This window comes from Pricia antarctica (genome assembly GCF_900101815.1).
Lineage (GTDB): Bacteria > Bacteroidota > Bacteroidia > Flavobacteriales > Flavobacteriaceae > Pricia > Pricia antarctica.
Genome location: NZ_FNAO01000010.1, coordinates 57,672 through 115,342 on the forward strand (window position 1 = coordinate 57,672; position 57,671 = coordinate 115,342).

36 protein-coding genes (2 of these 36 cut by a window edge) are annotated in these 57,671 nt (G+C 41.7%); 13 read left to right on the forward strand and 23 right to left on the reverse strand.

The window, feature by feature from the left end; genetic code table 11:
• The 8 genes from BLT07_RS18260 to BLT07_RS18295 form a co-directional block, all read right to left on the reverse strand.
• Nucleotides 1-241: the beginning of a sodium:solute symporter gene (locus tag BLT07_RS18260; RefSeq protein WP_091873195.1), read on the reverse strand. The gene continues 1,379 nt to the left of window position 1, outside the view; the window shows 241 of its 1,620 coding nt (coding positions 1-241); its start codon is at nt 239-241; the stop codon falls past the left edge of the window.
• Between the two features lie 18 nt (nt 242-259).
• Nucleotides 260-1,771 (reverse strand): L-arabinose isomerase, encoded by a 1,512-nt coding sequence (gene araA, locus BLT07_RS18265; RefSeq protein ID WP_091873199.1) that lies wholly within the window; start codon nt 1,769-1,771, stop codon nt 260-262.
• Nucleotides 1,772-1,786: 15 nt separating this feature from the next.
• Entirely contained in the window at nt 1,787-2,488 is a 702-nt protein-coding gene (locus BLT07_RS18270) for an L-ribulose-5-phosphate 4-epimerase (protein ID WP_091873203.1), read from the reverse strand.
• Entirely contained in the window at nt 2,472-4,166 is a 1,695-nt protein-coding gene (locus BLT07_RS18275) for a ribulokinase (RefSeq protein ID WP_091873208.1), read from the reverse strand. Before BLT07_RS18275 ends, BLT07_RS18270 begins: the two co-directional genes overlap by 17 nt.
• Before the next feature lie 62 nt (nt 4,167-4,228).
• The gene (locus BLT07_RS18280; RefSeq protein WP_091873212.1) at nt 4,229-5,791 is read right to left on the reverse strand and encodes an alpha-N-arabinofuranosidase; all 1,563 of its coding nucleotides are present in this window, start codon (nt 5,789-5,791) and stop codon (nt 4,229-4,231) included.
• A 42-nt stretch (nt 5,792-5,833) separates the two neighbouring features.
• A complete protein-coding gene (locus BLT07_RS18285) occupies nt 5,834-9,217 on the reverse strand; it encodes a VCBS repeat-containing protein (protein WP_091873217.1) in 3,384 nt (1,127 codons plus the stop codon).
• Nucleotides 9,218-9,494: 277 nt separating this feature from the next.
• Nucleotides 9,495-11,129 carry a RagB/SusD family nutrient uptake outer membrane protein gene (locus tag BLT07_RS18290; protein WP_091873221.1) on the reverse strand — a complete coding sequence of 545 codons (1,635 nt, stop codon included), beginning with the start codon at nt 11,127-11,129 and terminating at the stop codon, nt 9,495-9,497.
• Between the two features lie 13 nt (nt 11,130-11,142).
• The gene (locus BLT07_RS18295) at nt 11,143-14,202 is read right to left on the reverse strand and encodes a SusC/RagA family TonB-linked outer membrane protein (RefSeq protein WP_091873225.1); all 3,060 of its coding nucleotides are present in this window, start codon (nt 14,200-14,202) and stop codon (nt 11,143-11,145) included.
• Nucleotides 14,203-15,318: 1,116 nt separating this feature from the next.
• On the opposite strand from BLT07_RS18295, the gene BLT07_RS18300 reads away from it, so the two are divergent.
• The 3 genes from BLT07_RS18300 to BLT07_RS18315 all read left to right on the forward strand — a co-directional run bounded on the left by BLT07_RS18300 (nt 15,319) and on the right by BLT07_RS18315 (nt 21,464).
• Nucleotides 15,319-16,011, forward strand: a complete 693-nt coding sequence (locus BLT07_RS18300; RefSeq protein WP_091873229.1) for an NUDIX hydrolase — start codon at nt 15,319-15,321, stop codon at nt 16,009-16,011.
• A gap of 432 nt (nt 16,012-16,443) precedes the next feature.
• The gene (locus BLT07_RS18305) at nt 16,444-19,926 is read left to right on the forward strand and encodes an endo-1,4-beta-xylanase (RefSeq protein ID WP_091873234.1); all 3,483 of its coding nucleotides are present in this window, start codon (nt 16,444-16,446) and stop codon (nt 19,924-19,926) included.
• 614 nt (nt 19,927-20,540) lie between these two features.
• Nucleotides 20,541-21,464: a 1-phosphofructokinase family hexose kinase gene (locus tag BLT07_RS18315; RefSeq protein WP_091873241.1), complete on the forward strand. Its 924-nt coding sequence runs from the start codon at nt 20,541-20,543 to the stop codon at nt 21,462-21,464.
• A 40-nt stretch (nt 21,465-21,504) separates the two neighbouring features.
• On the opposite strand, the gene BLT07_RS18320 is transcribed toward BLT07_RS18315, so the two are convergent.
• From BLT07_RS18320 to BLT07_RS21235, 9 genes are all read right to left on the reverse strand, one after another.
• Complete coding sequence (locus tag BLT07_RS18320) at nt 21,505-23,565, reverse strand: glycoside hydrolase family 36 protein (RefSeq protein ID WP_091873245.1); 2,061 nt, start codon at nt 23,563-23,565, stop codon at nt 21,505-21,507.
• A gap of 53 nt (nt 23,566-23,618) precedes the next feature.
• Entirely contained in the window at nt 23,619-24,440 is an 822-nt protein-coding gene (locus BLT07_RS18325; RefSeq protein WP_245726598.1) for a class II fructose-bisphosphate aldolase, read from the reverse strand.
• Nucleotides 24,437-25,387: a carbohydrate kinase family protein gene (locus tag BLT07_RS18330; RefSeq protein ID WP_091873249.1), complete on the reverse strand. Its 951-nt coding sequence runs from the start codon at nt 25,385-25,387 to the stop codon at nt 24,437-24,439. The genes BLT07_RS18325 and BLT07_RS18330 overlap by 4 nt, the downstream gene beginning before the upstream one ends.
• Before the next feature lie 321 nt (nt 25,388-25,708).
• Nucleotides 25,709-26,587 (reverse strand): PKD domain-containing protein, encoded by an 879-nt coding sequence (locus BLT07_RS18335; RefSeq protein WP_091873252.1) that lies wholly within the window; start codon nt 26,585-26,587, stop codon nt 25,709-25,711.
• Between the two features lie 109 nt (nt 26,588-26,696).
• Entirely contained in the window at nt 26,697-28,172 is a 1,476-nt protein-coding gene (locus BLT07_RS18340) for a RagB/SusD family nutrient uptake outer membrane protein (protein WP_091873255.1), read from the reverse strand.
• Nucleotides 28,173-28,190: 18 nt separating this feature from the next.
• Entirely contained in the window at nt 28,191-31,349 is a 3,159-nt protein-coding gene (locus BLT07_RS18345) for a SusC/RagA family TonB-linked outer membrane protein (protein WP_091873259.1), read from the reverse strand.
• A 410-nt stretch (nt 31,350-31,759) separates the two neighbouring features.
• On the reverse strand, nt 31,760-33,490 hold the full coding sequence (locus BLT07_RS18350; RefSeq protein WP_091873263.1) for a DUF4832 domain-containing protein: 1,731 nt from the start codon (nt 33,488-33,490) through the stop codon (nt 31,760-31,762).
• A 53-nt stretch (nt 33,491-33,543) separates the two neighbouring features.
• Nucleotides 33,544-35,049, reverse strand: a complete 1,506-nt coding sequence (locus BLT07_RS18355; protein ID WP_139205166.1) for a hypothetical protein — start codon at nt 35,047-35,049, stop codon at nt 33,544-33,546.
• A 987-nt stretch (nt 35,050-36,036) separates the two neighbouring features.
• The gene (locus tag BLT07_RS21235) at nt 36,037-36,306 is read right to left on the reverse strand and encodes a hypothetical protein (protein WP_217633344.1); all 270 of its coding nucleotides are present in this window, start codon (nt 36,304-36,306) and stop codon (nt 36,037-36,039) included.
• A gap of 22 nt (nt 36,307-36,328) precedes the next feature.
• On the opposite strand from BLT07_RS21235, the gene BLT07_RS18360 reads away from it, so the two are divergent.
• The 6 genes from BLT07_RS18360 (at nt 36,329) to BLT07_RS18385 (ending at nt 43,481) form a co-directional block, all read left to right on the forward strand.
• Nucleotides 36,329-37,699 (forward strand): aminotransferase class V-fold PLP-dependent enzyme, encoded by a 1,371-nt coding sequence (locus BLT07_RS18360; protein ID WP_262503261.1) that lies wholly within the window; start codon nt 36,329-36,331, stop codon nt 37,697-37,699.
• Between the two features lie 58 nt (nt 37,700-37,757).
• Nucleotides 37,758-38,996, forward strand: a complete 1,239-nt coding sequence (locus tag BLT07_RS18365) for an amidohydrolase/deacetylase family metallohydrolase (protein ID WP_091873276.1) — start codon at nt 37,758-37,760, stop codon at nt 38,994-38,996.
• A gap of 35 nt (nt 38,997-39,031) precedes the next feature.
• A complete protein-coding gene (locus tag BLT07_RS18370) occupies nt 39,032-40,285 on the forward strand; it encodes an amidohydrolase/deacetylase family metallohydrolase (RefSeq protein WP_091873280.1) in 1,254 nt (417 codons plus the stop codon).
• 39 nt (nt 40,286-40,324) lie between these two features.
• Nucleotides 40,325-42,115, forward strand: coding sequence for a PQQ-dependent sugar dehydrogenase (locus BLT07_RS18375; RefSeq protein ID WP_091873284.1), 1,791 nt, complete (start codon nt 40,325-40,327; stop codon nt 42,113-42,115).
• A 3-nt stretch (nt 42,116-42,118) separates the two neighbouring features.
• Nucleotides 42,119-42,913 carry a carbohydrate-binding family 9-like protein gene (locus BLT07_RS18380; protein WP_091873289.1) on the forward strand — a complete coding sequence of 265 codons (795 nt, stop codon included), beginning with the start codon at nt 42,119-42,121 and terminating at the stop codon, nt 42,911-42,913.
• Between the two features lie 103 nt (nt 42,914-43,016).
• Nucleotides 43,017-43,481 (forward strand): RidA family protein, encoded by a 465-nt coding sequence (locus BLT07_RS18385; RefSeq protein ID WP_091873294.1) that lies wholly within the window; start codon nt 43,017-43,019, stop codon nt 43,479-43,481.
• Nucleotides 43,482-43,624: 143 nt separating this feature from the next.
• On the opposite strand, the gene BLT07_RS18390 is transcribed toward BLT07_RS18385, so the two are convergent.
• The 6 genes from BLT07_RS18390 to BLT07_RS18415 all read right to left on the reverse strand — a co-directional run bounded on the left by BLT07_RS18390 (nt 43,625) and on the right by BLT07_RS18415 (nt 50,441).
• Nucleotides 43,625-44,377, reverse strand: coding sequence for a c-type cytochrome (locus BLT07_RS18390; RefSeq protein WP_091873299.1), 753 nt, complete (start codon nt 44,375-44,377; stop codon nt 43,625-43,627).
• A gap of 88 nt (nt 44,378-44,465) precedes the next feature.
• The gene (locus tag BLT07_RS18395; RefSeq protein WP_091873302.1) at nt 44,466-45,947 is read right to left on the reverse strand and encodes a flavin monoamine oxidase family protein; all 1,482 of its coding nucleotides are present in this window, start codon (nt 45,945-45,947) and stop codon (nt 44,466-44,468) included.
• Between the two features lie 61 nt (nt 45,948-46,008).
• Nucleotides 46,009-46,887 carry an MBL fold metallo-hydrolase gene (locus BLT07_RS18400; protein ID WP_091873305.1) on the reverse strand — a complete coding sequence of 293 codons (879 nt, stop codon included), beginning with the start codon at nt 46,885-46,887 and terminating at the stop codon, nt 46,009-46,011.
• Nucleotides 46,888-47,009: 122 nt separating this feature from the next.
• On the reverse strand, nt 47,010-48,284 hold the full coding sequence (locus tag BLT07_RS18405) for a hypothetical protein (protein ID WP_091873310.1): 1,275 nt from the start codon (nt 48,282-48,284) through the stop codon (nt 47,010-47,012).
• Between the two features lie 22 nt (nt 48,285-48,306).
• Complete coding sequence (locus BLT07_RS18410; RefSeq protein WP_091873312.1) at nt 48,307-49,413, reverse strand: amidohydrolase family protein; 1,107 nt, start codon at nt 49,411-49,413, stop codon at nt 48,307-48,309.
• 32 nt (nt 49,414-49,445) lie between these two features.
• On the reverse strand, nt 49,446-50,441 hold the full coding sequence (locus tag BLT07_RS18415) for an amidohydrolase family protein (RefSeq protein WP_091873315.1): 996 nt from the start codon (nt 50,439-50,441) through the stop codon (nt 49,446-49,448).
• A gap of 856 nt (nt 50,442-51,297) precedes the next feature.
• Between BLT07_RS18415 and BLT07_RS18420 the strand changes: the two genes are divergently transcribed.
• The 4 genes from BLT07_RS18420 to BLT07_RS18435 form a co-directional block, all read left to right on the forward strand.
• Nucleotides 51,298-54,390, forward strand: coding sequence for a SusC/RagA family TonB-linked outer membrane protein (locus tag BLT07_RS18420; protein ID WP_091873319.1), 3,093 nt, complete (start codon nt 51,298-51,300; stop codon nt 54,388-54,390).
• Between the two features lie 28 nt (nt 54,391-54,418).
• A complete protein-coding gene (locus BLT07_RS18425; protein ID WP_091873324.1) occupies nt 54,419-55,957 on the forward strand; it encodes a RagB/SusD family nutrient uptake outer membrane protein in 1,539 nt (512 codons plus the stop codon).
• A 330-nt stretch (nt 55,958-56,287) separates the two neighbouring features.
• On the forward strand, nt 56,288-57,391 hold the full coding sequence (locus BLT07_RS18430) for an acyltransferase family protein (protein WP_091873328.1): 1,104 nt from the start codon (nt 56,288-56,290) through the stop codon (nt 57,389-57,391).
• 279 nt (nt 57,392-57,670) lie between these two features.
• On the forward strand, nt 57,671 holds a 1-nt sliver of the coding sequence (locus BLT07_RS18435; RefSeq protein WP_091873332.1) for a VCBS repeat-containing protein. 3,293 nt of this gene lie beyond the right edge of the window; a 1-nt sliver of its 3,294-nt coding sequence is all that appears in the window; only part of the start codon is in view: it crosses the right edge, with 1 base visible at nt 57,671; the stop codon falls past the right edge of the window.

Consider the following 57,671-nt stretch of genomic DNA (forward strand, 5'->3'; position numbering starts at 1 on the left):
CATAAATCAATAAAGGCAACTTATTACTGGCACCCGTACCCGCCAGACCTACAACATGTTCTGATCCGATATTTGACGCAAAAATAGATGCCCCGACCACAAACCAACCTATATTTCTGCCGGCCAAAAAATAATCTTCCGTATTGTCCTCCTTCTTTCTTATGACCCAAACGGCTATTCCGGCAAGCACTAAAAAATAAAGAGAAATACTGATCCAATCTAATGTGTCTAATGGTTTCATAGGGATGGTTTATTGAAATTACATATTATGTTGGAATAAATGATAGTACGCTTCATTGGCATTCAAAAGTTCTTTGAATTGCCGTATGGTCGTATTCTTGTCGATCACCACTACTTCAATACCTGCCAATTCAGCAAAATCCTCAATAAATTCGGTGGTAAGCGCTTGTGTATACACCGTATGGTGGGCACCCCCGGCCAGTATCCATGAGGTGGCCGCAATCTCCAGGTTAGGTTTAGCGTCCCAAAGTACACGGGCCACCGGCAATTTGGGCAACTCGCCCATTGGTGCCACCGCTTCCACTTCGTTAACGATCAACCGAAACCTGTTTCCCAGATCCACCAGCGACACATTTATGGCAGGGCCAGCGGGAGAATTGAAAACCAAACGTACGGGGTCTTCCTTACCGCCAATTCCCAAAGGATGAACTTCACAGGAGGGTTTTGCAACCGCAATCGAAGGACAGATTTCCAACATATGCGAACCCATGACATAAGCTTTTTGAGGCGTAAAGTGATAGGTGTAGTCTTCCATAAAGGAGGTTCCGCCAGGCAAACCTTTGGCCATCACCTTAAGAGCGCGCAACAGAGCTGCCGTTTTCCAATCGCCCTCCGCGCCAAAGCCATACCCATCTGCCATTAAGCGTTGTGTGGCAATACCGGGCAGTTGTTTTAGATCGCCTAAATTTTCAAAAGTATCGGTAAACGCCTTAAATCCGCCTGCATCCAAAAAAGATCTTAAGCCCAATTCTATTCGGGCTGCATCGATCAAAGAACGGCGCATTTTGCCGTCAGGTAATACATCTTCTGCCAAACTGTACTCCTTTTCATATTGCTCCACCAAGGAATCCACCTCATCCTCCGACAATTTTTCAATATGATTTGTAACGTCGGAAGAATCATATCCATTCACTGAAAATCCAAAACGTAGCTGTGCTTCCACCTTATCGCCATCGGTCACAGAGACCTCCCTCATGTTATCCCCGATCCTAGCCACTTTTAAATTCTGGAACTCGTTCCAGCCCATGGCTACGCGAATCCAATTCCCCAATTTATTTTGTAGCCTGTCTTCTTCCCAATGACCAACGATGATTTTTCTCTTTTTGCGCATGCGGGTCATCATATGTCCGAATTCCCTGTCCCCATGTGCGGATTGGTTCAGGTTCATAAAATCCATATCAATGGATGCCCATGGCACCTCGGCATTGTACTGGGTGTGCAGATGACATAAAGGCTTCGTGAGTACGGACAATCCTTTGATCCACATTTTGGCCGGGGAAAACGTATGCATCCATGTAATGATACCAATACAGGTTTTGCTTGAACTGGCCTCCAAACAAATATCCGTTATTTCATTTGGCGTTTTTACCGTTGGTTTATAGACAATTTTTAAGGGAATATGGTTCGATGTGTTAAAACCCTCCACTATTTTTTGAGAGTTCTTTGCCACCTGTTCCAAGGTTTCCGGGCCGTACAAATGTTGACTGCCGGTTACAAACCAAATTTCCTTATCCTCCAATATTTTATTCATAGTACAATAGTCAATTTATTGCCCGTAATAGGCATTTTTTCCGTGCTTGCGTTCGTAATGTTTTTTAATAATGGATTCCTTCAGCCTTGGGGCCGAGGGATTTATTTGCAATGTCAAATAGGCCATCTGTGCCACCGTCTCCAAGACCTTACTGTTGTAAACGGCCTTGGCAGCAGTTTTTCCCCAGGCGAACGGACCATGATTTCCTATAAGTACCATTTCTACCTCCGATGGGGATAAACCACGCTCTTCGAAACAATTCAGGATCTGGATGCCGGTATTGTGTTCATAGTCACCTTCTATCAATTCATCCTTCATAGGAGGGGCGCATGGAATATCGGCTGTTAAATGATCGGCGTGGGTCGTGCCAAAAATAGGAATATCCATTTGAGCCTGGGCCCATGCAACGGAGTACATGGCATGCGTGTGGGCGATTCCACCGATATGTTGCCAGCTTTTATACAGAAAAGCATGGGTTTTTGTATCGGACGAAGGTCTCATTTCACCCTCTATTTTGTTATTCTCAAAATCGATGATTACTATATCTTCCGGTCTTAAATTCTCATAGGGGACACCGCTTGGCTTAATTGCAAAAACACCATCGTTTCTATCGACCGCACTAACATTTCCAAAAGTATAGATGACAAGACCCAAGGCATTCAATTCCATATTAGCCTCGTAGCATTCTTCTTTTAAGGTTTTATACTTTGAACTCATGTGATTTGTTTTGATTCAAATTATTTTCCATAAAACGCGCTAATTGATTGTATGAAACCATCAGCAGCTCATATTCCTTTACCGCATTTGCTTCTGGCATATATTCCGCTTCAAATTCACTTCCCATATGTTGGCTGGCTGTTACCACATCTTTATAAATTCCGGCGGCGACGGCGGCGTAAATCGCCGCACCCAGTGCGGGTGCCTGATCTGATTCCGCCACTTTTATAGGCATATTCATAACGTTCGCCAAGGTTTGCATGATATAGGGTGATTTTCTGGCTACGCCACCAATACCTATAACAGTATGAATAGCAATACCTTCTTCCTGAAAACGGTCCGCTATTTTTTTGGACCCGAAACAAATAGCGTTGATCAAGGCCTTAAAAATATGGGGTGCTTTACTGCCTAAGGACAAATTGGAAATGGCACTTTTTAAATATTGATCGGCATCCGGGGTCCTTCTACCGTTAATCCAATCCAATGCTGTAGGGATACTTTCCGAAAGCGGAATACCTTCGGCGGCGTCAGAAAGTTTTGTGATAAAATCGCGTTCTATCTCTACCTTTAACTCCAGCTTCTGTTGATCCGAAAGAATTTGGGAAGTCATTACCAAATTATCTATCGGCCAAGCAAGGACATCCTTAAACCAAGCCAACAAATCGCCAAATGCCGATTGGCCCGCTTCCAACCCGATCAATCCCGGTACAACGGATCCATCTACCTGCCCGCAAATCCCCTTTATGGTTTTACCATCAACATCTGCCGAGGTCGCCACCATAATATCACAGGTAGACGTGCCCATAACCCTCACCAACGTATGCTCTTCAATTTTGGCACCTACGGCACCTGCATGGGCATCAAATGTCCCCACCGCGATAATCGTATCCGTGGTCAAACCTAGTTTGTCCGCCCATTCCTGATTTAACCGGCCCGCAATTTCATTGGAGGTGTAGGTGTCCTGATAAAGATTATCCCGCAATTCAGACAAATAGGGGTCCAGCCCCGACAAAAATTCCTTAGGTGGTAATCCGTCCCAGTCCCCATGCCACATCGCTTTATGCCCTGCGGCACACCGACTTCTTTTAAAAGCGTCCAAATTGGATTCATCACAAATCAAAAAGGTCATTGCATCACAATGCTCCATCCAAGTATATGCTGCTTCCTTCACAGCTGCATCGACCCTTGCCACATGTAAAATCTTGGCCCAGAACCATTCCGAAGAATAGATGCCCCCTTCATATTTGGTAAAATCCTCACCACCCCAATCGACCGCAAGTCGATTGATTTCATCTGCTTCCAAAATAGCGGTATGGTCTTTCCATAATACCATCATGGCATTTGGATTTTCTTCAAAACCTTTGGTCAAGGCCAGCGGTTCACCATCTTTGGTCATGGGCATAGGAGAAGATCCCGTGGTATCTATACAGATTCCCTTTATTTGTTTTGTCTCGATATTACTTTTAGATACAATAGTTTTTATGGTATGTTCCAAGCCTTCGATATGATCCAAGGGATGCTGCCTAAACTGATTTATGGATGGGTCGCAATATTTTTTATCCTTCCACCTTTTGTACCAATGGACTTCGGAAGCTATTTCCCTTCCATTGGACGAATCCGTGAGTACGGCCCTAACGGAATCTGTACCATAATCCAACCCTATGACGTAACTGTTCATTTTAAATTTTTAGGTAGTCTATAAAATCTTAAACAACTTGATGAAGACATGCAATAATTGTTTTATTTGACACCTTCTAAAACTAGTACAGAAAAAGGAGGAATGGTCAATTCCAACAGTCCCTTTTTAAATTTGAAATCCTCAAAATTTCTGGGTATAATTTTATTGGGATTTTCAAAGGTATTATGATCTTGCAAACTATCTGAACTCAGTATGGAGCCAGTAAGATTCTTCACGTTCAAACCATTTAAATCAATAGATACGGTATTGCCATTTTTGGAATCGATATTGGTAAATGAAATATGCAATTTTTCGTTTGAATCTTTTGAAGCAGAAACCGTTAATGCAGGTAAGGATGCTTCCTTGAACTTGTACATAGGAGAATCAAAGGATAACGGGATCAATGTAGCATCTTGATGCACTTTATACATGTTCATAACATGATAAGTTGGCGTAAGAATCATTTTCTCATCTTCGGTGAGAATGACCGCTTGTAATACATTTACGGTTTGTGCTAGATTTGCCATTTTTACACGGTCTGCATGGTTATTGAAAATGTTCAGATTCATACCGGCGATCATGGCATCTCGCATGGTATTCTGCTGATAAAGAAATCCGGGATTGGTACCTTCGGCAACATCATACCATCCTCCCCATTCATCTACAATTAGATCAACTTCCTTCTTGGCATCATACTTGTCCATAATGGCGGTATGTTTGGTAATAAGTTCCTCCATCAACCAAGATTCCTTCATGGAATTGAAATAGGTTTCTTCATTAAAATCGACATCCGAACCTTTGGCATTCCAGTCAATAACAGAGTAATGATGAAGTGCTACACCTTGTAACAAGTTTTTGGGAATATTTTTCATTAAAACCTCGGTCCAATTATAATCATCATTACTAGCTCCTGATGCAATTTTATAGAGTCCACCGTCCACATCTGCTCCGGACATAAAAGTGGCGTATTTTCTATAAATATCTACATAGTATTCCGGACGCATGTTACCACCGCAGCCCCATGCTTCATTACCAACTCCCCAATATTTAACGGTCCATGGTTCTTCACGACCATTTTCGCGTCTTAAATCGGACATCGGGCTTGTTCCTTTATAATTGGTGTACTGCACCCAGTCTGCCAATTCCTGAACACCGCCACTACCCACATTGCCGGATAAATAAGGCTCAGCACCAAGTTCTTCACAAAGGTTCAGAAAATTATGTGTGCCAAAACTGTTATCTTCGGTTACCCCGCCCCACCACGTATTCACGATAGTAGGCCTATCCTCCTTAGCGCCTATTCCATCCATCCAATGATAGGTGTCCGCAAAACACCCCCCGGGCCAACGTAAATTCGGAATCTGCAATTCTTTTAAGGCATTAATGATATCTGTTCGTACCCCTTCGGAATTAGGAATTGTACTATTTTCACCAACATAAAATCCCTCATAAATACACCTGCCCAAATGCTCGGCAAAATGACCATAGATATGTTTACTGATTATTGGGGCATTTTCATTTGATTCCAATTTTATAAGCGTATTTTCCTTTTGTGCATACGCTATTTCACATGAAATTATAAAGACAGTTAAAATAAAAAACGGTATTGATTTAAAATATTTCATTTGTTATAGATTAGTTATTTTTGGGTTGAAATTATAATTAGATTATTGTAAATATCGTATTGACTGAAGACTATCGTTATTTTTTGAAAAAACAATTTTTATTTTATGATTTTGCCTCACTAATTTAGCATCCCTTACATCGCCTTCAATAAAAACCCCTGTTTTTTTTTGTGGAACGCTTTTAAAATCCCCATTACCTTTACCTTCCAATAGCACACCCTTACCTGCATCATTTGGTCCAAATTCTACCCGAAATGGATAATAATTTCCGACCAATAACAAATCGGTTATTTTGTCACCCGTAAAATCCTTTGCTATAATGCCTTGAACAGCTGAAAATTGTGACTCAATAGGCAATTTATGAATGATGAAACTACTACCCTTGTTTTCTAAATAAATGCTCTCAAGACTGTTAACATTAAGGTATTTCGCCTTCTTCAATTGCGTTTTAGAAAAGATAGTTTCTAATGTTGCCGAAGCATATTGGTCATACTTTAAATAATTTTTTCTCAAATAAGGGAATGCCCCTTGCATATCATCCAATGACGCGATTGGATAACGTTTTCCGTGAATATAACTACTAATGACGGTCGTGTTAACCCCGTCTTCTCTAAAATCTCCAATAAAGGCCTCGAGAGGTTCAAGTTCCGATACTTTAAATGGTTGATTACGTCCCATATTACCAACTATTAAATCAACATCACCATCTTGATCCATATCAGCGCTTTCTATCGTCTGCCATAAACCATTAGTCTTCGTCAATTTAAAATCTTCGGTTTTCTCAGTGAGTTTACCATTCGTATTCATAAAAATTCGAATTGGCATCCACTCACCTACAATTACCAAATCTTGCCATGTGTCGTTATTGATATCTAACCATAAAGCCCCCGTAACAAGACCGGGTTGCCTTAACTTAGAATTTACATTATCTGTATCAAGACTAAATTTGACAATACCTTGTGAAAGGTCACTATCATTCCTTAAAATTCCACCTAAGGCACAATTGGGATAACTACCCGGTAATGCCCCACCGCCTACAAACAAATCCGTATCCCCATCACCGTCATAATCTCCAGCAGCTACTACGCTACCATTGGAATAACCCATTGGCATTGTATTCTCTAAAGATATTGAAAAATAGCCTTCTCCATTATTTAAATAAAGCCTATCCTTTAGTTTGGGTGAGCCCAATTCCATTTCACTACCTCCACTAACAACGTATAAATCCAAATCGCCATCGTTATCGGCATCAAAGAATACCGAACCTTCAGATTCAAAATCTTTAGTAACCTTAAAACAATTTTCGTTAGAATTTAAATAGGCTCCATTAGGTTGTGACATAAATAATTTATCAGCACTGCCGAAAGGACTGCCGATAAAAATATCATCCTGACCGTCATTATTAATATCGGCAACCGACATTTTCGGACCAGACTTTGAGCTTTGTTTTAGGGCTAACCGGTTTACGTTAAAATCAATAAAATTATTCTCTTTATGAAGATATTCTAAAAAATTACTGTTATCTATGTTTTCAAAATAGTGCGCTTCTTGCAACTTTTTTTGAATACTAGATTTTGATGTACTCTCATTGAATTCGAGTAGGGAATTCAACTGAACATTCTCTTTTTCTGTTATACTACCTGAAGGCCATTTTATTTTAATATTTACATTTTCAAGTTTACCTAATCCGAAATATAAAATGGGATCAACCGAAGATTGATATCCTCTAATTGAATAGTTCTCAACAAACTGTGTAACTGAATCGGAATACACCCAAATTTTTGCTCCAAGGGCATGGCTATTTTTGTCGTTACCTCTAAGCTTTATTCTTAAAAAATTATTCTTTTGCTTATTAATGTTGTTTCTATAAAGGCCAACTTGCTCATTAGTGTTGTTTACCACCAAATCTAAATCACCATCATTATCCAAATCAGCATAAGCAGCCCCAGTCGATACAGTAGGGTTAGAAAATCCCCATAATTCCGTAACCTTCTTAAAAGTAAAATCACCTTCATTTTTAAAGATGTAATTAGGAATCTTGGTGGAAGGCATTTTTTTGACCAACTCGTAAATAAGGGAAGAAAACTCCTTTTTTCCAGATTCATCGAACAATTCTTTTCCTTTGGCTCTGATTTTTTCCATTGCTTCGTTTACCTCGAACTTCATGAAATCCTTGTTAGTATAGTCACGTAGATATCCGTTGGAAACGAACATATCCTTTTTACCATCACTATCAAAGTCAGCTATTAGTGTAGACCAACTCCAATCTGTAGTAGCGACCCCAGCCAACTGACCTATTTCACTAAACTTAGGAATCCCTTTATCATCAACACCTTGGTTCAATTGCAACATATTGCGCATTTGTTGTTTGTGATAACTACTGTCCACCGCTAATTGATAGCGGTCATATTCATCTGGGCCCTTTAATAATTTTTGCCTAAAATTATCCTCTGGAAGCATATCCAAAGATACCAGATCAGGCAGTCCATCATTATCTATATCCGCTACGTCATTACCCATGGAATATTTGGAGATATGTCCAAACGATTTTTTGGTGACATCTAAAAAAGTTCCGTCTCCTTGATTCAAATATAAAAAGTCTTGTTCATCATAATCGTTGGAAACATAGATGTCAGGCAAACCATCTTGATTAAAATCAGAGATACTTACACCTAGACCAAAGTTTAGGCCACTACCATAAATACCGGCCGACGCACTTACATTTATAAATTTATTGTTATCATTTCTGTATAGCGAATTTCCAAATTGTGGATGTCTGGTATTTCGCAATTTGGTACTGTTGTAAAAAGGCGAAAAGAATGTCTTTGAATGGTTTAACAAAAACATGTCCAAATCACCGTCAAGGTCATAGTCTAAAAATGCAGCTTGTGTACTAAAACTTCCTATTGCATCTAAACCAAATGCAGCCGCCTCATCTTCGAATTTTGGAATTAAATCTTTGTTAACTCCCTTATTGATAAATAATTGATTGGCGCGTTCTTCATTAGTCCCTAAGCCGGAATAACAAACATAAATATCAAGCAAACCATCACCGTTTACGTCTACTACACTTGTCCCCGTTTTCCAACCTTTTCTACCTCCTACATTAGCTGTACCTGTTTCATCGGTAAACTTAAAATTACCCTTATTGAGGAAAAGCTTATTCTCAACCATATTGGCCGTAAGATATATATCTGCTAAACCATCTTCATTAAAATCTCCTATCCCAACTCCGCCACCATTATACATATATTCATATTGCATAACATTGAGTTCTTCCGTCTCAATTATTTGGTTATCAAATGAAATACCTGTTTCTTTGGTTGTCAACAAAGTAAATAAGGCTGCTTTCTTATCAAAACATCCTAGAATTACGATGAACATTAAAGGCAACAAAATAATTTGATATGTCTTTTTTATGTTCATAGTTTCATAATCAAGAAATAGTTTTTTCTACTTTTCTTTAATGTTTAATTCTCTTTTATTGCATGATGTCTCAAATTGAAAAATAAATTCCTAATATTCATTTATTAAACTCAAAGTTAAAATTTTAGGACCGTTATTTATTTTTCAAGCATCGTTCTTTACTATTTTATAAAGTAAATGTTTTTCATTTTGTTTAAAGTAAACAACTAGGGGCATAACAATTTTATCTGAAATGCCCCATAGCAACAAAAACTTACAATCTTCTTTTCACCCTTAATTACCAACCTAAAATTTGCTTGGCAGCAGGATTTTTATCTATTTCATCTTGAGGAATTGGCAACACATAAAGTTTGGGAGGAAAGCTTCTAGTCTCAAATTCATAGCGTGTATATTTAAAATTATCCCCGACTTTTTCGATTTTCACACCAATTAAGGGTCCGTTTAAGAGGTTTTCCGCAATGCCCCATCTACGAATATCAAAGAACCTATGTTCTTCAAAAGCAAGTTCTACTCTTCTTTCATTTCTTATTTTATCTCGCATTTCGCTTTGTCCCAATCCGGATGCGAGGTTAGGGATTCCCGCTCTTTGACGTATTTGATTTAGTGCATCATAAACGCTCGGATCAGGTCCCGAAGCTTCATTCTTTGCTTCTGCATAATTCAAAAGTACTTCAGCATACCGAATAAATATCCAGTCCTGATCACTACTCTTGGTATAAATGGGATACTGTTCTTCGTGAAATTTACGCAATTGGTAACCTGTTTTGGTATCTTCCGGTTGATTGGTTACATCTGTACCACCTGGATAAAATTCCATTACTCTCCCGCGAAAGGCAGATCCGTTATGAACAACGGTGGCCTCAAACCGTGGATCTAGGTTTTCATATGGTTTAGTCTCATCATACAATGGAGAAACATCCTGTGCCTTACCATCGACCATCTCATACGAGTCAACAAAATTTTGGGTTGGGACATTACCTCCCCAACCAGCATCACTAGCTCCCCTAAATGATCGCGGGGTATTGATTACATCATATCCATTGTTCACATCAAAATGAAATTTATCGGGGGCCTGAAATTTTTTGGCATAAATAATTTCCTCATTATTTTTGGTAAGAAAAAGTGTTCTATAATCCTCGAATAAGTAATATTCCGTATCTATAACTTTTTCAGCAGCAATCGCCGCATCTTGAAACCTTTCGGCATATAACAAAACACGGCTTGACAAAGCATTGGCGGCTCCAACAGTTGCTCTACCTGCTTCGATATTTCCTTTAGTGGGTAGCAAGGAAGCTGCTTTATTCAAGTCGTTTATAATAAAATTTACCACTTCATCATAGGAGGACCTTGGGATTTCGAAATTATCCTCCAATGTCAAACTATTTTCCAGTATGGGTACCCCCGTTAGTTCATTACCATCTGATTTAATCCCGTACAATCTTAAAAGTTCATGGTACATAAACCCTCTTAGAAAATGGGCTTCTCCTAATAGCCGTTGCCTAAGGGATTCATCATCGAGCGTACCTAGATTTTCAATCGCAATATTAGCTTTTCTAATCAAGCTATAATAATCTCCCCAGGTTTCACCCCAAGGTACATTGGATGGTAAAAACTCCCCATTCTGCAATTGTGTCGAATTGGTCCATGGCATACAAACATCCCCATCGTCCGTTGCTCCATCCAATAAATAGAGCCCTTTAGCCCATCCTTGATAGTTTCTATCAAAACCCGATGGCATATTCCCATAAATGGCATTAACGAACTGAATAGCGCCCTGAGAATCGGTCCATACCGATTCATCTGTAAGCGAATCTTTTGGTAATTGATTGAGTATATCCTTTTCACAACTCGTAAGTATTGTGAAACAAACCAGTGCATAACCAAATCGCATTGTATTTTTAAGTATTTCCATTGTGATTTTTTTTTTAAAATTTAAAGTTTACACCAAAATTCCAGATTCTTAATTGTGGATAATCCCATCCTCTACCGCTAGCGTTTTCTGGATCAAAGTTTTTGATTTTAGACCAAGTGTGTACATTGTTGGCATTCAGATAAATACGCATACCTGATAATATATTGGTCTTGAAATTGCCAACAGGAACGTTGAAAGCCAATTCAACATTCTTGAGACGTACATAGGATGCATCTTTCATCCAGAAGGAAGAATCCGATTGATTCAAGTTGTCTACATCGATTAAAACACGAGGTTCGCTTGCGTCCGTATTGGTCGGTGTCCACCTATCTAAATTCGATTTTAATGCCGGCCCACCTACGTAAAACGGCCATGCCCCTTCCTGACTATAATATTGGTTCACATTAGTGGCCCCTTGAAACAAGAACGAAAACTCAAAATTTTTATACTGCATGTTGACATTATATCCATAAATAATCTCTGGCGTATTCGCTCTTCCTATATTAACCCTATCATTATCATCTATTTTCCCATCGCCATTAATATCATCAAAACGTATATCTCCCGGTCCTGTATTGCCCAATTGTTCAGGCGCATTGTCAACTTCCCCTTGCGATTGAAAAAGTCCGAGAGATCGGAATCCAAATTGAGTACCTAAGGGTAATCCTGTTCTCCTGATGTTCGGATTTTCCGAGGCAGGTTCATCTATAAAGATGATTTTGTTTTTGGCATATGTTAAATTGGCATTCATGGAATACTTAAAATTATCACCAATGCTATTTCTATGACCAAGTGCAACTTCAAATCCACTGTTATTTACCTTAGCTAAATTTTCGACAGGCAAACCCACGCCCAATAAGCTTGGAACAGAAAGATCTCTAGAACCTAGAATATCACTTCTTTTATCTGAAAAATAATCAATATTTCCAGATAAATTTCCTCTCCAGAGTATCCAGTCCAATCCAATGTTCAACTTTTTAACCGTTTCCCAAGTTACATTCGGATTTGATAAATTACCCTCAATAATTGCCTGTTGCACATCGGCATCCCCAAAAACGGCGTTGCCATCAATATTATATGATTGTAAATAAAGAAATCGCTGGAGGTTTCCATCAGCATCCCTTAAACGATCATTTCCTAAAACTCCGTAAGATCCTCTAAACTTCAATAAATCTATGGTTGATGAATTTTTTAAAAACGACTCTTTTGATATCACATAAGCTAAAGAACCAGACGGGAAAAAACCCCATCGATTACCCTCAGCAAATTGCTCCGATCCATCAGCCCTAAAACTACCCTCTAGGATATATTTATCATTAAAGGTCCAATTTAATCTACCCACAACCCCTTGCCTTCCACTAGTACCAGAATAGCCTGTATTGTTGCGGTTTGCTGCGGCTCCAAAATCCAACTCATCAATGCCTAACGTATACCCATCTCTAAATCCTCCAAGAAAATTCCACTTTTCTGTTGTTTGGGTATATAAAATTAATCCTGTTACATTACTCTTACCTAAAGACTTTGTATAGTTTAAGTGTGTTTCCATTGTGACAGAATGATAGTCGTTATGGTCTTGATCCAAGGATGGGGCTAGGGGCGTACCCTCCTCAAAAGAGCCATCGGGAAGACGATTATAAAAAGGCACAGTTGCAAAAGTCCAATTTTTATTATCCGTTAAAGTCTTGTCATAAGAAGCAATTGCCTTAAAAGACAAACCGTTTACCGGCAGTTCTTGATTTAATTCCATTCTTCCTTTGAAGGACTGAATACTTCTCTTTCTATATCCATTTTCAGGCTCAGCCAGATAAGAAGGGCCACTTGAATAACCACCATTTGACCATTTAATTGGAGACCTATTGGGCGGAATTGCCGACACCCATCGAAAAAAATCCGGTGAGGCCACAGCGTTATTTTGCTCGTCCCTACCTGAAATGTCAAATGACAACTTGGTGGTGTTGGTCACATCGGCATCAATATTGGATCTAAAATTATATCTCTTGAAATTATCTGATGGTATAATTCCATCCTGATCTAAATATCCTAATGAGGTTGCATATCTAACTTTATCTGAACCCCCACTCGCAGCAATGTTATAGGTGCGAACCAATGCGGTTTTATTCAAAACCGATAACCAGTCCGAATCAGGATGGGTATCCAAATTACTTCGATTTTTGTATTTTAACAGATCATCTTCAGAATAAAGCGCCTCTTTACCTTCATTGGCTAAAGCCTCGTTATAAAGTAAGGCAAAATTATAGGAATTTAAAATTTCAGGTTCCCTTGTTCTTTCCTGCACTCCAATTGTAGTGGAAAAATCAATTTGCATCTTTCCAGAAACTCCTCTTTTTGTCGTTACTAGAATTACGCCATTACCCGCCCTGATTCCAAATACAGCAGCACTAGCAGCATCCTTCAGAACTGAAAAGGATTGTATCTCGTTCGATGTTAGCTGTGAAAAATCCCTAGAAGAACGGACTATTCCATCTATAACATAAATCGGGGAAGCGTCACCGGTAGTACCGATTCCCCTAATCAAAATGTCGGAATCATCCTTACCAGGTTCACCAGAACGCTGCGTTGCAATAATTCCAGTTGCTTGTCCTACAAGGGCATTACTAAGGTTTGGCGAAGGGTTACGCGCAATTTCCTCCGTATCCACTTGCGAAACTGACCCTGAAATATCACTTTTCTTTTGGGAACCATAACCAATTACAACCACTTCATCCAATTTTGCAGAGTCTTCTACTAAAGCTACATCAACGGAGGTTCGGCCCGCTACGTCTACTTCTTGGGTTTCAAAGCCGATGTACGAGATAATGAGTGTTGAGTTATTGGTAGCTTGTATAGAATAATTTCCATCAAAATCAGTTACGGCTCCGACAGTTGTTCCCTTTATTTGGATATTAACCCCGAACAGGGGGGTACCATCAACAGCATCTGAAATCGTCCCTTTAATTAATTCCGGTTCTTGGGAATAACACGAGAAAATTGTTGCAAAAAACAAAACTGAGAATTTGAAAAGCGAATTAGAAAACCAGAATGTTCGTCGTTTTAAATATTGGTTCTTGTTCATAACATTAGAATTCTAAATGGTTAAGTGTGTCAATTACACCTGTAAATAAAACAAACAAAAACCATCTTTGCAAACTTTTTGTTAAAAAAAATGTTATTTTAACACTTATTGATTATAATCATCAATTTTATTTTGACTAAATATTAAAAAAAAATAGCATTAACGAATGGGCGCTAGTATCAGCAAAAAATTTTAAGAAAAACCAAACAGATTCTGGCTAAGTAAATTGCTCATCTATTCTGCCTCTTCTGATAGGTGCTCGTGAACTACTTTTTAAAACTATCCCACCCCGAATATGTCAAACCGTGAATTTACGGTCTCCTAAGACAGGCAAGTTTGGGCATAGGACACGATTTCCACATAACCAAAAGAAAACTTGATACACATTACAGTAACCTTCGCCCTTTTCCATAGAAAGCTAGAGGGGTGGTCAATGAGTCAAACATTTATAGCAAGTCAAACATTGACCACGCAGGAAGTTATTTTTCACAGCTTGGAAAATAGCTTTAAGATTGATTACAAACAAAAGGTATAATCATAGATAGCTGTATAACCTTATTTAATAGTTCATTTTTTTGTTACAAGTCCATCACTAGAATATCGAAAAAAAGGTGAACAGGTAACCTTATGTACCTAAAAGCCGAACGCTCTATGTCAAAGAAGTCCTTGAATAATAAGAAAACAATAAAAATCCACATGTTTATAAAAGGCCGCTATTTGTAACTTGCGACAAGTATCCGATGTGGAATTCGTTTTGAATACTCTCCAGCTCTTACCTATAAAATTTTAATACGGAAAATGTGGCTCCTTCGAGATGTTCAATGATAGACGTTTGATTTTATAGGTTATTCCAAAAATTCTTTTCTCGAAATTGTTGAAGTCGAATAGCTTTTTTGAGCTGACCCCTTATCAAAAGACGTTTCTAATCCAAAAATCAATTAATACCATTATGGTATAAATTTAAACGTATTAAAGTCAATACACTTAATATCAATTATTTAAACACATGAGAATAGAAAAAAAGAATATACACCTATAGACCAAAATAAAAGTTGGAAATAATTAATTCTTAAATTCAACCGAATCTTTTTAAATTGTGACAAAAAAAGTGTTTAGATGATCTTAAGTAATTATCGCAGTGAAGACAAAGTGCTACTAGCAGTAGACGGTATTATATTTGGATTTGATAAGGAAAAATTAAAAATATTACTGGTTCAAAGGGACTTTGAACCCGAAAAGGGCAAGTGGTCTCTTATTGGTGGGTTCCTTAAAAGGGAAGAAAATTTAGATCAAGCAGCCATCCGGATACTTCATCATTTAACCGGTCTTAACAACATTTATATGGAACAGGTCTATTCCTTTTCAAAAGTTGACCGAGACCCTGCCGAAAGAACCATTTCAGTTGCCTATTATGCCTTAATAGATATAGCCAGTCATGATAGGAAGCTCTTAAAACAAAATCCTATTCAATGGTTTAATTTAAAGGATGCCCCTGAACTCATATTTGATCATAATCGCATGGTGGAAAGGGCGCTAGCAACATTAAGACGAAGGGCCCTGAACAAACCAATTGGGTTTGAGCTTTTACCAGAAAAGTTTACCATGCGCCAACTACAGAAATTATATGAAGCTATTCTAGATACAAAACTAGATAAACGGAATTTTATCAATAAATTCAATTCATTTGACATCTTGATAAAATTGGATGAAAAGGACATGAGCTCCTCTAAAAAAGGTGCCTTTCTGTTTCAGTTCGATGAAGAAAAATACAAGAGAAAAGTGGAGGAAGGCTTTAATTTTAAACTATAATCGTATATCGTTTTGTATCCCTCCAGTTTTTAGGGAAGGCTACATGAAATTAACATTCGAATAGGGACTCTCCTATTTTTAGGGAATGCTACAGTTGCACTTACTTTAAAAAACCTGATAGTTATTTTATAAAATATTAAATATTATCCTTTTAAAATGATATAATACTATTAAACGTACCTTATTTGTTATGATTTAACAATGTCGCCAAAGAAATGCATCAAAATTACCAACAATTGCAACATGCATTATATTGCACGTAAATTCTTACCTATAACTTCGACAAGTTTGACAAGATTGTTTAAATGCTTTTTTAAATCGGTATTTTTAGCTCTAAATATACAAAGGCAATAATCGTCCCCTAACAGCTAAAATTAGCTGATTCATTACAACCTATTTTAGCATTTTTTGTAACCCCTTAAATCACTAGATATGAAAAAAAATTACTTTTTAAAATGGTTAACTGCTGTTTTGTGCTCAGTATGTTGCCTCAGTTCGGTGAGCGCGCAGAACCTTGTTCCTAATCCCGGTTTTGAGGAAGGAACAGGTGATACCTTTGTTAATTGGTCAAAATTTAATGGTGCCGATGCGTTGGTAGAGACAAGTGTTGCCACTGAGATTCAAGATGGCAGTAGAGCACTGAAAGCTATTGTAAGTGCCGACGGCAATGCATATGACGTGCAACTGGTCAGTGATGCCATTCCCACGGTAATCGGCCAAAGCTATACCTTCACCATTTATGTCAAAGGTGCCGTCGGTGGTACCGAAATACGCTTTTCTACAAACCCCAATGCCCTTTATTCTGCAAACTATGCCGTGTCCGAAGATTGGGTTCAGCTGTCTTGGACTTTTACGGCAAATGATACCGCTACCAGAATGGTCTTAGATTTGGGGGCACAGGCAAATACGTATTTCCTAGATACCATGGAAATGTTCGGACCGCCGGTAGAGGGTAATAATATTGTGCCAAACCCAAGTCTTGAGCTAGGCAGCGGAGATGATTTTGAAAATTGGAGCAAATTTAATGGTGCCGAATCAATGATCGAGACTACCGATCCGAACGAGGTTTATGACGGAGCCCGTGCACTTAAGGCAACAGTCGATTCTGATGGCAATGCTTATGCGCTCCAATTCGTAAGTGATGTCATACCGGTGATTGTTGGCGCAACCTACACTTTTTCTATGTTTATAAAGGCAACGGAAGCTGATAAAAACGTTCGTGTAACCATCAAAGACCAAAATGGTTCCGATTTGTTCTATGGTGCCGACCAAGTGGTACCGACCGATTGGGGAAGGTTGTCGTGGTCTTTTACGACTACTACTTCCAATGTGAGAATATCCTTGGATATCGGTGCCTTTGCAAATACTTACCTTATTGATGCAATGGAGATGATCGAGCCGGACTTTGATGAACCCAATCTGTTGCTGAATGCTGGGTTCGAACAAGGAAATGGTGATGAGTTCAACAATTGGGGCAAATTTAACGGAGCAGTCTCGCTATTGGCTACTACCGAGACAGCTGAGGTTTATCGAGGTAATAGGGCCGTAAAAGCTGTAGTTTCTCAAGATGGTCAGTCCTATGAGGTACAATTAGTGAGCGATGCTTTTGCCACCACGCCCGGGGCAACTTATAACTTAAAGGCGTTTGCAAAATCTCTATCTGCCGAAAACACTACCATACAACTTTCGGCCAAAGATGCAGATAACGGAAACGCTGATATTGCTTACAGTCCCAATTTTTTTACGCAAACAGACTATGGTTTGATTGAATGGTCGTTTGTGGCGACTTCAACATCTTCCCGTGTGGTTTTCAATATGGGACTTTTGGCCAATACTTATTTTCTTGACGATGTCAATGTTCAGCCTATATGTGGTGAGACGTTGTTTTCCCCTCCAGCAAATCAAACACCAATAGCAGCCAATAAGAACAAGTTTTTAGGAACCGTCTACAGTCCAAATGATCAGGACATCAGTAAATATTTCAATCAAATAACCCCTGAAAATGCCGGTAAATGGGGTAGTGTGGAAACTTCCGACGGTGTCTTTAATTGGTCAACTTTGGATGAAGCCCGTGGATTTGCCGCTCAAAACGGATTCCCTTTTCGTTTTCACGTCTTGGTTTGGGGCAATCAGCAACCAACTTGGTTGAAGCCCCTTAGCGACGAGGAGAAGGTAACACAGATCAAGGAATGGTTTCAAGCGGTCGCCGCACATTATGATAACAGTTCCGATGCAAGAAAAACACTGGAGTATATAGAAGTTGCAAATGAAATTATTAGTGACCCGCCAGATGATGAGGGCAACAATGTAAGTGATGATACTAGTGGAGGATACGTCAACGCACTAAAATCTTTGAACAACGAGTTGGGCACAGAACCTGGACCTAATGATTGGATTGTTAATTCCTTTAAACTGGCCAGACAATATTTTCCCTGTGAAACAAAACTTGTTCTAAATGAATATGGGATTGAGAACGAATCCGAAAAGACAGCTGAATATGTAACCATAATCGAACTTCTAAAAAAGGATAATTTAATCGATGTGGTGGGCATGCAGGCACACTCTTTCAGCACAAGGCGTTATGGCAATGGTCCATTGGAAGATACAACGGCTAATCTGGAGAACAATTTGAATACCATGGCGGCTACGGGATTACCACTCATGGTTACGGAAATGGATGTTGACGGGGATGCTTCCTTGGATGAAAATGGGGAAAGAACAAATAACGGTACACAGGAGGAGCAGGATAGTTTTCAATTGTCCGAATACCAAAGAATATTTGATTTGTATTGGAACCACCCATCCGTAATAGGCATTACCCTTTGGGGATATAGGGTTGGACTATGGAGAACCGCTCAGGAAGCTTATATTATGGATTCTTGCGACGGTGCAGAGAAACCGGCCATGGCCGATTATTTGAACACTGTTATACGCAATGGCGATGATCCATCGTTGAACGCGACGTTTATTGGCAAAATGGCGGAAATAGTGATAGACCCAGAGGTACAGCAATATTCCGATAATATTACTATTACGGTCAAAATACCTGGTGGAAACAGAAATTGTGCTTTAGGACAACAGCAAGCCACCATTTACATAGAAGAACAGAAAGTAGGTGAAGTGAGCCTTGCGCCAAATGGTAGCGACCTTATAGGTAGTTTAGAAGTGACTTTACTGGAATCAGATATTGAAGGATTGTTCGAGCCTGGGAACAAGAATGTTTCAGCTGTTTTTGATAATCCATCGGTGGAACAAGCCCAGACCGTTCTGGAAATTATCCCGGAAGATGCCCAGGTATCGTTGTGGGGAAGAAATAAGTACGTGGTCAAGGCATCTTCTGGAGTTGCCAATATAAAACTACAGGCGGTGTTGACCGACAATGGAGAAGATGACGGAGGTGATATTGGTGATCTGGCCAATGCTAAGGTTAGGTTCCTAATCAATGGGGAGCCCGTTGTGTTACCGAATAAAACCGATGCCGATGGATATCTTACAGAAGATTTGCAAGTTTTTAAGACTCCCGTTAAATCTTTTGCCAGGGCTACCTTAAATTATGATCTGTCCGTAGAATCCGAAATTGGAGAAATAGATTATGATGTGATAGCCGAGGTTAATTCCTATTATTATGGATTATCCGATGTCGGCACGATTACCGTGAAGGTAATAAATGGTCCCCCATCGGTCAACGTTTGGCCAAACCCCACTTGGGATGAGTTCAAAGTGGACCTAATCAACTTTGATAATAAGAAACCGGTCATAATAAGGGTATATGATATTTGGGGCAGAAAAATTTATTCCACAACCGAGAATGTGTCGGACACCATTACCTTTGGTCAAAAATTTTACCGAGGCGTTTACTTTTTGAGTGTAGCGCAGGACAGGACAGTAGTTTATAAATTGCTTCTCAAAAAATAAGTGAACCTTAATTTAACCTTTTTGCTAACAAAGAAAGTCCCGCTAGTAGCGGGGCTTTCTTATTGTTGATTGTTCGTATTTTCAATTTGTAATAAAACTCATCAAGATAACTCTGAAGACACTTTACTTTGGGCTTATGGAATAGCTTAGCAACGCCCTTTTCGCATTTTCAATGGCAACGTGCACCCATTTCAAGGCTTTGGCGTTAGGCGCACCGAACTATTTACATTGTGGTCTTGAAATCGAAAGGAGAATTCTTTGGGGAACAGAGATTCTTACATAAGGGAAACCAGATATAGCGGATAGCCAAGCCAATGTAAAAACACTTATAAAAAAACGCCCCGTCTTTCTTCTTGAATCGACGTTGTTCGAACAGTGGCTTTCTCTTCTTTTTCTTCAGACTAGTCGTCATCCTTTTCATCCAAATCAGCCCTTATCTACATTAATTGAATACGGAATGGAAATTGTACCCTTATTGGTAATAACAAGTTTAAATTCGCTAATCGAAATGTAACGAAATAAAAAAGAGTAAAGATTAGTTTCATTTCCTTTTTAAAAATGGTAATTTAGTGTCCTTAGGTCTAAAATTTGTCCCACCAAGAAAAAGAAATTCGATGATACTTTGCGTTTGTCCTAACCCTTCAATAGATACCTACGCATGGTTGCCGCAACTGACGATTGGTGGAGTGAACCGCATCGAAAAACTAAAGGAGTTCCCCGGTGGCAAGGGTACCCATGTAGCCTTCGCACTTAAGCAGTTAGGTGTTGGCACATCGCTATTTGGAAATTGGGCAGGAAATAATGGGGAATGGATTAAAAATGCTTCAAAGAAAGCGGGTATTCGTCCCGTCGGAATTTCATTAATGGGAAACAATAGAAAATGTTACACTTTTCGATCTGGTGATAAAACCATTGAAAACACCGAACTTCTCGAGCCTGGACCAGAAATGACTGAAAGCAACTGGCAGCAATTCCTGAGAAAATTCAATTCCGAGGTAAAAAAACATGAATTTATCTGCATGTCGGGCTCATGGCCTACTGGAGCGCCCGAAGACGCCTATCTTCAGCTATTGTTAATTTGTACGAAACATAAGAAAAGAGCCTTATTGGATTGTTCGGGCGTTCAGCTGAAAAATGCCTTAAAAACTAAATTTTTCGGATTGCACATTAATGAGCACGAAGCCCTAGAGGCTTTTGGGATCAATGACAGTGCCAAAGTATTTTCCCTCTTAAAAGATAAGGTCTCACTCCTTGCCTTGACCAATGGTAAAGAAGGACTGTATCTTCGTTCAAGCACAAGTTCATTTCACGCCAATGTCGTCATCGATAAGGTGGTCAGTACGGTGGGAAGTGGGGATTGCTTGACGGCGGGAATCGCCTATGGCGTTTCCAATGGACTTACTTTGGAAGATACCGCCAAATACGGGGTAGCTTGTGGGGCGGCCAATTGCCTGAACGATGATCTTGGAATGTTAAAGGCTTCCGATGTAGAAAATCTTTTTCCTAAAGTTAAGATTACTACTGGAAAAAAGGATTAATGTTCTAACCCAATACTCCAAATTCCTGCATTCATCCGATTTACTTTTTCTTGCCCTTTGGAGAAACTTCAATCAATAAAAACTGCTTGAAAGCAACATCAAGTTTTGGGTCTTTCCCGGATACAGTTCCCATATCGACCTCATTAAAATAATCGGTTACGGTATACTTTCCGCTAGCTTCCAATCCCTTCAATGATATTGTCCCTTTAAAATCATCCGCATAAAACGCGTAATACAGATTACCTTCCTTTTCAATGACGTGGGTTTCCGGTTTGTCGTACCCAATGTCATATAGTGAACCCAAATATTTTTCTTTGGACAGCATTTTCTGATCGTACAACGAAAACCATTTTTTCCAGACCTTTTCCTTTTCCGGGGTCAGCAAAAAGGAATCGGAAGCATCAGGATTGTCATTGGGCCAAGTGAATTTGGTGCCCAGCACGGCCCCGATTCCGAAAGAGCTTGCAAAATCGTTGCCATTATCGCTGAGTTCCACATGGTCTCCATAATAGGCAGTCTGTGGAATAAGCGCCTTGTAGGTCTTTCCCTTGTGCCGTATCTGCCAGCTTGATAAGGGATCCGACGACACCGCCTGGTTCATGGAGGCCATGTTAAAGTAAGACATACAGGTACCACAGGGGCAATTTTCGATAACCGCATGGGGCTTGATTTTTCTCGATTGGTCATAGATCATCTGGAAAAAATCGGGCAGTTTTTCTACGGATTCCTCAGGATAATCTAATTCCAAATCCTGGTTGTAATCGGGAAGTACTCCGTTCATATGCTGCCCGTCCATTTTGAAGGCATCAAAGCCGTACTCGTTCATAAACAGGTCAATGATCCCCTCAGTGTATTGGATGGTTTTAGGATTTGCGGGGGACAGGTAATATGCATCCCACCAAGTGATGAATTCTGGCGAACCATCTTTTTGAAAAATTCGCATATCGGGATTTTCGACCAAGGCCTTACTCCCCGGATCTGCGGCCAAGGGCGTCCACCAGACCTTTGCCTTTAATCCATGCTCGTGAATTTTATCTACCATTTCCGTGATTTCGATATTGCCACGGGGAAATTTCTTGGGATCGGCGTTCCAATCGCCCTCCGCTATCTGGAAACCGTCATCAAGTACTGCCCATTTGATGCCGAGTTCCTTAACTTTAGGCAGAGTGCCGATGACCTCATCGGCCGTAAATTTACGTTCATAGCCCCAAGCACACCAAATGGACTCGAAAGCGGCATCTTCGCGCTCGGGCATTGTAATGCCTTTGGCCTGCATAAGATTTGAATATTCCGACAGCGCATTGTAATAATCCCCTTGATGCACCATCACAAAAGTTTCTTCGGTTTCTAACGTCCCATTAGCTTCCAATACGGTTCGGTCCTCCAATTTCTTCGAAACGCCAATTTCGCCATAAGTCCCCATAGAATCTACCTCTGTAGGCAAGGAAACGAGCTTGGGCACCATGGCCAAATGGCCGACGGCTATGCCAACATCCTTTCGCCATAGATCTGTTACGGGAATACCGCCACCATAATCCGTCATATTCTGGCCCAAATAATTTTGCTGGAAATAGGGGCTCTGCAAAGGTTTTATCCAATCTTCGCGCGCATCCGTTGAACTTCCCTGAAACGCCCAAAAGGCAGGGGCATCGCCTTGGGAAAGGATTTTGTAGGCGTTATTTACCCATTTTTCGACAAATATCGCTCTCTCCAATTTGTTTACATAGGATACTTGGGTAGACAGCAAATCGGGGAACCCGTCATATTCTTTTACTGTAAGTCGTTTTTCAATGTGGATGCCATTTTTTTGGTACACCCCGGTGAATACCCATTGCTTTCCTTTTAAGTCGCCCTGGATACTACCCTCAGATACATCCATTACCTTAAAATCGGATATTTCGGCTAAAGGCATCACCAACTTCTCGGATGCTACAAAGCCATCCATTAACGGCTTTGCATCTTTAAAAGTGGATGAAAGGCGGACTTTCATCATCCCATCTACTTCCATCTTCAGATTTCCGTTCACGATGCCCGTAGTCTGGGCAATCCCTGTGAAGGCCAATAACATCAGTACGAATAAAAACCATCTATTTTGAACCATCCCCTAATTTTTTTTGCATTTTCATGATAGATTTTTCAAATGAATCCGTGAGCTTATTTAAAATTAATGGTATTTAGTTTTTCCATGACCAGCTCCGTGGTCTTTTCGGTCGCTTTCGGAAAAACCTCACGTAAATCTATATTGTCCGTTTTTTGTAGTACCGCTTGCAGGTTGGTCATAAAGCAGTTCTTTATTTCGGTCGCCAAATTAATTTTAGTGATCCCATTTTTGATGGAGGCCTGAATCTGATCTGCCGGAATACCCGAACTACCATGCAATACCAAAGCTGCGGTGACTGCTTCGTTCAATTCCTTGATAAGCTCTAATTGTAATTTGGGGGTTTCATTATAAAAGCCATGGGCCGAGCCTACCGCTACTGCCAAAGCATTTATACCTGTCGCTTCTACAAAGCGTTTAGCCTCGTCGGGCTGGGTATAGATCATTTTCTGGTCCTGTCCCAATTTTGAGATATAGCCCAATTCCGCTTCGACGTTGATAGCATAGCTTTCGGCGTACCGGACGATTTCCTTGGTTATCTTTATATTCTCCTTCAATGGCTTTTCACTCGCATCTATCATTACGGAATCATAGCCCGCATCGATGCAGGCTTTAACAACATCAACATCTTGCCCGTGGTCTAGATGCAACCAAGCGGTGACCCCGTATTGCTTGATAGCACTGGTCGCCATGCCCTTGGCCACTTCAAGGCCCAGGTACTTTATGGAACTCTCGGAGGTCTGTAAGATAAGGGCGCTCTTTGTTCTTTGTGCGGCGGTCAACACGGCCGAAAGGGTTTCAAAATTATAGAAATTGGTGGCCAATAGCGCTTTGCCGTTCTTTTTATTGTTCGCGAGCTGTTCCTGTAATTTGATCATTTTTCGATGTCGTATGAAAATTGGTTTTTGGCGATTGCGCCGATATATTCCCTGTTCTTAAAGGCCGCGGTTCCACCGGATGCGGTCGTATTAATAGCACCCGTAACGTTACCGAACTCCAAACATTCCGTCAAAGGTTTTCCTTGGATATATCTGTGGATAAATCCCGCATCGAAACTATCTCCGGCGCCGATACAGTCGACTACCGTATCGTTGCGATAGGCAGTTTTTGAAACCATTGCTCCGTCGCTCCACAAGTGGGCTCCGTTTTCACCGTCTTTGATAACGACATGATTTGCGATGGGAGACATCTTTTTCAGACCCGAAGCTATATTGTCACTATCCGTCAAAAATTGAAATTCCAAAACATTAGGTAAGAATACATCTATGACCGGAAGGAGTTGGCTTAAATCCAAGTCCCAAGTTTCTTGAGGGTCCCACTGCGGATCCATTGAGGTGGTAAGTCCAAGATTTTTGGCTCTTTTAAAGAGCCGAACGATATCTTTCTTTAAAGCCGTTTGCAAAAAGACGGAACTAAGATGCAGGTGTTTCGCGCTTTTGAGGATGGCATCGGTAACCTCTTCCTCCTTTAGATGCTCCATAGCTCCGGGAAAGGTAATATTCGCGCGGTCCATATCATAATTCATGACCACGGTCGCTCCAGTCTTATAGGTATCGGATTTTAGGATGAATCCCGTGTCCACATTTTTTTGACGGAGCGAACTTTCTACGGTCACCGCGAAATCATCAGTACCTATTTTCCCCATAAATGCTACAGTACTGCCTAAAGCACACAGATTACTGGCAAAAATAGCGGAACTACTGCCTAGGGTTAGATTAAAATTATGGGCCAATATCTCTTTGCCAATTTTGGGAAAACCTTGAATATCATCCAAAATGATATCCACATTTAGCTCTCCTACTACCAAAACATCAAAAGTTTTCATATAATTAATCCTAAGGCATCCAAAGATAGGAAAAATATAAAACTTACAAAACCTTTCTTTTTAAAGTTTAGATTCTTTCTTTACCTTGAAGAAACTGTTTTACTTTGACTCTGATATATTATTAGCCATTAAAAATTTCGGGAACGCTACAATGGAATCGGTTAACTTTGGTCTAAAACTTTGTATACAAAAGGTTTTCTTGGATTTATTTAGGCTTCGCCAAAAAAATATTCGTACCCCTTTCTTTTGATTTAAAGAAGTAAATCACTTGCTGAATAAGAGATAGCGTTTCCAACTAGTGGTAGCACCCGCAGGAGCCGACTATAAATCAATACGTACATAAGAACCATCTCCGGGGATAGTAGAGACCGTAGAATATCCTTCGGTGAGCTCTACAAAGCCCACACCCAAATAATCTCCTGTGAGCCCCAGAGCTGATTTGTCTAAAGTGAACTCAACTGCTTTCATGCCCTCCCCCGGGGCATCGCCTATAGCGGATACATTTAAAGTTGATGCGTCGGCCACGCTGTTATTAAATGACCATCCGGACTCCCCTGCGTCCTGGGCAAAAAATTCTCCCCAACTATCATTCACAAGAGGACCCTCGAAAAGAAGTTCTGCACCTGAAAAATCAGGAAAATCACCATCATCTAAAAACCCGCTAGTTTCATCCGCGTCCGTGTTCATATATATTTGGCAAATTTCTAAAAGCATATCGGCATTACCTTCTAAATAAAAGCTTATTTTCTCGCCTACCGTCCAAACTTTCATCAATTGAATTGCACTGTCCCCTGTGGTGTTTTCCGCAATAACTTCAACATCTTCCCAATCATCAAAGTCGCCATCTATTTCAATATCAATAATTACTATTTCGGGGGCGGTTATTGTTTTTGTAACAAAGCCCTCATTCCCATTCTCGTCAGTAATGGTTAAGGAAACCAGTAACTGTCCGCCGATGGGGTAGGTATGCTCCGGATTTTCTTCTTCGGATATAAACCCTAAATCGCCAAAATCCCATCTATATGTATTGCCACTCTCCGACTGGTTGGTAAACTTAAAAGTGCTTCCGTCATTCGTAAACGTAAAATCGGCTTCGAGTGGGTTGCCACCGGTAACAGGGTCCGCTTCTTCATCATTGGAACATCCAATCAGAAGAAAAATCACCATCAAAAAATTTAGTATTAGCTTTATTTTTTTCATATTTCAAATTTTTAAATAGGGAACTATTTAAAAGAGGCCTATACGTTGTAACGTTTTTTGAACACCTAAACAGGTATCAATAACCGCTCGTAGGTGACTCGGTTTATAATTAATTAGTATAACCGGGATTTTGCAAAAATTTTCCTTTACCCTCATTTATCCTTTCAAATGAGAAGGGGAAAACCTCTTTATTTTTGTTGCTTTGGCTTAAAGGTCCTACCAAATCCTTGTTATATTCCGTAAATTTTCCATGGCGTATCAAGTCTGAACGATATTGTCCGTTTTCGCACCAATATTCATGTGACCTTTCTAACAGGATTAAAGTATTGAAACTTTCCAAGTCCGAATAGTCTCCCAAGGCAACAGGGGCTATTTTCGCTCTGGTCCGTATTTGGTTCACCAGGTCTATTGCTTCTTGGTTTGGGGCACCATCCGAATTTGCGATGGCTTCAGCCTTAGATAATAAGACATCTGCATATCTATATAGAATAATGTCGACCGTGGTGAATTCTCCTTCGCGATCAGCGTCGGCATTAATTTTTAAGGCGAGGGGACCCAATTGAATAAAATCACCAGGATTGGCTCTGTTATAAGTGATGCCGTCTGTTCCGGTATACTCCGCTATCAGATTTGTTTTCCGCACATCATCGGGTTCAAATGAATCGTAGAAAGCCCAAGAACTTTGTACGGTACCCCATCCCGCACCATCAGGATAATTACTAGGTAGCACCATGAGCTGCCACTGATTTTCACTTGTTCCGGCATAGTCGGAAGGAATTGAAAAGATGACCTCTTTGCTATCCGTAGCCCCATTCAGATCCCAAAGGCCTACATAATCCTCCTCCAATTGGTAATGTCCCATGGCCATAATGGCATTGGCCTGTGTTTCTACATCGGCCCACCTCTTTTCGTGCAGGTACAACCTTATGAGAATCATTCTTGCCATTCCTTGGCTAAACCTACCATAGGGTGTTTTATCCGGTCCTTTTAAGTCTCTTGAGGCATCCAATAAATTTTGTTCGATAAAATTTACCATTTCATCATAAGGAAGCCGGGCCAAGGGTTCTTCTTGCAAAGGGTTGAGCAGAACTTCTAGAGGGGCTACCACTATCGGACCATACATGTCGAATAGCTCGTACGCAAGAAAACCTCTTGCACATTTAATTTCTGCAATAGCCAATTTTTTTACGGATTCTATGGCTTCAGATTTTTCAATTCTATCGATGCTGAGGGTCATACTGCTTATCTTATTATAGAACATATCATAGGGCCGTGTCGCCCCTTCCTCGTCGGGTGTCCAACTGTGATAGGTTCCAGCTTCCTGAATGCCATATTCTCCCATAAGAATTTCTGTAGATGAATCCAAGGTAAAAGCGAGCCCGTTTTCCGATGTTGTATGGATGCCATCCCACCAAGATCCTCTTAAAGGATAGTAAGCGGCCGCCACGAGAGCTTCCACATCACTTTCGGAAGTAGGGAAGATACTCGGATTGATTTCGTCATAGCTAACGGGCTCAAGATCGGGATTGCAGCCAGAGGATAGCATCAACAGCATCGCTATCAGGCCAAACTTTACATTTTTCATAATTTCCTTTTTTTTTAATTAAAATTTGAGGTCAATACCTACGGTATACGTGCTTACGTTAGGGTAAGCCGCAACTAGATTGTCTGTTTCTGGATCAACACCGTCATACGGGGTGATCGTAAAAAGGTTATTGGCATCCAATCTTAAGGCACCACCTCTCAATACCCCCCCAAACCATTTTTTAGGCAATTTATAAGAAAGGGAGGCATATTGAAGACGGATAAACCAAGCATCCTGTAACCAGAAATCTCCTGCACCGTCTTCGCCTCCGCCAGCGGAGGAGGGTCTGGTCGTAGAGGGATTCGTAGGGGTCCATCTGCCATATACACTTCGTAGTACATTGGTTCCGCTTGTTGCCACATCACCAATACCGACCCCATAGGTTAAATCGGTCTGGTTCTCGATTCTGCGCCCGAACATTCCGTTAAAATGAAAATTCAGCTCCAAATTTTTATAAGTGATAATATTACTAAAACCTGCCAGAAAATCGGGATCTGACGATCCAAGTAGTACAATATCCGCTTGATCTATAATACCATCCGGCGCGCCCGCCTTTACAAACCTGCTATTTTCATCCGTTATTGGATTTCCCTCAGCATCCTTGGCAAAACCATCTACATCCTTGATTTTGATACCTCCTGGAATAAGCAGTGGTTGCGCCGGGACGGTTTCCCCAATCTGCATAATTCCATCGGATAAGTAGCTAAATTGTGGACGAATAGGATCTTCTACACTTTCGAAAATAGAAGGTTTCCAATCAGGTGCCCTTTCCTTCCACCTGTCTTCGTATTTTGAATAGGTAAGGATGCTTCTCCATTTAAAGTTTTCCGTATCTATATTATAGGTATTTAGGGTAACCTCTACCCCTTTGCTCTGTGTTGCCCCAATATTGGCCCAAACTACATTTATTTCATTATAGGAATTGATGGGCTTTAAGCTCAAAAGATCCGTAACGTCTTTATTGTAGACCTCTACAGATCCTGACACTCTTCCCCTATACAATTCAAAATCCAGTCCAAAATTTCGTTCGGTCGTAGTTTCCCATTTTAAATCGGGATTAGCCAAACGATTTGCAAAAACACCTATCAAAAGCGATTCATCAGGATTTAAATAGGCTGGTTGGGCATAATAGGCAGCAAAAGCATTGCCGCCAATATCTGCATTTCCGGTAGAACCATATCCGAACCTAAATTTCAATTGGGAGACCTTATCCTTCACATTCTCCATAAAAGGTTCTTCTGCAATATCCCAACCGATTGCAAAAGAGGGAAATAAAGCATATTTATTATTTTCCGCAAACACACTGGCCCCATCTCGACGAACGGTCGAGGTCAATATGTATCTATCTTTATAAACATAATTTAATCTACTAAAATAAGATACAAATTTATTTTGTGATTTAAACGATCCCACCACCTTGGTGCCAGCACCCGAGTTAATATTATTCCACAAAAAAGCATCAGTAAGAAAGCCATTGTTTCCTAAATTGGAGCCCTGTGATTCGAAGTTTTGGGTAGAATACCCTGCCAATAGTGTAAGATTGTGATTTTCATTTAAAGTAGCAGTGTAATTGAGGGTTATATCGAGGAGTTTATCATTTTTGCGTTCATCTGCTATCGATGCCTGCCCATTCTTTACGGCCCCTTCCAAAACAGTTTTCGGAATATAGGTATTTCTACTTGTATTACCTTGGTCTATACCCGCCTGAACTCTTGCCGTTAAGCCTTTAATAGGTTTTAGCTCTACATAAAAATTGGTAAGCGTTCGATCGATGACCCCCTCATCGGCAATGTTCAAAAGAGAAAAAGGGTTTGGTTGCTTACCTGCCTTTGGATTTATGGGATAGTTTCCAAATTCATCGATTGCCTCCACATATGGGGATTGCTGAATTGACGCTCTAATAATCCCGGATTTTTCAAACCCTTCATCCCCTATGGAGGTGTTTTGGTTGTTAATCCTGCTCTTGGTCAGATTAAGCCCAAAACTGATATACTTATTAATTTTTTGATCCAGATTAAAACGCAAGGAAGACCTATCCATTTCGGAATTCCGAAGCACCCCCTTATGAGTAAATAGGTTTCCGGACAAAAAATATTTTGTGGATTCGTTACCGCCCCTAACCGATAGATTATGCTGCTGAATGAATCCATCGCGAGTGGTTAGACTTAACCAATCTGTACCGGGGAATCTCGGGTTCCTAATTTCATTATCGGAAAACACCCTCCTAAACGGAACCCCATTGACAGGGTCCGCTATGGCCTCATCAAGGCTTCTTTTCCCATAGGGAACAATTCGATTGGACGAGCTCCAGTTTTCCCAGGCAGATTCATTGCTTACCTCCATCCATTCTTTGAGTTTTAAGACATCAAATGCGTCGTTATAGTCTTGTAAGGATAGAGAAGATGAATAATCAATTTGAATTTTTCCTGCCACCCCTTTCTTTGTGGTAATTAAAATTACCCCATTGGCCGCCCTTGCACCATATATTGAAGTGGAACTGGCATCCTTCAATACTTGTATGTCATCGATATCGTTAGGGTTGAAGGAATTTAAAATATTTTGGGTACCTCCCTCGTATTGATTGCCGCTTTCGGGCTGTTGAAAATCAGTAATGGGAAAACCGTCAACTACGATCAAAGGTTGATTGCTCGCATTTATCGAGGCAGCTCCTCGAATCAGAAAATTCAACCCCCCTCCCGGCTGGGCGCTGTTCTGGGTAACTTGTAGCCCAGCCACTTTCCCTTGAAGTACCTGACCTATAGAGGCGGTAGACGAGAGAACAAGCTCTTCGGTTTTCACGGAGGAAATAGCGCCTACTACATCCCTTTTCCTTTGGGTTCCATAACCTACTACCACGACTTCATCCAAAGCACTATTGCTCTCTTCCATACTAACGTCAATAGTTGACCGGTTTCCGACGGGGGCTTCTTGGGATTCGAAACCCAAATAGGAAAAAACTAAAACCGCATTCTGATTTCCAACATCAATAGTATAGTTGCCGTCAAAATCAGTGGATACGCCATTTGTTGTTCCTTTTTCCACAACGTTGACCCCAGGTAACAGTTCCCCATTAGTTGTTACTTGTCCTGACACGGTTCGTTGTTGTGCATACCCAAAGGATACAAAGGCTAAAAATAAAAATAGGATAAAAGGCGCAATAATGGTTCTCGACGTCATATGGATTGAGTTAGGTTGAACAAAATCGTTAAAACGAAGTTAACAAATATTTATAAACTTTCAAAACCTTATCATAATATTTCAAATACTTTTCTTAAATATTTCGTTCTCTTCTGTTGGTGGATGATGTATGAATGTTGTTTCGTACCTATTTAAGTACGAAAAGTAGTATTAAGAATTAATTTTGAACTCAAGTGAAAAGAGGTAGTATTTTATATAATGGAATAGCATTTAGCTATACTTTTTACCTTCGCGACTACCGTTTGTTTTTCTGGTGGGAATAGTCTTTCAAGCTTACCTATTGACTACTACTTTTCTAAGGACAAAAGAGGGAATCAAATTAGTGAAAGGCTGCTTGAAAATGTGCGCAGATTAAAGCGGAATAGGTTCAATCTATACAAGTTATTTCTCTAGGGGGTAACTGTGGTTGAACCAATTAAGTTTGCACTAAGGGAAGCATTCCAAATATCGTGATTGGCAAACCGTATACAACGCTTAGTAGCGCTAAACTCCTTAGGGTCATTGATCTTCAAGTAAAGGTCATAGTCACCACGAGGTACCTTGCCAAATGCGCCCATTTCTACTGAGAAGTTTAAATCACGCCATGCAGCGGTATTGTCTGCCCTGCTGTCTAAATCAGGCCGCCAATCCCTTGGATCAAGGTTCGTAAGTGCCCTGTAAGTGTTAGAACTATCTTTAGCTTTCAGGATTATCGACACGTTTTTCTTGTTGACTACATTGCCAAAACCAACATTTTGGATTTTTCCTTCGAACCTCAGGGTGCCATTCTGATCCACAAATTTACTTGCATTAGCCTCACGCAACACTAATCGGTAGCCTAGTCTGTCACGCATATATTCCATTCCGTTTTTTCCGTTGTATAGCGGGTCGAAGATCGCCGTTCGAGTCACTCCATCGTGTGGGGGCGTAAACGGGGCGGTGACATTTTCTTCATTATAAACAAAATCGTCCCAAAGTTTATAAGTACGTTGGCTATAACTGGTGTTCAAATGAGTTGTTTGGGCATACGCTGCTTCATAAAGAACGTTCGGAAATCTGGGGTAGATATTATCGTCAGAACCGGGCCCAACTGTTTCCCCGCCATAGAAGTTATTTTGATTTCTTATCCAAGTTAAAGCAGCGTTACGATCATAGTCACTTTGATCACCATTTCCAATTAATGCAGAACCTTCCGAAAGAGAACCATTGTCGGTAATACTTGCGGAATAACTATCGTTGAACATGCCGAAACGTTGCGCCGGTGTTCCGCGAGCCGGGGCAGGCATCAAATTGGTAAAGCTATAATCGGTATCATACTCAACGTTATGCCATGCCATGACTCCGCCCGCATGTACTAAAATTGAACGCGAGGCGGGAACATAGTCGAGCAAGGCTTCCAAAAGCCAGTGGTAACCCTCCGCAGTTCGGGCATATGATGACGAGTGCATTTCGCCCCACGGGCCGAAGATACCCGCTTTAACAGTCATTATGCAATCTTCGAATTCGCCAAATACACTATGAAGCTGCCAAAGATGGTATTGTATCCAATTTTTATCCTCATGGCCAGGTATTCCACATAAATCAGATTCATTGATAACCCCGGAATCATACCAACCACGACCTTTTTTCGCCCCCGGTTCGCAATCATGAATGACCTGGTCAAACTTTTCATTGGCAATCCAGGTGTGGCCGCGTCCGTCATAATTAAATTTCACAATGGCAACAGCTTCGCTATTTCGTACTCTTTGAAGCGCATCCCTTATATAATCAAGCGCAGCGGGTGTTAAAGCTTGGGTTGTTCCATAATCTGGCGGCACATCCCCATCAGCACTCCAAGGTCCTATGGGTTTGCCGTTGAGGGGGGCATTCGACGAAAAGTTTTTCAGGTCAAATTCCATATAAACGATGCGAGCATCAACAGAAACCGTAGTACCACTTATAATGGTTCTTAATTCAGGAAAACTTGGAGTTTCACCGTCTACCGGAATCACATATGATTCGGGTCTGTAAAAGCCCCTGTCCGGATTCGGAACGTCTCCCACAAACTCAGTAAAGTTAAGATGCTGTGGCACCAGATTGTCCTGGGCGTTACCAACGCCGACAATCAAACAAAAAACAAGAAATTTAATTTTGGTCTTCATAGGATTTAATAGTTGATGAAAATAGCTAGGCTTTTGTTCGAAAAATACCTTACCTAAGGTTCTAAATACCACTTGGGATTTGCATTATTATAGGCCTGCAACGCAGTCCAGTTAGCAACGGAAGAGGTAGCTCTGCTTACGTTATCTAAATACACTCCATCAAAGCCCATGTCGACAATCTTGTCTATGGATGATCTACCATCAGGGAACAAGGAATGATCATATCTAGGATTTTTAAACGGGCTGCCGCCTCTAACAATAATGTCCCGCCACATAGGATGCCACCAAATTGGGGTGGCTTCATCAGCGTATTGTCCGGAGTAAGCCGACCATAGCATCCAGTTTGGTATGTCATCATCCCCAAATCTTTCGCGGGCAGGAATAAATGTGCCATTTTCAACAGTGCCATGAAGGAAAGATCCTGTGTTAGGATTAACCATGACTGGATCGGCATACCACCGGTATAATTCTGTCGTACCGATACTCAAATATGCGATAACTTGCCGTCTGCCGCCCTGGGGTTTCCATTTAAGGGTTTCAACCTCTTCCTTGGTAAGAGAACTCATGTTGAAATGCGCGTCAATATAAAATACATCCCACTCTGAGGCCGCTAGTTCCTCAATATACGCCTTCCTGCCCTCATTTGGAGCGTAGCCTTTCGCCACCCAAAAAAAGTCCCATTCCGTCCCGTGGTCTGCAATCGCTTGAGCAACTACCTCCGCAGGACCGGTAGGTTGAAACCGTCCTCCGGAGAAAGGAACCAAATAGCCGGCATTGGTGGAGATATCGAGACGATTGCCGGGATTAGTTTCCCAGTCCGGCCAATTCGAGTATTTACCGGTGCTTATCATGTACAGATAGTTTTTCGCATCAGACATACTGTTAATGTTGTTGCTGTTCAATGTGTTCGCTACACCGGCAGGTATTGGATCATGAATTATATTGTAACTGTTAGAGGGAGGCGAATATATGGGCTTGTAACCGGGATTTCCTATCCCTGGTGATTGATATACTTCTGCACTTAAACGCGGGTGCCAGAGAATATTATTATCGGCAGCAATTTTCTGGTTATCAGCAACAACTTGCACGGTACTTCCATTAGTGTTCGCCGTACCCTTTATGCCAACCTTAGAAAGGTTTGCCAATCTGGTTACAGTAGTAGTGCTGAAATTTTCAATTCCCCAGCCATCGAGCAAGTTAAGAACATTCCAATCATATGAATTAGTTGCGTTTCCATCTATATGGGCGTATTGCAGAGTGTCTTGCGGAACAACCTGAAAGTTTTCATTTCGAGTCTTCGCCTTGATGGCAAGCTCCATAATCAATGCCTGCATTTTACGGGCGCGCCCGACAGCGCTCACATCATCAGGATTGCCATAATACTCTTCAACTTTCGTATCTAGCTGTGTTAGAGTCTTGCCTCCCTTAGGTGTCCAAGTTAGATTTTGTTTCAATTCACCGGCAGATACGCAGTTGGGAATCCATGACATCAGAGATGGAGCAGCTCCCATGGCAGCAGCTGTCAGTATGCCGGATTTTAAAAATTTTTTTCTGTTCATACCTTTTATATATGTTATGTAAATAGTGTTCATTTACTCTCGCCCCAAAAAGGGAACGCAACCTTTGACAATATTGTCGAGCTAATTAAGTTGGCGACAAGGTCAGCATTTCAATTAATCACCTTATTCTCAAACTGTAAACAACGCTTTTTTACCTACTTATTTTTGATTTTAGCCCATTCTGTCACGAAAATATACCTCTCTGGTCAATCATAATAGTAGGGCTTCAAGAATGCTGTATTATATTCCCCTCTGTAAGAACGGAATTTTTCAACACCGTTGGCTGGGAACGGGAACTGAATCAAATAAATATAAACTTACGAAACCTTTCTTTAAAATTATATTTTCTTTCGATATCTTTCATATATTTATTGGGAGTCCTGGAATAATTTCGCATATATACAAAATAGAGATGTTTGCATGATATGATTTTGCAGTCCTTTTTACAAACGCAGTTTAGTAGCTTTCCTTACGGGCTTCAAAATATCTTCATAAGAAAAAATTAGTTTCAGTGCCACACAGCAAAGCCTGCTATGCATGTTTGGAAGACAAATTGAATTTGTTTGGGTTGAAGTAGCAATTTTTTAACCACCCCGCTGTTGGCCTTCGAAATATAAGAGGATAAAGTGTCAAGGTAAATGTAGACACCAATCTTAAACTAATTGATCAATTTGTAGTTTGATGAAATTCATTCTTTAAATACTAACAGTACAAAAGTTTCAGAAGATAAAAAATAGCAATAAATAAGTTATTTATATTATTTAACCTTTTTTTTTATAAATTGCAATACCCTACAAAGTCAAAATTTACTAAAATTTAGGAGAAATAATAAGGTTTGATGAAAGAAAGGCTACTATGAAATAATACCCAGCCATTTGAATACCAAGCAAAAAATTTAAAGGCGAGTTACACCTGATAAAATCAACATATAGAATTTATAAAGATGAATTTTTTTTTTTTATTTCTTATGAACCATAAACATATGTATTACAAATAGAAACAGTAACAAAACACATACATCATGAAGCGCAGAGAAATCATAAAACAGCTCGGGGTCTTTCCGATCGCCGGCAGTTTTTTGGCGACCGAATCCATGTTCGGCGGCCCCTTCAAGGAATCTTCGCCGATCGGTCCCGGCACACCTTTGGGCGACCAGTCCATTTTCAATGCCATCGGCGTCGAGACGATCATCAACTGTAGGGGCACGTTCACCATCCTCGGGGGCTCCACGGAGCGGCCCGAAGTGCTGGAGGCCATAGAGGCGGCGTCCGGCTATTTCGTGCAGTACGACGAACTGGCCTTCGGCATCGGCAAGCGCCTCGCGGAACTCACCAAGGCCCCGTGGGGCATAGTGTCCTCGGGGTGCGCCGCAGGCCTCAAGCTCGTGACCGCCGCCTGCGTGGCCGGCGGGAACCCCGAGAAGCTCGTTAGGATACCGAACCTTTCGGGACTGGAGAAGACCGAGGTGATAGCGCCCCGATATTCCCGTAACGTGTACGACCATGCCATCCGTAATATCGGCGTCACCATGATCGATGTCGACTCCCCCGAGGAGCTCGAACAGGCGATAAACCCGCGTACGGCCATGATCTATGTCAATTCCGATACCGATTCGGCAACCGGACAACCACTTTCCCTAGAGGTGATCGTAAAGATAGCAAAAGCCAGGAACGTGCCCGTGCTGGTGGATGCCGCCGCGGAAGACCTTACTATTCCCTGCGTTCATTTGGAGCGGGGCGCCACCGTTGTGGCGTACAGTGGCGGAAAGGCTATCTGCGGCCCCCAATGTGCCGGCGTGCTGTTAGGGGACAAGGACCTGCTCATGGCGGCATGGCAGGCCAGCTCCCCCCACCACGGCCCCGGTCGCGACAACAAGGTGGGCAAGGAGGAAATGCTGGGCATGCTGGCGGCCGTCGAGGCCTGGACGACCCGGGACCATCAAGCGGAGTGGAACACTTGGCTCTCTTGGCTCGACGAGATAGCGGCCAAGGTAAAGAAGGTCGATGGGATAACCACCGAGGTCACAAAACCCGAAGGGCTCTCGAACCGCGCCCCCGTACTGCACATCAAATGGGATCCCGACACACTGCACATTACCGGGGAGGAAGTGGCGGAGGAAACGGCGCGGAAAAAACCCAGGATCGCCATAGGGGCGCGGACGGCGGAAAACGGGACATCCATCAACATAACGCCCAGCCAAATGCGGCCCGGAAACGCAAAGGTCGTAGCGGACCGGCTTTTCGGCATCCTTTCGCAGAAGCGTAGCCCCAGCTCCGATGAAATGGCCCCGGCCAAGGGGAATGTAAGCGGCCGCTGGGACGTGGAAATGGATTTTTTCACCAGCAAGAGCGAACACAAATTCTTTTTGGAGCAGGACGGCAACTGGGTCAAGGGCAGCCACCAAAGCGATTTTTCAACCCAAGAGATCGCCGGTATGGCGGAAGGTGACGAGGTGAAGCTCAGGAGCCGGTACAGGGCCCCCGGTGATGGCATTACCTATTGGTTTTCCGGTAAACTTTCCGGAGATACATTGGCGGGATCGGTCTTTTTGGGGGAATACCTTACCGCCAAGTTCACAGCAAAACGTTCGGCATACAGGCAGGGGAATGAGCGCATCGTAGTTCCGGGCGGACCTCCGTTGGCGACTTGACAATCCCTAATTAAGGAACGAAAAATAAACCTATATCATGCATCACTTAAATGAACTAATGCGCACACGGTTTGCCATACTCTTGTTCTTACTGTTTTCATTGATGGATCTGCAGGCCCAAAAACTAGATATACTGCTCAAGGGCGGACATCTGATCGACCCGAAAAACAACATCGACAAGCTAATGGACGTGGGCATCTCCGACGGCAGAATAGCCGAGGTGGCGGCAAATATCCCCAGGGAAAGGGCTGTTAAGATTATCGACGTGTCGGGCCTCTACGTTGCCCCGGGACTTATCGACATGCACGTACATGTCTTTATGGGCAACGACCCGGGGGCCTATATCGCCAACGGGGCCACAAGCGTAATGCCCGATGGCTTCACGTTCCGCTCCGGGGTGACCACCGTGGTGGACGCGGGCTCTTCCGGATGGCGCAACTTCCCCCTTTTCAAGGAGCAAACCATCGACAAAGCCAAGACGAGGGTGTTGGCACTGTTGAACATCGTAGGCAAGGGCATGCACAGTCGGTTCGAGGAACAGGACGTAACCGATATGAACCCGGTGATGACCTCCAATATGATCACCAAGCTGTATCCGGATATCCTTGTGGGCATCAAGTCATCACACTACTGGGGCGATTTCACCCAGGTGGACCGCGCCGTGGAAGCTGGCAAAATGGCAAAAGTGCCCGTCATGGTGGATTTCGGCGAGCACGACCCCCCGAATTCCATCGAGTCCCTTTTTATGGAGCACCTCCGTCCGGGCGACATGTTCACGCATACCTATTCGTACGGCCCCAATGAGCGCGAAACCATTGTCGATGAAAACGGAAAGGTAAAGCCCTTTGTGTTCGAGGCACAGAAAAGGGGCATCGTTTTCGATACCGGGCACGGAGGGGGCGCCTTTTCATGGCGACAGGCCGTACCGGCGACGCAGCAGGGGTTCAAGGCCGATGTCATCAGTACCGACCTGCATACCCAAAGCATGAACGGCGGTATGAAAGATCTTAGCAATGTGATGTCGAAATTTATGGCCATGGGCTTTACCCTTAAAGAGGTTATTTCACGTGCGACATGGGCCCCGGCCCAGGTAATCGACAGGCCCGATCTCGGAAATTTGAGCGTGGGTACAGAGGCGGATGTGGCGGTTCTCGGACTCCGGGAAGGCGATTTCGGCTTTCTCGACATCCGTGGCAAAAGACTCCCGGGAAAACGGAAATTGGAGGCCGAAATTACCATCCGTGCCGGGAAGGTGATGTGGGACCTGAACGGACGGGCGGCCGAGGATTTTAAATAAATGGGTAGCCAAAACCGTCTTTAAAAATTGTTAAGATGATAAAAAATAGTATACCCAGTATTTTCTTGATTTTCCTATCACTAGTCGTACACAGTCAGGAAATTGATATCCTTATCAAGAACGGGCACGTGCTTGACCCGAAAAACAATATCGACGGGATTATGGACGTGGCCATAGCAGACGGGAAAATAGCGGCTGTAGGAAAGGATCTAGCGGAAGAAAACGTAAAAACAACGATTGACGCCACTGGCCTTTACGTATGCCCTGGCCTTATCGACATCCATACCCATGTGTTCGTGGGGCCCAAGGCCGGTAAATTTGCGGACGGGGTCAACAGCGTATCCCCCGATGACTTCAGCTTCAAAGCGGGGGTCACGACCGTAGTGGACGCCGGAACTTCCGGCTGGCGGAATTTCCCCAAATTCAAGGAACAGGTAATCGACCAGTCCAAAACACGGGTCTTGGCTTTTTTGAACATCGCCGCTGACGGAATCAGCGGTACCGAAACCACCCTTTCGAAAATCGAGGCGGCAAAGCACGACCTCGATGAAATGGACGTTCAAAAAACGGACAAAACCATCCGGGAATACCCCGATATAATCGTTGGTGTTAAAATTGGCCATTTTGACGGGGAATCCTGGGCCCCGTTCGATAGGGCTGTCGATGCCGCTGCGAAAACGGATAGACCGCTATTTGTGGAATGCCACCTGCCGGAATATTCCCTTGAAGACCAGTTAAACCATATGCGGCCGGGCGATATCATCACCCATTCCTTTGAAAACATCGACGAGCGAATGCCTGTGGTGGATGAAAACGGAAAACTGAGGCCTTTTGTCCTCAAGGCGAAGGACAGGGGCATTCTTTTCGATGTAGGGCATGGCGGGGCCGGTTTTTGGTTCGATCAGGCGGTCCCCGCTTTCGAACAGGGGCTTTGGCCGAATTCTTTTGGTACCGACCTGCACCGTTTCAGTATGAACGCCGGCATGAAGAATATGCTGAATGTGATGTCCAAATTTCTGACCATGGGCATGCCCTTAAAAGAAGTAGTATTGAGAGGAAGTTGGAAGCCTGCCCAGGCCATTAAACGGGCAGACTTGGGCAATCTCGATGTAGGCGCCGTTGCAGATATCGCTCTATTAAACCTGGAAACAGGTAAATTCGGTTTCGTGGATGCAGGTGGAAAACGCATCACCGGAAATCAAAAACTCGAGGCCGCGCTCACCGTTCGGGAAGGCAAGGTGGTTTGGGACCTTAATGGTCTGGCGGCCCAGGATTTTGTAAGAAATTAAATGCCAAGACGCTTTAAATTATAAAAAAAGGAGCATAAAATGAAAGCATGGTTCAAATCGGTTTCCCTCAATTCTTCTAACGGTTCCACTGTTGTAAATATTTTTTTAGTTGTCCTGCTTCTCTGTAGCTGTGAACCAAATGTGGAATTGCCGCCGAGCGACCCGGACAACGGGGGGCTTTTCCTTCCCGGTGGTTTCGAGGCATTGACGGTAACGGATAGCCTTGGAAAGACAAGACATATTGCAGTGAACGGCAACGGCGATATCTATGCCCAACTTATGTTCGCGGATGACGGAGAGGGCACTATCGCGCTCCGCGACAGGGACGGGGATGGCAAGGCTGACAGCATAGTCCGTTTTGGGGACTATCCGGACGAGGGCAAGAGCGCCACTGGAATAACCCTGCACGATGGGTATCTGTATGTCAGTTCCAGAAAAATGGTTTACAGGAACAGGTTGAACGAGGGCGAATTGGTGCCGAGCGGGAAGACAGAGATCGTACTTACCGACAAAGATCCCAAAGTCGATACGAATTGGCATACTACCAAACCCTTGGCCTTTGACGAACAAGGGAACATGTACGTTCCTTTCGGCGCGGCTTCTGACGCCTGCCAGGATATGGAAAAATACGGTCCAGTCGGCATCCCTGGCGGTCACGGACTGGATCCCTGTCCCGAGTTGGAGACCCATGCGGGAATCTGGAGGTTTCCCGCCGATAGACTTGGTCTGACCCAAGCGGACGGGAAAAAATACGCTACCGGCATCCGAAGTATTGTCGGAATGGAATGGAACCCCAAGGACAATAATCTCTATGCGGTAGGGAACGGGATAGACAATTTCCACACCGTTTTCCCGGACTTATTTACACAATGGCAAGCGGCCGTGCTCCCTTCGGAGACGTTGATGAAAGTGGCCGAAGGAACGGATTATGGTTGGCCCTACGCCTATTACGATCAAATACAAGGGAAAAATGTGCTACAGCCCGGTTACGGCGGTGACGGAAAAAAAGTGGGCAGGGCAAGTGAATTCGACAATCCCGTTATCGGGTTTCCCGGCCATTGGGCCCCGATGGACGTGATGTTCTACCACGGCGATCAATTCCCCGAAAGGTACAACAAAGGGGCCTTTGTGGCCCTCCATGGCTCTACGGACCGGGCGCCCTATCCGCAGGCCGGTTACATAATTTGTTTTGTTCCCTTTGATGACAAAGGGAAGGCCACAGGCGAGTACGAGGTATTTGCCGATGGTTTTGCCCGGGTCGATACCGTTGCCAATACCAGTGATGCCGTTTACCGGCCGATGGGCCTGTCCACCGGTCCCGATGGTTCCCTGTACGTCAGTGAATCGAACCACGGAAGAATCTGGCGGATCATGTACAAGGGCGACAGAACGGATTTCGGCAAGGACCAACTGGTATCCATGGAAAAAAGAAAAACCACACAGACCTATATAAAAACGCCTGATGAAAAAAAAGATATTCTACAAAAGGGTGACACTTATGCAGGCCGGATTCTCTACGACACCTACTGCGCCGCCTGCCACCAAGGTGACGGGAAGGGCGACAACAACCGGTTCCCCCCGCTCTACGGCTCCGAATGGGTGGCGGGTGATGAGAACCGTTTGATCGACATAGTTCTGAACGGACGTAATGGCGATATCACCGTAGTGGGAAAAACCTACAATGGCCTCATGCCCCGCAACGATCACTTAGACGACCATGCCATCGCCTCCATTTTGACCTATACCCGCAAACGGTTCGGCAACGGTGCCTCCCCCGTCAGCGCTTCCACTGTCGCTGAAATACGAACAAAAACGGCCAATAAAAAATGAGGAATGTACAACTTTAATACTTCGGGAATAAATCTGTGTTGTTATGCGCTCATCTTGGGTTCAGCATTCAATTACACCTTCGGACAATCCTTGGACGAACCAGACAAGAACGTCGCGACTACCGATCAAATAAACATAAAGCACAATGAACCGTTGCCAGTAGAAAGATGCGATGATTTTGAAATCACCGGAAATGGGAACAATCCCTATTGGAGTGCATCTGAATGGAACTTTCTCACCAAAATCGATAAGGGCGGCAAGGACTATGAAACCAAGTATAAGATTTTGGCCTCCTCTACGGGCATCTATATACTCTTTTATGGCGAGGACGACAAAATAACTACGGAAGATTATGGGGATATGGACAAAATTTGGAACGGTGACGTGTTCGAGATTTTTTTCCATCCAAATCCAAAAGAAACGGTATATTATGAATATGAGGTCAATCAATTCGAAAAACAGTTGGTTCTCACTATATCCGATTCGGAAGGGGGATTGCCATGGGTGCCCTTCAACGAATACGGTAAGGAACAGTACGGAGTTGAGAATAAGGTCGAAATAATAGGAGGAGCAAAGCAACTGAACGGAAAAATCAAATCATGGCGTGCGGAAATCTTTATATCCTACAAATCCCTTGGCCTTTTACCCAACGTCCCACCAAAAAGTGGGACAATATGGAACGCCAATTTTTGTAGAATTGACTATGACACGGGGAACATGGTAAAATGGTCGTGGACGCCAACCATTAAAAATTCGTTTCACGAACTGAACAAATTCCAATCCATTATATTCAAATAAAATAAAACCGACCGATACAAATCGTTCATTGACAAGTCGCATAACGTATCGGGAAGCTACGAGCCGAATAGTTAAGATGAATCATTAATTTAAATTAAAACAAATGAAAAACAGTAGAAGGGAATCCTTTAAAACAATAGGAATGGGCCTTGCCGGACTTTTCGGCATGGGAACCCTGAGTGCAATGAACCGGAATAACAGCTCTCAAAAGGAAGTTACAGGGGCGATTGTTACAGATCAAGAGATTCCGATGTTCTCTGGTTCCGTCAAACATGGTAATACGCTATACGTTTCTGGGAAGGGCGCCCAGTTCGAGGGCGATATCAAAACCCATACCGAACATGTGCTGAAAGAACTCGAAAAGGAACTAACGGAGAACGGCTCCTCCATGGAAAAGGTGCTGAAGGTAAACGTTTATCTTGCCGATATCGCGGATTTCAAGGGCATGAACGAAGTATATCGCGGCCGTTTTGGTAAAAATCCACCCGTACGTACAACGGTAGCAGTTTACGGGGGAGTCCCCGGCATTTCCTTGGTCGAGATGGACTGTATTGCTGCACTAGACTAAATACAAGCCCTATATTTCATAACCGTCTTTTAACAGGGTCTATTCTTTCATGGTCTAGCATCATCTCTTTTTTATAGTACGGTCACCATTTATCTTTTTCTGGCTATTGAACTTTGGTCACAAGCGATCTTATAAACTGCACGCTATTTGATGTGCAGTTTCCTGGAAAATTGTCCTTTCATCAACGAAGTGGACGTATAACTTGCTGTTAGCATATAGATTCCTTCAGTTACATTTCCGGGCTTTTTTATTATCCGGAAAGTTCCTTCCAAACCGGGCAACACCCAGTTATTCTTCTTTCCTCCCTGCAGTAAGATGTACGATGCCATTTGTTCAGTTTCCTCTGATGTAAGGTCCGGGTGCGCAGGCATCTCCATACTACCCCATTCTCCTATAGACCCATTTAAAATACGGTGCGAAAGGGATTTAATAGTACCCGCTGTATTTTTATATCTCTCTGCAATTTTGGAAAACGAAGGACCAGCAAGCACTGTCTTATCCGCATGACAATTAAAACAGGTGGATTTCTTCAGCAATGACAAACCTTTATCATCTGGTTCTATATCAGATATTTTAATTATTTCCTTTCCCTCTTCCCTATCTGTTTTGGGCAGAAATTCTATTTCCAATAGTACTTCGTTTATGTTTATTTCACCATACTTTGAATCCCCATCCACCGCGTCCGACACCTCAATGGAATAACGCACATCCGTATCCCAGTGATAATATTCTTCGCTATTTGGGGATACACTTAATTTTACATTTGGAAGGGATTTATCCTGGATTTGATTTGAGGAAATAGTGCTGGTCAAATGTAGACTTAAAGCATCTGAAGTGGGGGCATTCCCTCTAAAATAATGGCTTTTTGAACCTTTTTGTATAAATGGGTCTTCCACCTGGATATTCCAGATATTTGAATTACAACAAGACAATAGTGGAAATAAAAGCAAAATGTACCTCATAACTTATGTAAACATCTGACGGCTACGCTGTATCGATTTCCATGGCCACTCTACTGGCGGCATTGGTAGCTGCCTCCATTCCCCAACTTCTGTTATCCGTATGAGCCCCCCCGAAATGGATCCTACCATGGGCTGTCATAATATGTGGCCAATATTTCGATAAAACGCCCAGTCCCGAAAAACCATGGCGCTCGCATCCATGTACAAATGTATCCGTTGACCAATCTTTCACCAGGGTCTGTTCTATGTCGATATTCGATTTTTTGCCGGGGTAGAGTTCCCTAAAAGCGTCTAAGGTGCGTAATGGGTTCGTTCCGCCTGGCGCTTTAGCCATTAATGAAACCCTATCGGTATCCACTTCACCTGCCACTTGCCAAATATGGGTAAGTGCAGGATGGTTAAATGTCAGGTTAATACTTAAATTATCCTTTTCCCAGAATTTCGATCTTGCCTGGAAGACAATTCTTGTGGTTTGATCATAGGCAAGATTCTCTAAAATAAACTGCTTTTGAGCTGGTAACATCGGGGTTACGGGTATCTTTTTAAGCGCTGTCGTTCGAAGGCAACATGCGAGGAAATCAGCTGACATTTCCTTTACCTCCCCGAACTCCCTATATTTCACCTTTACTTTAGTTTCCCCATTTTCAATCTCTAGAATTTGACAATCTAGCTTCACTCTCGTTCCCAAACGCCGCCCCAGTTCATTTGTTAACATTTGGTTGCCACCTTTAAGGCGAAATAGTTTGAACTGATTATCGTAACCCCTTTTATGCATTATATAGGCTTGCCAAATACTATAAAGCGCAGAAGTCTCCTCGCCTCCTAAAACAGTCATGGCTGCCTTTGAGGCCCCTGCTTCTTTATAGATTTGGGAGACAGGTATGTTTTCAAGATGGTCATATCCAATTCCAAAAGGCTGATATTCATCCACGAATTTTGCAAAATAGGGTTCTAGGTAAAGCAGTTGCAGGTTGGTTGAAGGATTCGATACTAGAAATTGAGTTTCCTTTTTGTTAAACCCTCCCAACATTTCGACCTGCTGTTCGTAGGTTTCCTTTTGCGATTTCTCTGTGTGCCAGACGCCATCAACTCTAGTTAATCTGTTTTCCCTATGGAAATAAGGGAGGGCAGTAAGCTTAAATTCTTCAATATATTTCCAGTAATTTTCATAACCAGGTTGGGTAAAATTTTCTGCCCCGAAATCGGCGTACAGTCCATCGGAAAGTCCATCATGTACAGAGAGTACAGCACCACCAAATCGCCCGGAGGCTTCTAATACTAGTACCTCATGTCCTTTTTTCATCAATTCATAAGCACAGGAAAGTCCACTAATACCTCCGCCTGCTACGATGACTTTTTTAGTAGTACCTGAGGAGGTTTGTGGAATTTTAATGTTATCAATTTCAGGTTGCACCTCCGCCATGAGGTTAATGGGAATTAGGGTGGCGCCCAATCCTGAATAAATAGTTTTCTTTATGAATTTCCTTCTTTGAAGATTTTTCATAACTCCCTTAATTTTAATTATCAGTCTTTCTTTACCTAAGTTGTCAGGAATGAAGTTACCTTTAATTCTCCCTTACTTCAGTAACATCTTCGATATCGATTTTGTCTCCAATTTCCAGAATATGGTAGCGCTCCTGCATGGGTTTTGACAATCGAAATTTCACTTCATTTGGATACCCGGTTGTCCAGTATCTATTTTGATCAGTTACTTTAAAGGTGTCCCTGTGTTGTGGTAATATATAAGTGGGTTCTAATTCATTTATAAGAATCAGGGAGGGGTCAATATGTGTATTGTGTTCGGTGGGCGAGAAAAACAAAACGTCTACCTTTTCAAGAAAGAGATGGTCTTCCAGTAATACGGTATCTCCCATTTGCAGAAAGCGTTTCCCCCCAATCGTAATCAGGTACCCGCAATCTTCTAAGTTGGCATCGTAGTACACCGCGAACTTTGAATTACCATGGATGGCTCTTACCGGTTCAATTTTCACATCACCAATGTTAAAGGGTACTCGAGGAGTAGCTACATTAATTCTCTGTTCAGGAATTCCTACTTCTTGAATTGCAATCTCTTTGCAGTTTGATGGCATTACGAATACACAATTTCCTTTTTGAGCCAGAATTTTTGATGTTTCCCTTTCAAAATGATCGCCGTGCTCATGGGTGATAAAGGAAATGTCTAACTCCTCCGCCAATTCTTTTGCAGAGATTGGAGAAGGTACCGCCCGATCTTCCGATTCCAATGCCAAATCCGTTCCTATTAAAATATCGTTATATTTAATTAACCATCCGTTATGTCCGGTCCACCATACTGCCAAACCTTCAGTATGTGTTTTTATTTCATCTATCATCCGAACAGGATTAACTTCTTTCTGGGCAGATGAACTCTGAAATGATAAAAATATTAACAAGAATAGTAGTGGTGCATTTTTTACAAACATCATTTCTATTTTTAGTAAAAACCGATTCTAATTCAAATTTAATTTGCCAAAATAAGCAGGTTTTGCATAAAAGAAGTGCGAATATCCAGATACTGGTAGAGCCGGGAAATTGAATAATGCGCAGTTTATGAGACCTCAAATTTCACAACAGCCTTGTCGATATTCTTTATTTTATCGATTTCCAGCGTATATAAATGCCTATCTCTCCTTTGAGCTATTTTTGCGTCGGTAATCTTTAAATCATCCGAAATGAACCTTAGCTTTTTTTCGGATTCGATTTTGACGATCAGTTGATTAGTGCTCAGTTGATCATTCAATTTATTGGTTTCCACGAAATCAATGTAAATTTTATCTTCACGAATCTGTGCTTTTGTACAAACATGATGTACAAGCTGATTTCGAAATGACAAAGAATTCTTGGCTAATAGTGTATCGAGTTGATCATTATACGGCTTAAGAAGTTTCACCCAAGCCTCTACAATTTCAGAATTGCGATTCGGGTCGGGATGTAGTAGGTTTGGCCAATGTAATCCGCAGGTGGGCCCGGTTAGTGCCCCCCTAGGTTTTTTTCCAAAGTCATCCCAATGAAGCAAGTCTTCTCCCCGATCGATAGTAATAACTCCAGAATCAACCCCAAATAACCCAAACTGAGCCCCCTCGGCATTATACATATTACTAAAAGGGGTATTGATGTAATGAATGCCACGTTTCTTTACGACTTCTGCCATACTGATTTGATGATCACCTGTCAAACCAAACCCATGCAAAAAAGCGGTAGGCACAAAAGAAGTTGGAAAAGCACCTAATTGATTTTGATGCAACAATTTTTCAAAACAATCAAGATGAAGTTCAACCTGGTCAAGAGGTCGCATTGTTCCTGAACTGTCCGCCCATTCTGCCCGGGTCATGTTTTCATCTTTCCAATATTCATGCCCTACCCCATGCATTGTTAGCTCATAGTGATTTTGATTATTTCGGATAATATCTGCTGCCTCATCCAACCAGGGCCCCACCCATTTACTGTTATCCCATTTCTCACGCATCCATGTAATCGTCGGAACATTCCGCAACATATTTTCTCGGTCCCACTGACAAAGAATAGTTGCTGCTTGTGGTCGTACACCCAGTTTTATTCCAAGATCCGCAATTGCTTGATAATCGGCCGGAACATGATTACGACTTATGCCTGTACGGTAAGGCTGTTGACGCTCGTGGCCGTCTTCTCCAGACCACCAGCCAACATCATCAATGACAATTTGAATTGGCATGGGTATGGATACACTCAATTCAGCATTGCGAACGGACCCCTTTCCGGCAAATGCAACAAAATTGGAAGCTGCAAAACCGGCACCTGCTAAGGCAGATTTCCTTGTGAATTCACGTCTAGTCATATTCTGCATCGAAATTTCTTTTAATTCGTGGTTACCAATTTTGAAGTCCTAATAGCCGTATGGCATTTTTTGAATATATTTTATCAACTACATCGATGGGCAGCTTTAGTCCCTTTAACTCTCCAAAATTTTCTAGGTTGATTTTCTCATCCGTTACATAGAATTTCCATTCACTTACCCATCTGTCATTGATGTCTTTTTTGAATTCGGATGGACTTGTTGATGAATTGATCGAACTGTCCGTACCGTAGATAAGTCTATCCTGATATTTAATGAAAAACGCCCGAGTCTTTTTTCGGTTATTGAATGTATGAAGTTTCAAATTGGACAAACGCGTTAAATCAACGTACATGTTCGAAAATTTATCCAAGCGTTTTGCCAACTCGTCAAGGCTCCATTCCAGACTACCCAGGTGTGCACCCATAAAAATTAAATCAGGATGCTTCTCAAGCATATGGTCTCTAGCATCTATCTGATCTTGATAAGAAGGGTACTCCGGATGCAGATACATGTGATATTCTGGATGGGATCCGTAATAATCTTGGCTGAAGGTCATCTCATCAAGGGGCAACCAGCAATCTCTGGGTTCACCGTTGTGACCTAATAAGGGAATATTATTCGCTACTAGAAAATCCAAGATGGGATCGAGTCGAATATCATCGACCATCACAAATTTTCCGTTTCCGTCCCTCAGGTCCATCCCGATATTCTTCCAAATTTTGACGGCTATAGCGCCATCCAAAAAAGATTTTTCCAAGCCTGTTATTGTGTTTTCCATCCAGTCATCACTACCCCAATCTTTGACCGGAAAAGTGGTGGCAACAGCCATATTTTTTGAAAAGTTCTTTAAATGAAGCATGGCAATTTTTTGCTGTCCATCCATAGGTAATCCAAATGGACGGTCATCGATAATATCCAAAAATTGAAAATTATCTGCTTGCGCCTGCTCTATAAAAAACGTCTCTTCTGTATTGATATGAATATGAATGTCAAACTTTTTAACCTTACTGAAATCTTCCAGTTGGTAATACGCTTTGCCATCTATGGTAGGAATTAGTTGGTTTTGCCCCACCTGTACAGCTATCAAGGCACCAAGCGATAAAAGAGTACATACTAAAACGAATTTGCTTTGCGTCATTGTTGTAAATCTGATTAATCAAAAGTTAAATTTCAAATTTTATAAGTCCTTTTGGCATTCGCGTGAAATATTTTTTGCAATATGGTTGGAGGTAGGCCAAGCCCCTTAAATGTACCTTTTATTTCTGGGACAGTTATTGACTGTTCGTTTGCGAAAAAATCCCAATCCATTTTATATCGTTTATCCAAATAGGCCTCCAATTCATGATTTCTAGTTGCATCATCGGTAATCAGATCAGTACCATAAATAATGCGATTCTGATACTGCATAAAGAAATCATGTACCTTTTGCCAATTGGTGACAGCCTGGTGCTGGATATGAACAATTCTTTCCGCTAGGTCAACCATAGTTAATGGAAAGCTGTCAAGCCAAGCCGCGACTTCCTTAACATCATACTCAAGGCTTGCTAGGTGCAATCCCACAAACCGAAGTTTAGGATGTCTTTTCAGTACGTTGTTTCTCGCTTCCAACTGGGCCTTATAGTCAGGGATTTCAGGATGTAAATTCATATAATACTCAGGATGGGCCGAAAAGTATTTGCGGTCCGATTCAACCGTCATTTCATCTATTGGTAACCAACAATTCTTTGGCTCCCCATTATGGCCCAGAAGCACCACATCATTGTCTTCGAGATAGTTGAAAATGGGTTCAAAAGAGGGATGGTCTAGCATTACATATCGCGCATTTTCGTCCGTAAGGGACATCCCAATATTCTTCCATACCTTCACACCTACAGCTCCCATATCGAGGGATTTTTGAATGGTGTCAAGGCTTTTCTCTAGCCATTTTTTGGATTCCCAACCTTGACATGAAAAGGAAATTGCGAAGTTCAGATGATTTCCATAATTTTTTTTAAGACCTACTACCGTTTTTAACTGGTCTTCAATTGATGGAAATTCAGGAACGTCCGTAATAATAGATATAAACCGTATGTCGTTTTCAATACCGTATTCCAGTAGGTCGTTTCTGGTGGAGTTACAATGTACATGCGCGTCAATCTTCATACCTATTAAAACCAGTAGGCCCATTCAAGCCCCCATTTTTTAAATTAATAATGAAAGTAATTATAATTTTTAAAATTTCAAATTCTTTCTATTATTTGTTCTAATGTTTTTTTTACTTATTAATTAGGTGGTGTCTTCCCGTTGTAACTGGTGTTGACCTTTTTTTGGAAAGCCGTCTAAATACTAGCTCGCTATGATTGCTGAAGGTGTCGGAAACCTTGACGGCATACAAGGGTGACCACATAATCCTAAGTTATGTTAGGATCTCACATCCTTAAAATTATTTGGTCAAGGAGACAGCGACAGTGTTGATTTCCTTTGCCGACCAGATAAAGTCAGGAAACTATTGCTGCGGTTCAGTTTGCAAATAAAAATCGTAATAAGATATCTTTCAGTTTGTTCGAGTTAGTTTGTGGCTATTGAATTTTAAAAATCGCTAGATTTGAAGTCCCAACCTGATTCCCCTTTCAAAACATGGACTATGTATAGAGTGTTAAAGGAGTTACTTTTTGCTAATTTTTAAACTTTGTATCCTTCTTAAATTAAAACAAAAGGAAAAAAAGGAAAATTTAATGAAAAAGAAGGAAAAAGAAGGAAAAAGAATTAAAATAAAATAAATAAATGTTGTGTACTGCAAAGTTTTTAATAGATTTGATGCCTAATGATGATTAAATCGTATTTTCTAATTTGAATCCTTTGGTTTAAAAAGATTTAATTTGATATGGGTAGTTTTTCAACACTCAAAATCATTTGACAAATAGAATACTGACTAATCCACATTTCATTTAATGTACTTAAATACAGGCCTTAATGTTGTTTTTAAGTACTATTTTATTTTCGAGGCTGACTAGAATTGAAACTAACATTAACCAGATTTATTATGAAAAAACCATCCTTTAAAAGCTGTAAGCAAAATTTGTTTATAACGGCATTTCTCGCTCTTATGGTTTTAGGGACTTCGCACGTTTATGCACAAACATCTGTCACGGGTAAAGTTTCAGATACCTCAGGTGTACTCCCCGGGGTTAATGTAGTTGTACAGGGTACAACTATTGGGGCTGTGACCGATTTTGACGGTAATTATTCTATAAGCGTCCCTGAAGGGGAAAACGTTTTAGTGTTTTCCTATATTGGCTATAACAAACAAACCGTTTCAATAGATGGCAGGAGCACAGTCAATGTTACCATGGCCGAAGATGCGGAGGCTCTTTCCGAAGTGGTCGTCGTTGGCTACGGCACGCAGCGAAAGGCAGATTTGACCGGTTCAATAGCCTCAATAGGAGCTGCAGATATTGTCACCAAACCGATTACAAGTCCAGACCAAGCTTTGGCGGGTACGATGGCCGGTGTCAATATTACGAATAGAAGCGGTGACCCGGGATCTCCAATTAGTGTACGTATTCGTGGGATCGGAACTCCCGGGGTCAATGATCCCTTATGGATCATAGACGGGGTTCCCATTGTGCAAACTACCAACATCACTGTAAATACCTCTTCAACTACCGACTCCAATCCATTGGCTGGATTGAATTCAAATGATATTGAATCCATTGATGTTTTGAAAGATGCTGCATCAACGGCTATTTATGGGGCAAGAGCAGCTAATGGGGTTATTATTGTTACGACTAAAAGAGGAAACAGGGGTGATGCTAGGGTGACTTATGACGGGTATACCTCTTTTGCAAGTGCAAGAAATACCTTAGATGTTCTCAATGTTGATCAATACATTGATGTGCAAGGGCAGCTTGGTAATGATCTTTCTCAATTTAGAGGACAGCCATTTGTGGATTGGCAAAACCTTATCTTTAAAACGGGATTCGTTCAAAATCATAATGTTTCGGTAAGTGGCGGCAATGAAAAGGCAACTTACTACATCTCCGGTGGTTATTTAGATCAGGATGGTATCGAACGAGCACAGGGCTTTAGCAGATACTCATTGAAAGCCAATTCAGATATTAATGTTGGCGATAGGCTTAAATTTGGTCAATCCCTTTTAATAAGCCAAACAGATAGGCAGGTTCAAAGTGAACCAGGTATATTTGCTGGCTTTAATTCTGCCAGTAACGCACCGTATTACCAGCCCTATGGAGATGGTCCTCTAGGTTATAATTTTATAAATCAAGAGACTGTTGGGAATGGTGCTGCCACCAATTATTTATTCAATACCGATGATAGGTACACAACCACAACCATCCAGACCCGTAAAGTGTTGGGTAATTTTTACGGAGAACTGAACATAATTGACGGTTTAAAGGCCAGAACATCAATAGGTATAGACTATAATGCTGGTGCTGGTGAATATTTCACAAGCAACGATCCGGGATTGGCTGGGGGTAGTCCCGCATCACGTTTAATCCAGGGAAGGCCTACAGAGTTGACCCTAACTAGTGCGGCAACGCTTCAGTATGATAAAACTTTTGGTGACGGAGATCATAATATAGGTGCAGTCTTCGGCTTTGAGCAGACTAAATTTCGTTTTGATAAGCTACGAATTCAAGGTAATGATCTTTTTAATTTAAATTTTGCTTCTACAGGAAGAGCGGTTACTGGCACCAATGAGGCAGATTTATGGACATTGCAAGGTTGGTTAGGCCGTCTAACCTATAATTATAAGGGAAAATACCTCGCAACAGCGAACATACGTAGGGATGCGACTTCGAGATTTGCTCCTGGAAATAGAGATCAAGTGTTTCCTTCTGTTTCTTTAGGTTGGAGAATTACCGATGAAAATTTCTTCCCTGAAGATACCGCTTTCGATGACATAAAATTTAGAGCGGGCTGGGGGCAATCCGGAAATCAGTTTACGGGTCTTAATTTTGCATATCTTAATGCTATTGACAGCAACGTTCGTTATGCCTTAGGTAATGGAACGGTTATAGCTCCTACCCCGACAACATTTGCAAATTCTGAACTTAAATGGGAAACGAGTACCCAGTTTGACATTGGGGTCGACGCAAGTCTTTTTGATGGGAAATTGACGGGAACTTTTGATTATTACGATAAAACTACGGATGATGTGCTTTTAGGTTTCCCGTTGCCCTATGTTTCCGGGTTTTTCCTACCAGCCGATGCCAATATTGGGCAAATAAAAAACTCCGGTATCGAGCTTTCTTTCAATTATGCCAATGCAGTGGGTGACTTTAACTATAGCTTCGGTGGCAACCTTACTACGGTTAAAAATGAAGTAACCGACCTAGGTCCAATACCACAAATAATTAGCGGTATTGGCGGGGCGTCTACACATAGGACTATCGTGGGTGAAAGTCTGGGTCATTTCTACGGTTACAAGACCGATGGACTATATCAAAATGATGCTGAGGTGGCTGCCGCGGTACCTGATGTTAATGGAACACCTTCCCCAGGCGATATACGTTTTGTGGATGTGAATGGTGATGGGGTTGTAGATGCTAACGATAGGACAATTTTGGGAAGTCCATTTCCAGGATTTTTCTATGGCTTTAATTTTAATGCAGAATACAAAGGATGGGATTTTTCGATGCTCTTGAGAGGAGTAGGTGATAAGCAGGTCTATTATTCTGCAAGAGTTGGCTTGGAAGGCATGACCGGTCAAGGTAATTTCAGCACCCAAATTTTGGATAGATGGACTGGCGAAGGAACGGCAAATTCAAGTTCTAACCCTAGACTGGCCTTAAACGATCCTAACGGTAACAATCGTTTTTCTGATAGATGGGTGGAGGATTCAGGATATTTACGAATACAGAATATTTCTGTAGGGTATAGCTTATCTCCTGAAAAATTGAAAAGCTGGACAAATAACTTTGTCTCCAAGATGCGATTCTATGTTGCTGCCCAAAACTTGGCCACTTTTACTAAATATTCAGGATATGACCCAGAGGTAGGTCGCACCCAAAGCTTTCAAAAAGGAGATTTCACCTTGGCCACTGGTCAAGATGGTGGAGCTTCACCACTACCTAGGATTGTACAATTGGGATGGACAGTAAACTTTAATTAAAATAAGAAATTCAGATAATAAAATAATCATGAAAAAAATAAACCAATGTATAGTTGCCGTTTGCTTTTTGGGTACTTTATTCTCATGTAACGACCAATTAGATTTACAGCCTCTGGATAGGCTGACCACAGATAGCTTTTACAAAACTAGGGCTGATTTTGATGGTGCTGTCTTTGCTTCTTACTCGTCAATTCAAGATTTGTGGGGAACAAGTACAGAAACTTTAGGTGAAACTGGTGAGTTTTGGAAAATCTCAGTGGTAATCACCGATGATGTTGCAGCCGATGCTATTCAGTCAGATCAAATCTCTAGGGATATAGATGCATTACAGGTCAGGGCTGCGGATGTTCCCTATGCCGCAGCCTATACTCAAATTTATGAAGGTATTTATCGGGCTAATTTGGTGATTGATCGTTTAGACGGGGAAAATGAATTAACGGCAGAGGACAAAACAGTAATAGCGGCAGAGGCTAAATTCCTTCGTGCCTGGTTCCATTTTCAAGCACTCAAATTATATGGTACTCCTCCATTGGCTATGGGAATAATTCAAGGGATAAATGATCAAGCATTACCAAATGCTACGCAAGACGAACTATACACGGCAATATTAGCTGATTTTACTGAAGCTGCAGCTGGTTTGCCTGATGCTTGGGATAGTGCAAACTCTGGAAGGGCCACATCATGGGCTGCCAAATCCTTTATCGGAAAGGTTAATGTTTGGAAAGAAGATTGGCCTGCCGCTATCACTTCATTAGCCGATGTGGTAGATTCAGGACCCTATATGTTAATGCCGAACTATGAGGATAATTTTAATTTTACGACTGAAAATAATGCTGAATCCATTTTCGAAATCCAATTTGGTGGACCTTTTGCGGATGATAACATATGGGTTTTTGATGATACGCATTCGGAAGATTTTAAGGCCTCACAAGGAATCGCTAGAGGGAATTACTGGGATGCCGGTGGGAATGGTGTGCCTGGAGGAAAGAATGGTTGGTGGGCGCCTACACAGGATTTAGTAGATGCATTTGAACCGGGTGATACAAGGTTGAGTTCAATGGTATATCAACAAGGGGATACATACTATACTGTTGATGCAGGGGGTCAAATTGAGGTACCCTATGACAATACTTGGTCTTCAACAGGTTTCACCTCAAAGAAATATAGGGGACCTGAAAATACCGTAAGTGCGAATAGTTCATCGAACGGAGCGGCAGAATTTAATAATGAGCGTTGGTTCCGTTTTGCCGAACTTAAGTTGTTATATGCAGAAGCCCTTATTGAAGGTGGTGGAGATTTAGGAATTGCAGAACAACAAATTAACGATATTCGTAACAGGGCAGGGCTGGACAATTTAGCGGCCGGAACGGATTTGCTGACGGCTATGAGACAAGAAAAAAGAGTAGAACTGGCATTGGAGCCCCACAGATGGTTCGATATAACCAGATGGGGAATCGGCCCCCAAATATTCGGTGCGAATTGGAACGATAGACTAAACGTGTTTCCTTTTCCATTATCAGAAATAGAACGTTCTAACGGTTTGTTAACTCAAAATCCAGGATATTAATATCAAAAGCATTTGTGTTTAATGCGTTATTTGTTGAGTTAGTTTATTTTAGTTATACAATCCAATCTATCAAAAGTAGATTGGATTGTTCTTATATAGGAATACATTTATAGGATGTATGCCTCTGGTTTCATGCCCATTTATCAAGAATTTAAAGCTATTCCAATTAGTAATTGTTCCAATTACAAGCCTAGTTTTTTGAGCCGGTAAAGCGTGCAAGTTATGCTCTGGAAGAGACCAGAACCTATATTAAGAACGGCGGCTGGATAGAACGATTTATGTATTACGCGACGTTCGAGGAAAACCAAATACTTTTTAAATTATTATATCATGGCTGAAATGCAAGGAAAACCTAACGGTCGGCTTTTATCCCTCGATTTTTATAGGGGACTAACGATGTTTTTACTTATTGCCGAGTTTACCCATCTATTCACTTTTTTCGTATTGCCACAATTCGAAGGAACTTTTATTCATACCATTGGATCTCAGTTACACCACGTTCGCTGGGAAGGACTGCATTTCTGGGACTTGATCCAACCCTTTTTCATGTTCATAGTAGGAGTCGCCATGCCATTATCTTTTTCAAAAAGGATGGCGAGAGGGGATTCTTACAAAGATTTAACAATACATGCTGTAAAAAGGGCATTTTTAATGTTACTCTTGGGTTGGGGGTTATACTGTATTGATCCGGGCGAAATTGTTTTCAGGTTTCAAAATGTATTGGCACAACTGGGAGTTGCCTATATTCTTGCCTTTTTGGTGATCCGTAAATCCGTAGTAATTCAAATTGGATTTTCTGTAGTATTGCTTTTAATTACCGAAGGCCTATATCGATTCTTTCCTGTTGAAGGGTTTACACATGCCTTTGTCAATGGAGAAAATTTTCCAGCCTGGTTTAATATGCTTATTTCAGGAGAAGACAGTGGTGGCGGTTGGGCGATGTTTAATGCTATCCCAACCGCGGCACATACCATTTGGGGTGTTCTGGCAGGCCAATTGCTTATAGGCAATTATTCAGCCAAGAAAAAACTGCAAATCTTATTTGCAGCAGGGAGTATTGCATTGCTTATCGGGTATGGTCTGAGCCCATTAACGCCCATTATAAAAAAGATAGCAACGAGTACATTTGTATTTGCCAGTGGTGGATGGGCGTTGATAGCTCTTGCGCTATGCTACTGGGTAATAGATATCAAAAAATACCAAAAAGGCGTGTTGTTTTTTGCCGTAGTAGGCATGAACCCGCTATTTATTTATCTGTTTGCCCATGTCGGGGGAGCGGATCTTATTAAGAAGGTATTTCTTCCGTTTTCAAATGCCCTGTTTGGTTGGACAGGCGAATTGGGCTCGCAAATTATTTTAAGCTGTATTGTACTTTTTATGCTTTGGTATATTTGTTACTGGATGTACAAAAAGAAACTATTTATTAGAATTTAAATGGGTATGGTACGATAAAGGAATACCGTCTGCACGTTTGTAATTTAAAATTTTGCGATACAAATGTATTTTTTCAAAAAAATTGACGCTTCGAAAAAAAAACATCAATTCATGAAATGGCTTCTCCTCGGGGCACCGCTGATACAGGCTACAGCGAATTTGCCCACGGTGGTTCCTACTTGAGCCAATCCTCCAGAAATCTGATGCTGAACCCTAAAAGCGTGAACTTTGTAGAGCTATTCTCTTACACAGGACAACGGAAACGAATATCTTTAGAGGA

Excerpts from the sequence above, each read along its gene's own strand:
- araA (WP_091873199.1), bottom strand. The coding sequence starts at position 1,771 with ATGAATAAAATATTGGAGGATAAGGAAATTTGGTTTGTAACCGGCAGT.
- BLT07_RS18270 (WP_091873203.1), bottom strand. The coding sequence starts at position 2,488 with ATGAGTTCAAAGTATAAAACCTTAAAAGAAGAATGCTACGAGGCTAAT.
- BLT07_RS18275 (WP_091873208.1), bottom strand. The coding sequence starts at position 4,166 with ATGAACAGTTACGTCATAGGGTTGGATTATGGTACAGATTCCGTTAGG.
- BLT07_RS18280 (WP_091873212.1), bottom strand. The coding sequence starts at position 5,791 with ATGAAATATTTTAAATCAATACCGTTTTTTATTTTAACTGTCTTTATA.
- BLT07_RS18285 (WP_091873217.1), bottom strand. The coding sequence starts at position 9,217 with ATGAACATAAAAAAGACATATCAAATTATTTTGTTGCCTTTAATGTTC.
- BLT07_RS18290 (WP_091873221.1), bottom strand. The coding sequence starts at position 11,129 with ATGGAAATACTTAAAAATACAATGCGATTTGGTTATGCACTGGTTTGT.
- BLT07_RS18295 (WP_091873225.1), bottom strand. The coding sequence starts at position 14,202 with ATGAACAAGAACCAATATTTAAAACGACGAACATTCTGGTTTTCTAAT.
- BLT07_RS18300 (WP_091873229.1), top strand. The coding sequence starts at position 15,319 with ATGATCTTAAGTAATTATCGCAGTGAAGACAAAGTGCTACTAGCAGTA.
- BLT07_RS18305 (WP_091873234.1), top strand. The coding sequence starts at position 16,444 with ATGAAAAAAAATTACTTTTTAAAATGGTTAACTGCTGTTTTGTGCTCA.
- BLT07_RS18315 (WP_091873241.1), top strand. The coding sequence starts at position 20,541 with ATGATACTTTGCGTTTGTCCTAACCCTTCAATAGATACCTACGCATGG.
- BLT07_RS18320 (WP_091873245.1), bottom strand. The coding sequence starts at position 23,565 with ATGGTTCAAAATAGATGGTTTTTATTCGTACTGATGTTATTGGCCTTC.
- BLT07_RS18325 (WP_245726598.1), bottom strand. The coding sequence starts at position 24,440 with ATGATCAAATTACAGGAACAGCTCGCGAACAATAAAAAGAACGGCAAA.
- BLT07_RS18330 (WP_091873249.1), bottom strand. The coding sequence starts at position 25,387 with ATGAAAACTTTTGATGTTTTGGTAGTAGGAGAGCTAAATGTGGATATC.
- BLT07_RS18335 (WP_091873252.1), bottom strand. The coding sequence starts at position 26,587 with ATGAAAAAAATAAAGCTAATACTAAATTTTTTGATGGTGATTTTTCTT.
- BLT07_RS18340 (WP_091873255.1), bottom strand. The coding sequence starts at position 28,172 with ATGAAAAATGTAAAGTTTGGCCTGATAGCGATGCTGTTGATGCTATCC.
- BLT07_RS18345 (WP_091873259.1), bottom strand. The coding sequence starts at position 31,349 with ATGACGTCGAGAACCATTATTGCGCCTTTTATCCTATTTTTATTTTTA.
- BLT07_RS18350 (WP_091873263.1), bottom strand. The coding sequence starts at position 33,490 with ATGAAGACCAAAATTAAATTTCTTGTTTTTTGTTTGATTGTCGGCGTT.
- BLT07_RS18355 (WP_139205166.1), bottom strand. The coding sequence starts at position 35,049 with ATGAACAGAAAAAAATTTTTAAAATCCGGCATACTGACAGCTGCTGCC.
- BLT07_RS21235 (WP_217633344.1), bottom strand. The coding sequence starts at position 36,306 with ATGGCCTCCAGCACTTCGGGCCGCTCCGTGGAGCCCCCGAGGATGGTG.
- BLT07_RS18365 (WP_091873276.1), top strand. The coding sequence starts at position 37,758 with ATGCGCACACGGTTTGCCATACTCTTGTTCTTACTGTTTTCATTGATG.
- BLT07_RS18370 (WP_091873280.1), top strand. The coding sequence starts at position 39,032 with ATGATAAAAAATAGTATACCCAGTATTTTCTTGATTTTCCTATCACTA.
- BLT07_RS18375 (WP_091873284.1), top strand. The coding sequence starts at position 40,325 with ATGAAAGCATGGTTCAAATCGGTTTCCCTCAATTCTTCTAACGGTTCC.
- BLT07_RS18380 (WP_091873289.1), top strand. The coding sequence starts at position 42,119 with ATGTACAACTTTAATACTTCGGGAATAAATCTGTGTTGTTATGCGCTC.
- BLT07_RS18385 (WP_091873294.1), top strand. The coding sequence starts at position 43,017 with ATGAAAAACAGTAGAAGGGAATCCTTTAAAACAATAGGAATGGGCCTT.
- BLT07_RS18395 (WP_091873302.1), bottom strand. The coding sequence starts at position 45,947 with ATGAAAAATCTTCAAAGAAGGAAATTCATAAAGAAAACTATTTATTCA.
- BLT07_RS18400 (WP_091873305.1), bottom strand. The coding sequence starts at position 46,887 with ATGATGTTTGTAAAAAATGCACCACTACTATTCTTGTTAATATTTTTA.
- BLT07_RS18405 (WP_091873310.1), bottom strand. The coding sequence starts at position 48,284 with ATGCAGAATATGACTAGACGTGAATTCACAAGGAAATCTGCCTTAGCA.
- BLT07_RS18410 (WP_091873312.1), bottom strand. The coding sequence starts at position 49,413 with ATGACGCAAAGCAAATTCGTTTTAGTATGTACTCTTTTATCGCTTGGT.
- BLT07_RS18415 (WP_091873315.1), bottom strand. The coding sequence starts at position 50,441 with ATGGGCCTACTGGTTTTAATAGGTATGAAGATTGACGCGCATGTACAT.
- BLT07_RS18420 (WP_091873319.1), top strand. The coding sequence starts at position 51,298 with ATGAAAAAACCATCCTTTAAAAGCTGTAAGCAAAATTTGTTTATAACG.
- BLT07_RS18425 (WP_091873324.1), top strand. The coding sequence starts at position 54,419 with ATGAAAAAAATAAACCAATGTATAGTTGCCGTTTGCTTTTTGGGTACT.
- BLT07_RS18430 (WP_091873328.1), top strand. The coding sequence starts at position 56,288 with ATGGCTGAAATGCAAGGAAAACCTAACGGTCGGCTTTTATCCCTCGAT.